At 62.3% G+C, this 55,524-nt stretch carries 51 protein-coding genes and 2 pseudogenes (2 of these 53 running past the window's edge); 37 read left to right on the top strand and 16 right to left on the bottom strand.

The annotated features are described in order from the left end of the window. The 4 genes in view from ACI2KS_RS19640 to ACI2KS_RS19625 are tightly spaced (at most 38 nt apart) and all read right to left on the bottom strand, a layout consistent with a single transcriptional unit that may run on beyond the window. A protein-coding gene (locus ACI2KS_RS19640; protein ID WP_404622656.1) for an oxidoreductase crosses the window boundary here: on the bottom strand, window positions 1-665 show its 5' portion. It extends 190 nt beyond the left edge of the window; only the first 665 of its 855 coding nucleotides appear in the window; it begins with the start codon at window positions 663-665; the stop codon falls past the left edge of the window. Continuing rightward, window positions 662-1,897: an NAD(P)/FAD-dependent oxidoreductase gene (locus ACI2KS_RS19635; protein WP_404622655.1), complete on the bottom strand. Its 1,236-nt coding sequence runs from the start codon at window positions 1,895-1,897 to the stop codon at window positions 662-664. The genes ACI2KS_RS19640 and ACI2KS_RS19635 overlap by 4 nt, the downstream gene beginning before the upstream one ends. A gap of 38 nt (window positions 1,898-1,935) precedes the next feature. Further along, window positions 1,936-2,256, bottom strand: coding sequence for a 2Fe-2S iron-sulfur cluster-binding protein (locus ACI2KS_RS19630; RefSeq protein ID WP_404622654.1), 321 nt, complete (start codon window positions 2,254-2,256; stop codon window positions 1,936-1,938). A gap of 37 nt (window positions 2,257-2,293) precedes the next feature. Further along, a complete protein-coding gene (locus tag ACI2KS_RS19625) occupies window positions 2,294-3,574 on the bottom strand; it encodes an MFS transporter (RefSeq protein WP_404622653.1) in 1,281 nt (426 codons plus the stop codon). Window positions 3,575-3,952: 378 nt separating this feature from the next. Here ACI2KS_RS19625 and ACI2KS_RS19620 point away from each other — a divergent pair, with 378 nt between their 5' ends. The 6 genes from ACI2KS_RS19620 to ACI2KS_RS19595 all read left to right on the top strand — a co-directional run bounded on the left by ACI2KS_RS19620 (window position 3,953) and on the right by ACI2KS_RS19595 (window position 9,435). After that, the gene (locus ACI2KS_RS19620) at window positions 3,953-4,195 is read left to right on the top strand and encodes a ferredoxin (protein ID WP_404622652.1); all 243 of its coding nucleotides are present in this window, start codon (window positions 3,953-3,955) and stop codon (window positions 4,193-4,195) included. 70 nt (window positions 4,196-4,265) lie between these two features. Further along, window positions 4,266-5,027, top strand: a complete 762-nt coding sequence (locus tag ACI2KS_RS19615; RefSeq protein ID WP_404622651.1) for an SDR family NAD(P)-dependent oxidoreductase — start codon at window positions 4,266-4,268, stop codon at window positions 5,025-5,027. Between the two features lie 54 nt (window positions 5,028-5,081). Then, complete coding sequence (locus ACI2KS_RS19610; RefSeq protein WP_404622650.1) at window positions 5,082-6,023, top strand: VOC family protein; 942 nt, start codon at window positions 5,082-5,084, stop codon at window positions 6,021-6,023. Between the two features lies 1 nt (window position 6,024). Then, window positions 6,025-6,906, top strand: coding sequence for a fumarylacetoacetate hydrolase family protein (locus tag ACI2KS_RS19605; protein ID WP_404622649.1), 882 nt, complete (start codon window positions 6,025-6,027; stop codon window positions 6,904-6,906). Continuing rightward, window positions 6,903-8,534, top strand: coding sequence for an MFS transporter (locus ACI2KS_RS19600; RefSeq protein WP_404622648.1), 1,632 nt, complete (start codon window positions 6,903-6,905; stop codon window positions 8,532-8,534). Before ACI2KS_RS19605 ends, ACI2KS_RS19600 begins: the two co-directional genes overlap by 4 nt. A gap of 82 nt (window positions 8,535-8,616) precedes the next feature. After that, a complete protein-coding gene (locus ACI2KS_RS19595) occupies window positions 8,617-9,435 on the top strand; it encodes an IclR family transcriptional regulator (protein ID WP_404622647.1) in 819 nt (272 codons plus the stop codon). Window positions 9,436-9,459: 24 nt separating this feature from the next. Here the strand turns inward: ACI2KS_RS19595 and ACI2KS_RS19590 are convergent, their stop codons facing one another. Both ACI2KS_RS19590 and ACI2KS_RS19585 read right to left on the bottom strand, forming a co-directional pair. Next, window positions 9,460-10,650: a thiolase family protein gene (locus ACI2KS_RS19590; RefSeq protein ID WP_404622646.1), complete on the bottom strand. Its 1,191-nt coding sequence runs from the start codon at window positions 10,648-10,650 to the stop codon at window positions 9,460-9,462. Beyond that, entirely contained in the window at window positions 10,650-11,048 is a 399-nt protein-coding gene (locus ACI2KS_RS19585; RefSeq protein WP_404622645.1) for a Zn-ribbon domain-containing OB-fold protein, read from the bottom strand. Before ACI2KS_RS19585 ends, ACI2KS_RS19590 begins: the two co-directional genes overlap by 1 nt. Window positions 11,049-11,191: 143 nt before the next feature. Here ACI2KS_RS19585 and ACI2KS_RS19580 point away from each other — a divergent pair, with 143 nt between their 5' ends. The 4 genes from ACI2KS_RS19580 (at window position 11,192) to ACI2KS_RS19565 (ending at window position 15,098) form a co-directional block, all read left to right on the top strand. Continuing rightward, window positions 11,192-11,926 (top strand): SDR family NAD(P)-dependent oxidoreductase, encoded by a 735-nt coding sequence (locus ACI2KS_RS19580; RefSeq protein WP_404622644.1) that lies wholly within the window; start codon window positions 11,192-11,194, stop codon window positions 11,924-11,926. Continuing rightward, window positions 11,923-12,912 (top strand): fumarylacetoacetate hydrolase family protein, encoded by a 990-nt coding sequence (locus tag ACI2KS_RS19575; RefSeq protein WP_404622643.1) that lies wholly within the window; start codon window positions 11,923-11,925, stop codon window positions 12,910-12,912. The genes ACI2KS_RS19580 and ACI2KS_RS19575 overlap by 4 nt, the downstream gene beginning before the upstream one ends. A 122-nt stretch (window positions 12,913-13,034) precedes the next feature. Beyond that, the gene (locus ACI2KS_RS19570) at window positions 13,035-14,444 is read left to right on the top strand and encodes an aromatic ring-hydroxylating dioxygenase subunit alpha (RefSeq protein WP_404622642.1); all 1,410 of its coding nucleotides are present in this window, start codon (window positions 13,035-13,037) and stop codon (window positions 14,442-14,444) included. Between the two features lie 48 nt (window positions 14,445-14,492). Next, a complete protein-coding gene (locus ACI2KS_RS19565; protein WP_404622641.1) occupies window positions 14,493-15,098 on the top strand; it encodes an aromatic-ring-hydroxylating dioxygenase subunit beta in 606 nt (201 codons plus the stop codon). Between the two features lie 1,139 nt (window positions 15,099-16,237). Here ACI2KS_RS19565 and ACI2KS_RS19560 read toward each other — a convergent pair. After that, entirely contained in the window at window positions 16,238-16,981 is a 744-nt protein-coding gene (locus tag ACI2KS_RS19560) for a DUF2889 domain-containing protein (protein WP_404622640.1), read from the bottom strand. 120 nt (window positions 16,982-17,101) lie between these two features. Between ACI2KS_RS19560 and ACI2KS_RS19555 the strand changes: the two genes are divergently transcribed. After that, window positions 17,102-17,902, top strand: coding sequence for an SDR family NAD(P)-dependent oxidoreductase (locus ACI2KS_RS19555; protein WP_404622639.1), 801 nt, complete (start codon window positions 17,102-17,104; stop codon window positions 17,900-17,902). Between the two features lie 42 nt (window positions 17,903-17,944). Here ACI2KS_RS19555 and ACI2KS_RS19550 read toward each other — a convergent pair whose 3' ends face one another. After that, entirely contained in the window at window positions 17,945-19,588 is a 1,644-nt protein-coding gene (locus tag ACI2KS_RS19550; protein ID WP_404622638.1) for an ATP-dependent acyl-CoA ligase, read from the bottom strand. A gap of 183 nt (window positions 19,589-19,771) precedes the next feature. On the opposite strand from ACI2KS_RS19550, the gene ACI2KS_RS19545 reads away from it, so the two are divergent. From ACI2KS_RS19545 to ACI2KS_RS19485, 13 genes are all read left to right on the top strand, one after another. Beyond that, the gene (locus ACI2KS_RS19545) at window positions 19,772-20,521 is read left to right on the top strand and encodes a TetR/AcrR family transcriptional regulator (RefSeq protein ID WP_404622637.1); all 750 of its coding nucleotides are present in this window, start codon (window positions 19,772-19,774) and stop codon (window positions 20,519-20,521) included. Between the two features lie 368 nt (window positions 20,522-20,889). After that, window positions 20,890-21,969 carry an amidohydrolase family protein gene (locus ACI2KS_RS19540; RefSeq protein WP_404622636.1) on the top strand — a complete coding sequence of 360 codons (1,080 nt, stop codon included), beginning with the start codon at window positions 20,890-20,892 and terminating at the stop codon, window positions 21,967-21,969. After that, window positions 21,969-22,838, top strand: coding sequence for a fumarylacetoacetate hydrolase family protein (locus ACI2KS_RS19535; protein WP_404622635.1), 870 nt, complete (start codon window positions 21,969-21,971; stop codon window positions 22,836-22,838). Before ACI2KS_RS19540 ends, ACI2KS_RS19535 begins: the two co-directional genes overlap by 1 nt. After that, window positions 22,835-23,740, top strand: a complete 906-nt coding sequence (locus tag ACI2KS_RS19530; protein WP_404622634.1) for a 3-hydroxyacyl-CoA dehydrogenase — start codon at window positions 22,835-22,837, stop codon at window positions 23,738-23,740. Before ACI2KS_RS19535 ends, ACI2KS_RS19530 begins: the two co-directional genes overlap by 4 nt. After that, complete coding sequence (locus ACI2KS_RS19525; protein ID WP_404622633.1) at window positions 23,737-24,912, top strand: thiolase family protein; 1,176 nt, start codon at window positions 23,737-23,739, stop codon at window positions 24,910-24,912. Before ACI2KS_RS19530 ends, ACI2KS_RS19525 begins: the two co-directional genes overlap by 4 nt. Then, on the top strand, window positions 24,909-25,436 hold the full coding sequence (locus tag ACI2KS_RS19520; RefSeq protein WP_404622632.1) for a carboxymuconolactone decarboxylase family protein: 528 nt from the start codon (window positions 24,909-24,911) through the stop codon (window positions 25,434-25,436). Before ACI2KS_RS19525 ends, ACI2KS_RS19520 begins: the two co-directional genes overlap by 4 nt. A 243-nt stretch (window positions 25,437-25,679) precedes the next feature. After that, on the top strand, window positions 25,680-26,954 hold the full coding sequence (locus ACI2KS_RS19515; protein WP_404622631.1) for a cytochrome P450: 1,275 nt from the start codon (window positions 25,680-25,682) through the stop codon (window positions 26,952-26,954). 196 nt (window positions 26,955-27,150) lie between these two features. After that, on the top strand, window positions 27,151-28,458 hold the full coding sequence (locus tag ACI2KS_RS19510; protein WP_404622630.1) for an amidohydrolase family protein: 1,308 nt from the start codon (window positions 27,151-27,153) through the stop codon (window positions 28,456-28,458). A 124-nt stretch (window positions 28,459-28,582) separates the two neighbouring features. Next, window positions 28,583-29,731 (top strand): acyl-CoA dehydrogenase family protein, encoded by a 1,149-nt coding sequence (locus ACI2KS_RS19505; RefSeq protein ID WP_404622629.1) that lies wholly within the window; start codon window positions 28,583-28,585, stop codon window positions 29,729-29,731. A 2-nt stretch (window positions 29,732-29,733) separates the two neighbouring features. Beyond that, on the top strand, window positions 29,734-30,789 hold the full coding sequence (locus tag ACI2KS_RS19500) for an acyl-CoA dehydrogenase family protein (RefSeq protein WP_404622628.1): 1,056 nt from the start codon (window positions 29,734-29,736) through the stop codon (window positions 30,787-30,789). Further along, the gene (locus ACI2KS_RS19495; RefSeq protein WP_404622627.1) at window positions 30,786-31,586 is read left to right on the top strand and encodes a crotonase/enoyl-CoA hydratase family protein; all 801 of its coding nucleotides are present in this window, start codon (window positions 30,786-30,788) and stop codon (window positions 31,584-31,586) included. Before ACI2KS_RS19500 ends, ACI2KS_RS19495 begins: the two co-directional genes overlap by 4 nt. A 40-nt stretch (window positions 31,587-31,626) precedes the next feature. Then, a complete protein-coding gene (locus ACI2KS_RS19490) occupies window positions 31,627-32,751 on the top strand; it encodes an acyl-CoA dehydrogenase family protein (RefSeq protein WP_404622626.1) in 1,125 nt (374 codons plus the stop codon). Between the two features lie 53 nt (window positions 32,752-32,804). Further along, window positions 32,805-33,350 carry a glutathione peroxidase gene (locus ACI2KS_RS19485; RefSeq protein WP_404622625.1) on the top strand — a complete coding sequence of 182 codons (546 nt, stop codon included), beginning with the start codon at window positions 32,805-32,807 and terminating at the stop codon, window positions 33,348-33,350. A gap of 73 nt (window positions 33,351-33,423) precedes the next feature. Here the strand turns inward: ACI2KS_RS19485 and ACI2KS_RS19480 are convergent, their stop codons facing one another. Further along, entirely contained in the window at window positions 33,424-35,172 is a 1,749-nt protein-coding gene (locus tag ACI2KS_RS19480) for an autotransporter domain-containing protein (RefSeq protein WP_404622624.1), read from the bottom strand. A 185-nt stretch (window positions 35,173-35,357) separates the two neighbouring features. Here ACI2KS_RS19480 and ACI2KS_RS19475 point away from each other — a divergent pair, with 185 nt between their 5' ends. Further along, entirely contained in the window at window positions 35,358-36,008 is a 651-nt protein-coding gene (locus tag ACI2KS_RS19475; protein ID WP_404622623.1) for a TetR/AcrR family transcriptional regulator, read from the top strand. On the opposite strand, the gene ACI2KS_RS19470 is transcribed toward ACI2KS_RS19475, so the two are convergent. Then, a complete protein-coding gene (locus tag ACI2KS_RS19470) occupies window positions 36,005-36,661 on the bottom strand; it encodes a TetR/AcrR family transcriptional regulator (RefSeq protein ID WP_404622622.1) in 657 nt (218 codons plus the stop codon). The genes ACI2KS_RS19475 and ACI2KS_RS19470 overlap by 4 nt on opposite strands. Before the next feature lie 243 nt (window positions 36,662-36,904). Here ACI2KS_RS19470 and ACI2KS_RS19465 point away from each other — a divergent pair, with 243 nt between their 5' ends. From ACI2KS_RS19465 to ACI2KS_RS19450, 4 genes are read left to right on the top strand one after another with little or no spacing between them, the layout of a single operon-like run. Then, window positions 36,905-38,524, top strand: coding sequence for a GMC family oxidoreductase (locus ACI2KS_RS19465; RefSeq protein WP_404622621.1), 1,620 nt, complete (start codon window positions 36,905-36,907; stop codon window positions 38,522-38,524). Further along, entirely contained in the window at window positions 38,521-40,008 is a 1,488-nt protein-coding gene (locus ACI2KS_RS19460) for an aldehyde dehydrogenase family protein (RefSeq protein ID WP_404622620.1), read from the top strand. Before ACI2KS_RS19465 ends, ACI2KS_RS19460 begins: the two co-directional genes overlap by 4 nt. Window positions 40,009-40,059: 51 nt before the next feature. Further along, window positions 40,060-41,715, top strand: coding sequence for a DUF1302 domain-containing protein (locus ACI2KS_RS19455; protein ID WP_404622619.1), 1,656 nt, complete (start codon window positions 40,060-40,062; stop codon window positions 41,713-41,715). A 43-nt stretch (window positions 41,716-41,758) separates the two neighbouring features. Further along, window positions 41,759-43,138, top strand: a complete 1,380-nt coding sequence (locus ACI2KS_RS19450) for a DUF1329 domain-containing protein (protein WP_404622618.1) — start codon at window positions 41,759-41,761, stop codon at window positions 43,136-43,138. A 265-nt stretch (window positions 43,139-43,403) separates the two neighbouring features. On the opposite strand, the gene ACI2KS_RS19445 is transcribed toward ACI2KS_RS19450, so the two are convergent. Beyond that, on the bottom strand, window positions 43,404-44,285 hold the full coding sequence (locus tag ACI2KS_RS19445) for an NmrA family NAD(P)-binding protein (RefSeq protein WP_404622617.1): 882 nt from the start codon (window positions 44,283-44,285) through the stop codon (window positions 43,404-43,406). Between the two features lie 123 nt (window positions 44,286-44,408). On the opposite strand from ACI2KS_RS19445, the gene ACI2KS_RS19440 reads away from it, so the two are divergent. Then, the gene (locus ACI2KS_RS19440) at window positions 44,409-45,047 is read left to right on the top strand and encodes a TetR/AcrR family transcriptional regulator (protein ID WP_404622616.1); all 639 of its coding nucleotides are present in this window, start codon (window positions 44,409-44,411) and stop codon (window positions 45,045-45,047) included. On the opposite strand, the pseudogene ACI2KS_RS19435 reads toward ACI2KS_RS19440, so the two are convergent. From ACI2KS_RS19435 to ACI2KS_RS19420, 4 genes and pseudogenes are all read right to left on the bottom strand, one after another. Next, a pseudogene (locus ACI2KS_RS19435) lies at window positions 45,037-45,534 on the bottom strand (methyl-accepting chemotaxis protein); the annotation flags it as partial. The gene ACI2KS_RS19440 and the pseudogene ACI2KS_RS19435 overlap by 11 nt on opposite strands. A 786-nt stretch (window positions 45,535-46,320) precedes the next feature. Further along, a pseudogene (locus tag ACI2KS_RS19430) lies at window positions 46,321-46,590 on the bottom strand (PAS domain-containing protein); the annotation flags it as partial. A gap of 142 nt (window positions 46,591-46,732) precedes the next feature. Then, window positions 46,733-46,972: a hypothetical protein gene (locus ACI2KS_RS19425; protein WP_404622615.1), complete on the bottom strand. Its 240-nt coding sequence runs from the start codon at window positions 46,970-46,972 to the stop codon at window positions 46,733-46,735. A 248-nt stretch (window positions 46,973-47,220) separates the two neighbouring features. After that, window positions 47,221-47,985, bottom strand: a complete 765-nt coding sequence (locus ACI2KS_RS19420) for a FadR/GntR family transcriptional regulator (protein WP_404622614.1) — start codon at window positions 47,983-47,985, stop codon at window positions 47,221-47,223. 174 nt (window positions 47,986-48,159) lie between these two features. Between ACI2KS_RS19420 and ACI2KS_RS19415 the strand changes: the two genes are divergently transcribed. The 3 genes from ACI2KS_RS19415 to ACI2KS_RS19405 all read left to right on the top strand — a co-directional run bounded on the left by ACI2KS_RS19415 (window position 48,160) and on the right by ACI2KS_RS19405 (window position 51,187). After that, window positions 48,160-49,470 (top strand): MFS transporter, encoded by a 1,311-nt coding sequence (locus ACI2KS_RS19415; protein ID WP_404622613.1) that lies wholly within the window; start codon window positions 48,160-48,162, stop codon window positions 49,468-49,470. Between the two features lie 16 nt (window positions 49,471-49,486). Beyond that, a complete protein-coding gene (gene denD, locus ACI2KS_RS19410) occupies window positions 49,487-50,467 on the top strand; it encodes a D-erythronate dehydrogenase (protein WP_404622612.1) in 981 nt (326 codons plus the stop codon). A 171-nt stretch (window positions 50,468-50,638) separates the two neighbouring features. Beyond that, the gene (locus tag ACI2KS_RS19405) at window positions 50,639-51,187 is read left to right on the top strand and encodes a cupin domain-containing protein (protein WP_404622611.1); all 549 of its coding nucleotides are present in this window, start codon (window positions 50,639-50,641) and stop codon (window positions 51,185-51,187) included. A 10-nt stretch (window positions 51,188-51,197) separates the two neighbouring features. On the opposite strand, the gene ACI2KS_RS19400 is transcribed toward ACI2KS_RS19405, so the two are convergent. Further along, window positions 51,198-52,418 (bottom strand): MFS transporter, encoded by a 1,221-nt coding sequence (locus ACI2KS_RS19400; RefSeq protein WP_404622610.1) that lies wholly within the window; start codon window positions 52,416-52,418, stop codon window positions 51,198-51,200. Between the two features lie 105 nt (window positions 52,419-52,523). Here ACI2KS_RS19400 and ACI2KS_RS19395 point away from each other — a divergent pair, with 105 nt between their 5' ends. The 4 genes from ACI2KS_RS19395 to ACI2KS_RS19380 all read left to right on the top strand — a co-directional run. Next, window positions 52,524-53,450, top strand: a complete 927-nt coding sequence (locus tag ACI2KS_RS19395) for a LysR substrate-binding domain-containing protein (RefSeq protein WP_404622609.1) — start codon at window positions 52,524-52,526, stop codon at window positions 53,448-53,450. 243 nt (window positions 53,451-53,693) lie between these two features. Continuing rightward, a complete protein-coding gene (locus ACI2KS_RS19390) occupies window positions 53,694-54,359 on the top strand; it encodes an amino acid ABC transporter permease (protein ID WP_404622608.1) in 666 nt (221 codons plus the stop codon). Continuing rightward, the gene (locus tag ACI2KS_RS19385; protein ID WP_404622607.1) at window positions 54,340-54,999 is read left to right on the top strand and encodes an amino acid ABC transporter permease; all 660 of its coding nucleotides are present in this window, start codon (window positions 54,340-54,342) and stop codon (window positions 54,997-54,999) included. The genes ACI2KS_RS19390 and ACI2KS_RS19385 overlap by 20 nt, the downstream gene beginning before the upstream one ends. Next, window positions 54,996-55,524, top strand: the 5' portion of a protein-coding gene (locus ACI2KS_RS19380; RefSeq protein ID WP_404622606.1) for an amino acid ABC transporter ATP-binding protein. Its footprint extends 233 nt past the window's final position; only the first 529 of its 762 coding nucleotides appear in the window; the start codon lies at window positions 54,996-54,998; its stop codon lies beyond the right edge, outside the window. The genes ACI2KS_RS19385 and ACI2KS_RS19380 overlap by 4 nt, the downstream gene beginning before the upstream one ends.

The raw sequence follows: 55,524 nt of genomic DNA, 5'->3' as shown, positions 1-55,524 counted from the left end.
TCGCCTGCTTGCTGGTGATTGCCGGCTGCGCAGGAGGCCTGCAGTTTGTCCACCAGTGCCGAATAGTCGGCGATCTGCGCATTGCCGAACGCCAGCGAGCTGCCGTCGAGAAAGTCGGTGCGCAACACTCCGGGTTCGACCAGCGTGACCCGAATACCGTAACTGGCGACTTCCTGGGCCAGCGCTTCACTGAAGCCTTCAACCGCGAACTTCGAGGCGCTGTATAAGGAAGCGCCACCCATGCCGATCAACCCGCCCACCGAGGACAGGTTGAACACATGACCCCGGCGCTGGGTACGCATCAGCGGGAGCACCGCCCGGCACAGGTTGAACACGCCAAAGACGTTGGTCTGAAACTGCCGTTCGACGTCGGCCTGCGTGTTGGTTTCGAACGGGCCGAGCTGACCGTAGCCGGCGTTGTTGACCAGCACGTCAATCGCGCCGAAGTGGTTCAGGGCCGCGTCCACCGCCGCACAGGCCTGGGCCTGATCGGTGACGTCCAGCGCCTGTTTGAGCACCCGGTCCGCGTCGTCGTTAAACAGGTCGTCCAGGGCGCGCAGGTTGCGCGCGGTGACCACGACCCGATCGCCCGCCGACAACGCAGCCTGGGCGATGTGCGCGCCTAATCCCCTTGAGGCCCCGGTTATCATCCAGATTTTATTCATGGTCGATTGGCTGCCTCCCATGCTTTGAGTTCGAATCCCGGTTCTGCCGCTTGCGCCGCCGTCAGTTGGGGGGCTCGAGCCAGGATCTTGCGCGCCGCCATGTGATCGCCCGGCCGATTGCAGGACTCCACGGCGATCAGTTGATCATCGCGAAAACACAGTACCGACAGCTGCGAGTCGTCCTGTGATCCCAGGGTTACCGTGCTGTCATAACCGTTGGACAGACCGGCGATTTGCAGTTTGAGCCGACCCTGATCGGTCCAGAACCAGGGCAGCGCTTCATAGGCCGCAGGTTTGCCCATCAGGCGCGCGGCAATGCTGCGCGCCTGGTCGACGGCGTTCTGCACCGACTCCAGTCGAATCGGCTGCTGATCGTTGTGCAGGCAGGGGAAGCAGGCGACATCGCCGAGGGCGGAAATCTGTGGGTCGCTGGTCAGCAGATGCGCATCGACCTTGATCCCGTTTTCGATATCCAGCCCCGCTTCACTGGCCAGCAGCACGTTGGGAATGACCCCGATGCCGAAGACCACCAGGTCGGCGGGCAGCTTGCGCCCATCGCTGGTGTGCACCGCACAGACCTTGCCATTGTCGCCTTCGATGCTCGACAGCCCCTCACGGAAATCGAAGCGCACGCCCCAGCTCTCATGGGCGGCGCGAAACACCTCGGACATTTCCCGGGATACCGCACGGGCCATGGGTCGGTCAGCCAGCTCCAGCACATGAACCGTGGCGCCCAGCGCTGCCGCCACGGCGGCGAACTCCAGGCCGATGAAACCGGCACCGATCACCACCACGTTGCGTGCCTGATGGGCCAACGGGGAGAGGGTGTCGGCATGCAGTTTGGTCTTGATCCCGAACACACCCTGCAGGTCGGCGCCGGGCACGGGCAATGGCCGGTTATGCGCGCCGGTGGCCAACACCAGATGGTCGTAGCTCAGCGCGTTGCCCGAAGCCAGGAGCACCCGGCGATTGAGGCGGTCGATGGCGCTGGCCTGATCGTGGATCAGCTCGATGTTCTGGGTGGCGAAGAAATCGGCGGGGCGGAACAGCAGGGCGGTTTCGCTGATCTTGCCCAGCAGGTAGGCCTTGGACAGGGGGGGACGCTGATACGGCAGTCCGGGTTCGTCGCCGACCAGGCTGATGCGCCCGGTGTAGCCTTCCTGACGCAACGAGGCGGCCACCTGATAACCGGCCTGGCCCGCACCGACAATCACAATCGAGGCAAGTGACATGACAACTCCTTGGACGTATTCGGGATCGCGGCAAGCGATCAGTATTGCGATTCGGGCAGGCGCAGGAGCAAGCCGTCGAGGGCGTCGCTGACGATCAACTGGCAGGTCAGGCGGCTGTTGTCGGTTCGACCGCAGGCGTACTCGAGCATGTCCCCTTCAGCGTCTTGCGCAGCCGGCACGCGATCGAGCCAGGCGTCGTCGACAAAGGCATGGCAGGTGGCGCAACTGCAGGCACCGCCGCAATCGGCCTGCAGGCCCGGCACGTTGGCGAAGTTGGCAGCCTGCATCACCGACTGGCCGACTTGCGCCGTGACGCGGTGCTCGGTGCCGTTGAACTCAATCAGGGTCAGGGTTGGCATGTGGGGCATCCTTTATGTTGTTTTTGTCGTCAAAGGGTCAGGGTTGAGCGAGCATGGGCGCGTGCTGGAAACGCGGAGCGCGGCCCAGCGCCAGCAGCAGCACGGGGCCGATCAGGCAGCAGGCCATGCAGTACACCAGCATCGCCGAGTAGTCGCCGGCGCGGCTGAGCATGAAGGCGAACAGCAACGGCGCCAGCGCCGAGGCCACGGTGTTGAGGCCTTGATGCACGCCGAACAGGCGGCCGTATTCACGCAGGCCGAAGTAGCGCGCCACCAGGAAGGCTGCGATGTCGAACTCGGCGCCGGCACCGAAACCGACCAGCATCGCCGCGAACAGCAACGCCTGGAAATCGCTGCTGCCACCCAGGTAAATCATGCAGCCCACAGCGGGCAGCATCAGGCTGCAGGCCGCCACACCCGGTGGCCATAGACGGTCCAGCAGATAGCCGATCAGCATCCGCCCGAAAATCAAAGAAACGCCGAAGCCGCTGAAGATCATTCCGGCGTCGCTGGCGCTCAGCCCTCTGGACTGCAGCAGCGGAATGGTGCTGGTGACCATGCCGACCACCGCCGACACCACCAGCGACAGCGCCAGGTTGCAGATCCAGAATTTGCCCGAGCGCATGCCCTGGCGAAAGCTCATTCCGGGCAGGGTCGACAATTGACTATCGCCATCCCCGGGCCGGGAAGTGTTTTCGACCCCAGTCACACCTGGCAGGCGAAACCACAGCAGGGTCAGTGGCAGGAGCACGACCAGGTTGAGGATGGCCAGGATCACGAAGGCGGCGCGCCAGTCCCACTGTTCGATACCCCAGGTCATCAGCCTAGGCACGATCGCGGCGGTCAGGCCGGTGCCTGAGAGTCCGACCGCCAGCGCCAGGCCACGGTTGCGTTCATACCAAAGGCTGAGCAACTGGGTCCAGGTCACCGCCAGTGTGCCCATGCCTACGATGGGTAGCAGCGCAAAGGCCAGGTACATCGACCAGATGGACGAGGTCAGTTGCGTGGTCGCAAGGTAGCCAAGCACCAGCAATAGCAGCGACACCACCGTGACGCGCTTGATCCCGTAGCGCAGGTTGAACCAGCCCACCAGTTGCAGCGAGATCACCGCGCCGCCAAACAGGAAGGTGATGCACGCCTGCAACTCGGGCTTGCTCCAGCCGAAGGCCTGATTGAGCGGAAGGACCAGGGTGCCGAAACCGTAGAGCAAGGCGGCGTTGATACTGACGGCGACCCCGGCGACCGAGAGGATGAGGATCTTCCAGGCGTTACGGAATTCCGTGAAATCAATTGCCGCTTCGCTTTTGGAAGGGGTCATGTTTTGGCTTCCTTATTGGTTTTGTTGAGCCAAGCATCGCCGCAGGGTCGGGTGAATGACAGTGCGCGGCGTTCTGATCCGAGAATCGAATGCAGAGCCGAGAATAAGGCAGCCAAGTGGCACTGTCCAGCCATCGAAGCGGCATGTATGGGGAGATTCTAGACATAAAACCGTTATTTGTTCAGTAAATCAGCTTCAGCAGTGCGCTGTAGGCTTTCCGAAAACCCATGCTGCGCCAGGGCGAAATGTCCAGAAGGCTTCAGTTGGCCCGTTGCAGGCCAATCCGATCGTCGGAATCGCGACGTTAATATGAAATATTTACACATGCATTGAAAGTGTTCATTATTGGCCCAGCTGAGCCGACAAAGGAGACAAGAAATGAGCCCAGAATCAGAAAAAGCACAATTCAAAGTCGTGGCCGATCGTTCCCGCTGCTGCGGCTACGGGCTTTGCGCTGCGATTTGCCCCAGCATCTACAAGCTCGATGGCGATGGGCTGGTGTACCTGGACGATGATCATGTGCCGCCGCAACTGCTGGAAGAAGCCCGTGAGGGCGCGGCTGCCTGCCCCGCAGAGGCCATCTGGCTGGAGCCCCTGGATTCTCCCGAAAACGCCGCGTGATGATTTGCCCGTGACCGCCTGCGCGGTTGCCGCTCGATGACGCTATGCGAATTTTTTTGAGGATCAAGGGATGACAGCTCGTTTGCAGGACAAAGTGGTTCTGATTACCGGAACCGGCGGCGGTCAGGGGCGCGTGGCGGCCCTGAAGTTCGCCCGCGAAGGCGCGATTGTGGTTGGTTGTGACACCAACGCCGCCGCCCATGAGCAAACCGCTGCATTGCTGCAGGCCGAGGGTTTGCAACTCTATGGCGCAGCGCCGGTGGACCTGGGTGACCCCGCGCAGGCCAAGGCCTGGATCGACGCCGCCGTCGAGCAGCACGGCCGCATCGACGTGCTGTACAACAACGCGTCGGCGGCCAAATTCGGGCCGGTGAATCAGCTGTCCATCGAGGACTGGCAGTTCACCATGCGCAACGAAATCGACTTGCTGTTCTACACCACAAAATACGCCTGGGACCACCTGGCCGAGCAGCGTGGGGTGATCATCAATATCTCCTCCACCGCAGGCTGGGGTGGCTCCAAAGTCGCGGGCATCAGCGCCCACGCCGCTGCCAAAGGCGCGGTCATTGCCTTCACCCGGCAACTGGCGGTGGAGGGCGCTGCGGTTGGCATTCGCGCCGTCAGCATCAGCCCCGGCTTCATCGCCACGCCGGGCACTGCGGCATTCATGGAAAATCCGGCGATACGCGCAGCGCTGCTCGATGGCGTGCTCATGGACCGCCCCGGAGAGCCGGAAGAAGTGGTGGCCATGGCGCTGTTCGTGGCGTCCGCCGAGGCTTCATTCATCACCGGCTCAGACATCGTGATCGATGGCGGACTGCTGGCGGTATGACCCTGGCGCGGCACACCCATCGGCTCTTCAAACAAGAACAACAGGTGCATTCACATGGACATCATCGGTATTGGTTACCTGGGCTTCGAAACGCCCAGCCTCGACGCCTGGCGTGAATACGGGCCACAGGTCATGGGCTTTGCTGTAGCGCCATCGCCTGAAAGCGACAGTCAGTCGCTGTACTTCAAGATCGACGATCGTCGTCACCGCTTCGCCTTTCATCCCGGCAAGGTCGACCGTCTGGCCTACATCGGCTGGGAGGCCCTGGGGCGCCAGGCGTTCGACGCTGCGATCAAGACATTCGAAGCCAACAACGTCGAAATCACCCGTGGTGACGCTCAGCTGTGTGAACGCCGCGGCGTGCGTGAGCTGATCCGCTTTCGCGACCCGGTCGGCTATCAGCATGAATTGTTCTATGGCCAGAAATGGACCCCGCGTTCGTTTTTCCCAGGCCGCCCCCATGGCGGTTTCCTGGCCAACGAGCGCGGCGCTGGCCACGTGGTGGTGATCACCCCTGAATACACCGACGAGCTTGAGGACTTCCTCACCCGGATCATGGGCTTTCACTGGTATGGCGCCGGCGCAGGCAAAGGCCGCACCGGGTTTTTCCGCTCCAGGCTCAACCACCACACCAGCCACGACATTGCCTATGGGCATGGCGTTGGACGTATGGGCGTGCAACACGTCGGCTTGTTCGTCAACAGCATTCGTGACGTTGGCGAAACCTACGACATCGTCAACAAGCGTGAGCTGCAGATGATGATGACCCTGGGTCAGCACACGCAGGACCCGCACCTGTCGTTCTACCATTTCACGCCGTCAGGGTTTGCCTTCGAAACCATTGCCGAGATCGAGCCGTGGCAAGGCGACCCGTTTGAACTCAACCCTGAAAAACTAAGCCTGTGGGGCCACGAAATGGTCGGTCCGATCCTGGGCCCCAGTGTAAAGACGCCCGAAGAAGTCCTGGACCCCGAGTACCTGGCGAGCAAGCGCTGAGATGCGCCTGATCAGGGTCGAGCATCGCGGCGAATGCTTCTGGGCGGTGCTCGACGCCGAGGCGAATTTCCTGCAGCGCATCCGTGCACCGTTCGCAGAATGGGCAGGCGGCCGCTCCACACAGGGCCTCGAAGCGTTCAGTCCGGACAAGATCGGCATTGCCCTGGCCCAGTGCCGCGTGCTGCCGCCGCTGGAGCCTGGGGCCCGAGTGTTTGGTGTCGGGCTGAACTACCTCAGTCACTTGCAGCGCCTTGGCAGCGTCGCACCGGAACACACGCTGGCCTATATCAAGCCGGAATCGGCGCTGGTGGGCGCCCATGACGACATCCAGTACCCGGCCCTGACCGCGCAACTGGACTACGAGGTCGAACTGGTGGCGGTCGTCGGCCGGGCGTTGGGTGACGAACCCCGCGCCAGCGACTGCCTGCTGGGCTATACCTGCGGCAATGACGTCAGTGCCCGGGATGCCGGCAAGCGCATCGGCCGGCTGGATCTGCTCACGCAAAAAGCCATGGACCGCACCACCCCGGTCGGGCCCTGGGTGGTCACGCTCGATGAGTTTGGCAGCGCTCAACCGGCACTGGACATCGAACTGCGCGTCAACGGCGAGCGGCGCCAGTTAGACAACACCCGGCAGATGATTTTCGCCCTCGACGAACTGCTCAATTACCTGGATGCGCGCATTTCCTTGCGCCCGGGGGATCTGGTGTTCACCGGCTCCAGCCATGGCGTGGGCCTGGAGGATGGGCGCTTCCTGCAGCCGGGTGACCAGGTCGATGTGCGCATTGAGGGCGTGGGCACACTGAGCAACCGGGTCAGCGAGCCACGCCGTCTGAGCCCGGCCCGCGCCGTGGGCAGGCTTGGCGAGCCGCTGCCCACATGAACGACATGAGCCGGCCCGGCGGCGAGCAGCATGCCCCGCTGCAACCCCCTGCATCGGCCTGGGCGCCACTGGGCAACCGGCGCTTTCGCTGGCTGTGGTGCGGTGGGGCGATGGTCAATCTGGCGATCTGGATGCAGACCGTGGGCGCCGCCTGGATCATGACCTTGTTGTCCACCTCGCCGTTGATGGTTTCGCTGGTGCAGACCGCCATCGCGCTGCCGGCGTTTCTGTTCGCGTTGCCAGGCGGGGTGATTGCCGACCTGGTGGACCGCCGCAAATGGCTGGCCATCACCCAGAGCATCATGCTGCTGGCGGCCGTTGCGCTGGCCGGACTGTCATCCCTTGACCTGCTGACGGCCGAGTCGCTGCTGCTGTTTACCTTTCTGTTGGGCACCGGTAGCGCATTGAGCATGTCGGCGTGGATGGTCACCATTGTCTCGGTCCTGCCCCGCGATCAGGTGCCTGCCGCGGTGGCGCTCAACGGGATATCGACCAACGCGGCGCGGGCCCTTGGCCCGGCCATTGCCGGAGGGTTGATTGCCTGGTGGAGCGCAGGTTCGGTGTTCGTGGTGATCGCCGTTTGCCTGGCCCTGGTGATCGTGCTGGTCTCGGTATTCACCCCGCATCAGGCACCCGCCAGCCTGCCCAAGGAGAGTTTCGGCGGTGGGCTGCGCAGCGGTGTTCGCTACATTCGTCATTCCAGCGTACTTACCAGTGCCATGAAACAGGTGTTTGTCTTCACCCTCAGCGCCAGTGCCCTGTGGGCGCTGATGCCGCTGGTGGCCAAGCACGAACTGGGGCTCGACGCCGGCGGCTACGGTCTGCTCATGGGGTTCCTGGGCGCCGGGGCGGTGGTCGGGGCGTTCAACCTGACGGCGCTGTATCGACGCTATGCGCTGCGAGTGCTGATCATGGCCGGCGCCATCGGTTTCGCTCTGGCAACGCTGACTGCGGCGCTGTCCCATAGCCGGGTCCTGGTGTGCGCGATGTTGATGGTGGCCGGGATGTCGTGGATGGCGGTCAATGCGACGATTTCCACCGTTGTGCAGACCTGCGCGGCGAACTGGGTGCGGGCCCGGGTGGCGTCGGTCTATCTGTTGATGCTGATGGGCGCCATGGCCATTGGCGGCGCTGTCTGGGGCGCGTTGGCCGAACGTATCGGGCTGCAACAAAGCCTGCTGCTGGCGGCCCTGACCCTGGTGCTTGGCTTGCTGCTCACGCGCGGCGGCAAGCTGCAGCTGGGTCAGGAGGCCGACTACGCCATGGTCTTGCAACCGACCGACCGCTTGTTGCTGCCCGAGTCGACGCGCCCGGGCCCGGTGTCGATCGAAATCACCTACCGGGTACCGGCCGCTGATCGCCAGGGGTTTGTGCAAGCGGCCTACGCGGTGGGTCAGGCGCGCCGTCGCAACGGCGTGCAGCACTGGCGGCTGTACTGCGACCTGGATGACAACGATCACTACATCGAGCGTTTCATCGTTGAGTCCTGGCTCGATTACCTGCGCCAGGAATCGCGCCAGACGCGGGCCGATCAGCTGCAAGAGGCCAGATTGAGCCAGTATCGGGACGTCGGGCAGAGCTCACGGCGATACATCCATCAACCCGGCATCAGCCCCGAACAGAAATAGGGTTTTGTTTCGATACTAAACTTCTAATACCTAACTGTTCTCAGGTTAGAATGGCCTTCCAAACGTTCGCTCGGTATTCCCGATGGCCAGCCCCAAGATCGACAACTCCACACCGTCCGCCACAGACACCGTTGAAACCGCTGACGGCCAGAAAGGCGCGGTGAGTGTCAAGCCGGTGTCCAACGCCATCCGCATTCTGCGTCACTTGAGCCAGGCGGGCACCCCGGAGCGCTCGGTCGATCTGGCGCGCATCCTGGGTATCAACCCCAGTACCTGCTTCAACATCCTGCGCACCCTGGTGATGGAAGACGTGGTGGATTTCAACCCGCTGTCCAAGCGCTACTCGGCCGGGCTGGGTCTGGCGCGGCTGGTGGAGCAACTGGTGACCCAGGGTCAGCGGGTGCAGTTTGCCAAACCGCTGCTGCAGGACCTGGCAGCACGCTTGCGTGTCACCGTCACGTTGTGGCGCCGAATGGGCGCCGACCGCATTGTCATTGTCAGTTCCGCCGCCAGCCCAACCGATGTGCGCATCGACATGGCCGAAGGGCAACGCCTGCCCATTCTGATGGGCGCCAGTGGTCGGCTGTTCGCGACCCAGGTAGACATGGACGAGGCGCGGGTCAGGGAAGGGTTCGACGCCATTCGCTGGGCCAGACCCTTGCCGATGGAGGTCTACCGTGACGAAGTGGCCCTGGCTGCCGAGCGTGGCTGGGCAGTGGATGACGGCTATTTTTCGGTGGGGATCCTGGCGATCGCCGCGCCGGTCTACTCACCGGCCGGCAACATCGACTTCACCGTCTCGGCCGTGTTGTTTCGCGGGCAGCGCGATGAGCATGGCATTGAAGACATCGGTCGGGCGCTGGTGGAATTCTGCGCCGAGCTGGGCAAGGTGCTGTTTTGACAGACCTGGCCCGCCGCTGCGCCTTCAGTCCCTGACCAACAGCAGGCTGCCGCCGAGCGGGCCACCACCGGCCGCGACCGCTGCCACATCGTGGGCTCTGGTCTGCCGTCCTTCGGCGCGGCCCCACAGCTGCAGGCAGGCTTCATGCACATAGCCAAGCCCATGAGTGCGGCCACCGGACAACTGCCCGCCATTGGTGTTGATCGGCAGTGGTCCGTTCAGGGCAATGCGCTGGCCGCCCTCGACGAACGCGCCGCTTTCACCGGTCGGGCACAGCCCCAATGCCTCCAGCCAGATCATCGTCAGAATCGAGAACCCATCGTACAGCTGCGCCGAGCCGACATCCGCTGCGGTGTAGTCGGTACGCGCCCACATCATCCGCGCCACATCGAAGGCGGCCATCTGCGTCAGGGAAATCTGGTCCCACGACCACGGCTGATCGAGTGCCGCGCCCATGGCTTCGATACGGATCGGCTGATGCCGTGTGTCGCGCGCAGCATCCCGGCGCGAGAGGACGATAGCGGTGGAGGCATCGCAGTGCACATCGCAATCGAACATGCGTAGCGGCGAGGAAATCATCCTCGAGGCCATGTAGTCATCCATGCTCATGGGCGTGCGGTAGATCGCCTTGGGGTTGCGCTGGGCATTGGCCCTGCAGGTCAGGGCGATCTGTGCCAACTGCTCGGGCCGCGTTCCGTATTGGTAAAAGTGCCGTTGCGCATAAAGCGCCATCAGGTTGATTCCCGAGTGCACGTTGAACGGCGTGAACCATTGCCAGGCATGGCTGCTGTCGCGGCCCACGGTCTTGGCACTCAAGGCGCCTGCCTGTTTGTTGTGAACCCTGGCCGAGGCCTCGGTGATGGTGCGGAACACCAGCACGTGGCGGCACAACCCGGCGGCGATCGCCATTGCGCCGTTGATCATGCCCGCCAGCGGGCCGGGCCCCTCGTAGCCTGCGCCAAACCAGTTGACGTTCAGGCCCAGCGCGCTTTTCAGTGCGCTGGGGCCGACCGGGGAAAACGGGTCTCCATTATTGTTGTCGCCCGGCCAGCAGGCCACGCCGTCAATGTCTTCGCGGGTCAGGCCTGCGTCGTCGATGGCTTCCAGGCATGCCTCGAGCGTCAGGCGCATGGCCGATTTGTTCGAAGGCCTGCCGACCTCTGACTGACCGATGCCGGTGATGGCGACCTGTTTTTCGTAGCGATGATCGAACATCATTGATCCTTCTCGAACAGGGGAATCCAGACGTCTTCGTGATGCTCGAAGATAACCTTCACGCGCATGCCTATCGCCACCGACTGCGGGTCGCAACCGACGATGTTGCTGACGAAACGCAGGCCCGGTTGCTCGATCAGCTCAACGATCGCCACCACGAACGGCACCTCCAGGCCCGGCGTCCACTGCTGATGGTTGATGGTAAAGCTGGCCACCGAACCCTTGCCGCAAACCGGGCGCGCAGCGACGTCGAAACTGGTGCAGCGAGGGCACATGGGCGAGGGCGGGTGAAAGAAGCGGGCGCAGCGCTGGCAATGATGGATCAGCAATCGGCCCTGCTCACCGCCTTGCCAGAAGGCACGGTTGTCGTCAGTCAGGGCAGGCAGTTTTCTGGACATGGGCGTGCGGATCCGCTGATTTTTGATTGATGTGAGTCAACCTGCTCACAGTATCATTTGTACATATTTTTAAAAAGTGTCATATATTAATCGGAATCTCGCCCCTTGAAGGGTGCGCTCAACAACAATAAGAGGATTTCGCGATGTCCAGTTCATCCCAGGACCAGGCATTTCAAGGTACGTCTCTGGAAGGCAAAGTCATTGTCGTTACCGGTGGCTTCGGCGTGCTTGGCAGTGCACTGGGTCAGCAATTGCGCGCGCAGGGTGCCCGTATCGCCTTGCTCGACCGGGCAGACCCGGCCACCGCAGGCATCGTCAACGACCAGACCATCCTGGCCCTCGGCGGCGTAGATCTGACATCGGTCGAATCGGCAACCGCAGCCCTGAAGCAGACAGCTGAACACTTTGGCCGTATTGATGGCCTGGTCAACGTCGCCGGCGGCTTTGCCTGGGAGACCGTTGAAGGCGGCAGCCTGGCCACCTGGGATCACCTCTATCAAATGAACCTGCGCACTGCGGTGGTCGCCTCGCAGGCGGTGCTCGAGCACCTGTTCGCCGCTCAAGCGGGGCGCATCGTCAATGTCAGCGCCCAGGCCAGCCTCAAGGCCGGGATGGGCATGGGCGCTTACGCTGCGTCCAAGGCCGGCGTCGCGCGCCTTACCGAAGCCTTGGCCGAAGAGCTGAAGGACCGACACATCACCGTCAATGCGGTGCTGCCGAGCATCATCGACACCCCGACCAACCGCAAGGACATGCCGGACGCCGACTGCAGTCGTTGGGTCAGCCCTGTGCAGCTGGCCGCCGTCATCGCCTTTTTGCTGTCGGACGCGGCGCAGGCGGTGACCGGCGCCTGTCTGCCCGTGAGCGGCCGGGTATGAGGCTGGTCACTTTCACCCGCGGCGACGGGGTCGAGCGTGCTGGCGCCTTGCTGGATAACGACCAGTTGGTCATTGACCTGCAAGCGGCACACCGTCACGTTCAGGGTGGCGAAAGCGCGGCCTTGAGCAGCGTGCTCAAGCTGGTCGAGGGCGGCGAAGACGCGTTGCAGCTGGCCCGCACCTTGCTGAGCAAGTCGCCGAGCGCGGCGATCATCCCGCGCAGTGACGTCAGGCTGCGGGCACCGATCCAGCCACCGCCGCAGATGCGCGACTGTTCGTGTTTCGAGCTGCACCTGCGCCAGGCCTTCGCCGCCGCGCGCAAGGCCCGGGCGTTGCGTAGCGATGATCCTGAGGCGACGCTCAAGGCGATGAACACCCGTGCCGACGACCGCGTCATCGAAACCTTCAACCGCCAGCCGATCTATTACAAATGCAACCGCTTTGCGGTGATCGGTGCCGACGACGAGTTCCTCTGGCCATCGTTCAGCAAGGCGCTGGATTTCGAGCTGGAGTTTGGCTGCTACATCGGCAAGAAGGGCAAGGACATCTCCCGCGACAAAGCTGGCGAGCATATCGTTGGTTTTACCATTTTCAACGACATGAGCGCCCGCGACGCTCAGGCCGCAGAGATGCCCGGCATGCTGGGCCCGGCCAAAAGCAAGGATTTCGACACCGCCAACATCATGGGGCCGTGCCTGGTGACCTGCGACGAGCTGGGCGATCCCTACGATCTGGACATGGTCGCCCGGGTCAATGGTGAGGAGTGGGGCAGAGGCAACACCCGGGACATGCGCTGGCAGTTCGAGGACGTCATTGCCCACGTGTCACGCTCTGAAACACTTTATCCAGGGGAGTTTCTCGGCTCGGGAACGGTGGGCAACGGCTGCGGCCTGGAGCAACTGCGCTACCTCAAGCCCGGGGACCTGGTGGAGCTTGAGGTAGAGGGCATCGGGATCTTGCGTACCCAGGTCGGTACCGTGCCGTGAAAACGCCTCGGGGGCACAAGCCTTTGCCGTTGAGTCAAACGATTTCCATGTACATATTTCTTTAATCTGTCTTATATTCAACCGGCTCGACGTAGCCGTGACACCCTGATCTGGAGGCCAATATGCTAACAAGAACAAGCCCCGTACTGTCCGATGGAACCAAGGTCGCCGACCTGATCTACCCGTCCACCCGTGAAGTGCAGATGCGCGTGCTGTCTGACCGCGAAATCTATGAAATCGAGATGGAGAAAATCTTCGGCAAGATCTGGGTACTGCTGGGCCATGAATCGGAGATCCCCAACTCCGGTGACTTCATGGTCCGCGATCTGGGTTCTGACTCGGTCATCGTTGCCCGCGACAAGGAAGGTGCGGTGCATGTCACCCTGAACGTCTGCCCGCACCGTGGCATGCGCATCAGCACCGCCGATTGTGGCAACACGCAGATTCACAAGTGCATCTACCACGGTTGGGCATTCCGTCCCAACGGCGACTTCATCGGCTCGCCGGTCGACCGCGAATGCATGCACGGCAAGATGCTCGCCAAGGAAGACCTGGGCCTGAGAAAAGCCCGGGTCACCCTGTATGGCGGGCTGGTGTTCGCCACCTGGAACATCGAAGGGCCGTCGTTCGACGAATTCCTCGGCGACACCAAGTGGTATTACGACATGCTGTTCCAGCGCACCGACAAAGGCATGGAAGTGCTCGGCCCGCCGCAGCGCTTTATCGTCAACGCCAACTGGAAAACCGCGGGCGAGCAGTCGGCGGCCGATGGATTCCACACCCTGACCCTGCACCGCTGGTTGGGCGAAGTGGGCAACTACGCGAAGAAGGACGAGAACGGCCAGAGCGCCGACCTGAGTCCTGAAATGTATGGTGTGGAAATCAGCTCGCCCCACGGCCACGCGCTGCGCTGCATCGATCTGGCACGCAAGATCAAGCGCCTGACTGGCCTGGACCCGGAAACCCTAAGCGTCCAGGAGAAACTCCTGGCGCTGCCACCTGCCGGCATGACCGCCGACATGGTCGAACAACTGGCGCGCAATCTCAGCGAAGACCAGCTCAAAGTGCTGACCAGCATGCCGCCGCAAGTGGGCGGGATGTTTCCCAATATCCTCTTCGGTTTCGTCTACATTCCACAGCCGGACGGCACGGTGGTCGGTTCCATGACCCTGCACGCCTATGTGCCGCAAGGGCCGGACAAGCTGGAGTTCGTCAACTGGATCTTTGCCGAGAAGGATGCGCCGCCCGAGCTGCGCGAGAAGATGCTCAAGCAGACCATTCAACTGTTTGGCACCTCCGGCATGGTCGAGCAGGATGACTCCGATACCTGGCCACACATGACCCTGGCCGCCAAGGGCGCGATGGGCCGCAAGAGCACGCTCAAGTATCAGGCCGTGTTCGAAACCGGCGCGCCTGAAGGCTGGCCTGGCCCGGGTATCGTCAATGAAGGCTTCACCAAGGACGACACCCAGTGGCACTGGTGGCTGCACTGGCACGAACTGATGACCGCGCCGGTCGACGAGCCTCGGTAAGGGCTTTTGCCTGATCAACCCCACAACAATAAATCCGGGAATACAGTCATGTCTGAAGCTCAATTGGCGGACCGACCGTCGCTCGAAGTCCAGCAACGCAGCGCCGAACACGTGCAGCCCGGCTCGCCGCTGGGTATCAAGCGCGTGCCGGTCGGGGCGCCGGTGTACAACGCGGTGGTCACCTTTCTGTATGAGGAGGCGACGCTGCTCGATCAGATCCGCCTGCAGGAGTGGGTCCAGCGGCTGGCCACCGACCTGATCTACACCGTGCCGCTGCGGCACACGCGCACCGCTGCCGAACTGTCCACCAGCATCGTGCGCAGCGTGCAGCATTACCACGATGACTATCGCTCCATCCTGGGACGGGTGCTGCGGCTTTCCGGCAAAAGCGCCTGGGCCGAAGACCCGCCATCACGCACGCGACGCCTGGTGACCAACGTGTTCGTCGAAGAAACCGACAAGCCTGACGAGTTCGTGGTCACCAGCTACCTGCTGCTGACCCGCAACCGCTTCAAGGATCACCACGTGGACATCATCAGCGGCGAGCGACGTGACGTGCTGCGAGTCGACGGCGACAGTTTCAAACTGGCCCGACGCGAAGTGATCCTTGACCAGGCGGTGCTGGGCACGCCCAATCTGGCGGTGTTTCTCTAGACGCTGGCTGCGGCAACGTCTATCGTTCCCACGCGGAACGTGGGAACGATCACTGTCACGGCTTGCCGGTGGTGGCGTACTGGAGGTCGCTGCCGCCGGCAAGCCGGACGGCTACAGAGGCCGCGTGCGTGCAGAAATCCGGGTACCCCACCAACCCCCTGATCGTTCCCACGCTCCGCGTGGTAACGCCGCCTTCGACGCTCCGCGTCTGCCGCCCGGTGACGCAGAGCGTCAGGCTATGCATCCCCACGCGGAGCGTGGGAACGATCACCATGACGGCTTGCCGGTAGTGGCGGGCTGGAGGTCGCTGCCGCCGGCAAGCCGGACGGCTACATAGGCCGCGTGCGTGCGCAAAATCCGGGTACCCCACCAACCCTGATCGTTCCCACGCTCCGCGTGGTAACGCCGCCTTCGACGCTCCGCGTCTGCCGCGGGGTGACGCGGAGCGTCAGACGATGCATTCCCACGCGGAGCGTGGGAACGATCACTGTCACGGCTTGCCGGTGGTCGCGTACTGGAGGTCGCTGCCGCCGGCAAGCCGGACGGCTACAGAGGCCGCGTGCGTGCGCAAAATCCGGGTACCCCACCAATCCCCCTGATCGTTCCCACGCTCCGCGTGGTAACGCCGCCTTCGACGCTCCGCGTCTGCCGCCGGGTGACGCAGAGCGTCAGACGATGCATCCCCACCCAGAGCGTGGGAACGATCACTGTCACGGCTTGCCGGTGGTGGCGGGCTGGAGGTCGCTGCCGCCGGCAAGCCGGACGGCTACAGGGGCCGCGTGCGTGCAGAAATCCGGGTACCCCACCAACCCCCTGATCGTTCCCACGCTCCGCGTGGTAACGCCGCCTTCGACGCTCCGCGTCTGCCGCGGGGTGACGCGGAGCGTCAGGGGATGCATCACCACGCGGAGCGTGGGAACGATCACTGTCACGGCTTGCCGGTGGTGGCGGGCTAGAGGTCGCTGCCGCCGGCAAGCCGGACGGCTACAGGGGCCGCGTGCGTGCAGAAATCCGGTACCCCACCAACCCCCTGATCGTTCCCACGCTCCGCGTGGTAACGCCGCCTTCGACGCTCCGCGTCTGCCGCGGGGTGACGCGGAGCGTCAGACGATGCATCCCCACGCAGAGCGTGGCCACGATCAGACCCTGCCTGCCAGCCACTCCCGGTCCGCGGCACAGAGCACGTCATTGCTGACCACATCCCAGGTCGAGCCTTTGATCCGCAACGCCTGTGGCGCCCGCGCGGTCTGCTGGCTGTAACAGCGACCGGTGCTTGAGGCGTGGCTTTGGCTGTCCAGATTGTGCGTCTTGCCAATCGAGATCATGGTGCAGCGACGCAGCAGCAGGGCCGCTTCGGCAATGTCAGGGGTCAGGGTGCTCAATGCCCAGCGCGCCATGCCTTCGCGTATGTTGATACCGGTAAACGGCTCGGGGCCTTCGATGATCGGTCCGTGGGTCGACCATTCGAGCATCACCTGCCCGTTGAGCTGCAGAACCGGGCGTGTCCTGCCTTCAACGCGCATCGGCACCTGGATGTCGTAGCGCCGTGTCTGGGCAGGGCGCAGCGCCGCCGCAACGGCCAGCCCCGCGAGATCCAGAAGATGGGTACATTGGTGCTGTGCGTCGGTCTGCCGCGTGACCGAATGGGCGATGGGCGACAACGCCATGCCGATCAGCTCGCGCAGCGGATCGATGGCCTCAGGGCAGGCGGAGTAGGGGAAGCGCAACGCCTGGCCAGTGATGCCCTTGAGTTGCCCGTGCTCATGCAGCAAGCACACGCGGAAGTGATGAAAGTCGTCTTCCAGGGCGGCACGGACCTCACCATCGTTGCCATGAGCCCCAACGCTGGAAACAATCTCCACACGGCGGCGAAAAGTACTCATCCGGGATATCCTTTTTGTCTCAGGCTGATTGTTTTTATGAGGTATATTTGAACACTATATCTGATAATGTTCACTAAATGAGCGGCACATTTCCTGGAACAACTACAAGAAGGAACAACCATGGGCCTGTTGCAAGAACAAGTGGCACTGATCACCGGTGCCGGTGGTGGTATCGGACGCGGCGTCGCCCTGAGCTTCGCCAGGCAGGGGGCTGCGGTAGTGGTGGCCGAGCTCGACGAAGTCAGCGGCGCGGCCGTGGCCCAGGAGTTGCGTGATCTGGGCGCAAAGGCCTTGTTCATCAAGACCGACGTCAGCTGCAAGGCCGATATCGAGGCCGCCATCAATGCCGCGGTCAGCCAGTTCGGCGGCCTGGACATCCTGGTCAACAACGCGTTCGCGCCAACGCCCAACGTGCTGCTCGAAGACAAGACCGATGAGATGCTCGAGCGCACCCTCAACTCCACGGTCTGGGCTGCCTGGTGGTCAATGAAAGCCGCCTTGCCACACATGCAGGCACGAGGGGGCGGCAAGATCATCAATTTCTATTCGATCGACACCGAAGTCGGGGCCTGGCTGCATGGCGACTACAACACCGCCAAGGCAGCGGTGGTCGGGCTGACCCGCAGTGCGGCCTCGGAGTGGGGACGGTTCAACATTCGCGTCAACGCCATCGCGCCCACGGCCATGGGGGCGACGTTTCACAAGCTTGCCGAAGAGAACCCGGGGTTTGCCGAGATGTCTGCCGGGCTCCGCCCCCTCGGACGGTGTGGCGAACCGGAGGCGGATATCGGTCCGGTGGTGGTGTTTCTGGCCTCGGAGATGTCACGTTTCGTGACGGGGGAAACCCTGCATGTAGATGGCGGCCTGCACTTGCCTGGCTACAACTCGCGGCCCAAGCACATCCCGGCACGGGAGTACTGATACAGCCAGCAAGGCGGCGTGCGTGGCACGCCGCCTGGGTGTTCAGCGTTTGGCGACCCTGATGTCCGTGTCATCCAGATCCCAGGTGTCGCTGGTCTTGCCTTCATCACGCAGCAGGTATTTCAGTACGCGGCCCTGCGGGTTCTTCGGCAAGCTGCTGCGAAACTCGATGTAGCGTGGCAGCGCATAGTACGGCACCGCGTCTGCCGCCCAGCGAAACAGGTCTTCGGGATCAAGTTCGACGCCCGGGTGCAGCACCGCAGTGACCTTGACGTCATCCTCACCCTTGTCCGACGGGACGGCATGCACGGCCACTTCCGACAGCGCAGGGTGGACAGCGAAGGCTGCCTCCATCTCGAAACTGGAGATGTTCTCGCCGCGCCGACGCAGGTAGTCCTTCTTGCGGTCGACGAAATAGAAAAAACCATCGTCATCGAACCTGCCCACGTCGCCGGTGTGGAACCACATGTTGCGCATCAGCTTGTGGGTGTCCTCCGGGCGGCGCCAGTAGCCCTGGAACATGATGTCCGGGCGCAGCGGCCGGACGACGATTTCCCCCGGCGTATTGGTGGGTACTTCCTGATCCTGTTCGTCGACGATGCGTACATCGAAATCGGCAATGCGCTTGCCCGATGAACCCGGCGCTGCGTGCTCCCCGGCCGCCAGCGAGGTGATCACGCACGCTTCAGTCAGACCGTAGCCGTTGCCGCCCACCAGCGGCGTGCCGAAGCGTTCGCGCCAGATTTTCTTGGTTTCCTCGGTGTAGGGGTTGCCGCGCGCGGTATGAATCTGGCCCTTGCAACGCAGCATCTCTGCGTTGTCCGGCGCTTGCGCGAGCAGGCCGCCCATGCCGCCGAGGATCGATGCGATGGTTGCACCCGAGCGCTCGACCTCCGGCCAGAAGTTGGAAACCGAAAAGCGCGGCAGTATCACTGCGCGGGCGCCGACCAGGATGCTGGCAATGATGCTGACGCACAGGGCGTTCATGTGGAACAGCGGCAGCGGGGTAATGGTGATGTCGTCTGCGCTGGCGGGGCCGGCGCGCAATTGCAGGCGCGCAAGGTTACACATGAAGTTATAGCTGATCATGCAGCCCTTGGAGGGGCCGGTGGTGCCGGAGGTGTAGATCAGGCAGGCGAGGTCCGACGGTTGCGGCTTGATGCTCTGTGGCGTGTCGTCGTGTCCGCGGTGCGCGTCCAGCGGTTCGATTGCAATGGGGCAGGCAGGCACCGATTCAGGTGGCTTGTCCGGTTGATGGCGATACAGCACGCGCTTGACGTCGTGCAGCTGCTCGGCAATGGCGGCAATACGTGGCAGGTAATCAGCTTCGCAGATCACCAGATGGGTGCCGGTATCGGCGATCTGATGCCTGAGGAACTCGCCCTTGAGCGCCGTGTTGATCGGCACGCTGACCGCGCCCAGCTTATTGATAGCAAGCCAGGTGACGACCGCATCGATGTTGTTGTCGAGCATGGTCAGCACTGTGGCACCGGTGGTGACGCCCAAGGTTGACAGTGCGTTGGCCATGCGGTTGGAAAGCTGATCAACTTCTGCGTATGTGTATAACCTAGAGCTGAAATCCAACAGAATCCTGTCTGGAGCCCTTGCAACGGCGCGCTCCAGTGCAGAAATTACCGTGTCTCTTTCGCCCACTGCCCAGGTTTCCGGATTCCCAATGCCGCTCATGTACTATCTCCTCTTTTGGGGCATTGCCTGAAGCCTATACCCGGATATTATTTTGATTAGAGAATTCCATTCTAAATACAAATTTAGTAAATGTCTTTAGCGAGAAGTTGAACAAATTACCGGTTAAATGCTTAATTCCTATGCTAACGTGGCCCATCGAATTGTCTACGAGTCTTTACCTTCATGCCTAAACAAGCCAACCAGCTGGCGGAGACCGCAGCACCAAAGCCCGCTGCGGTCACTAAAAAGAAAACCCCGGCCCCGGTGAAAAAAGCCAGAACAGCGGGCAAGGCGGGTGCCGAGCTGGCAAATGGTGCCAACGGTGCAGCGCCTGTCAGCAAGGTCAAGCCCAATCGCCGCTCCGAGGAGACCATCTCCAATATCCTGGCGGCCACTGAAGAGGTGGTGTTGCAGTCGGGTGCCGATCGAATCTCGATTCTTGACGTGTGCAAGGTCGCGGGCGTTTCCCGCGGTACGTTCTATCGCTATTTTTCCTCCCAGGAAGACCTGCTCGACACCTTCTCGCGGCACAAGCGCGACAGCTTCCATGTCGCACTCAGCGCGGCCTTGAGCCATATCGAAGAGCCGGAGGCGCGCCTCAACGCGCTGTTCGTGTACCTGGATAATTACCTGGAGCAGAGCCGCGCCCGACGCTTGCTGGTAGTCGCGCCGGATTACGCTCTGGGCTTCTTCCGACGGATTTTCCACGACTCGATCGTGCGCTTTCAGGATGTGCTGAACATCGTTTTCGACGACTGGGACGAAAAGCTCGGCGTGCGTCTGGATCGCGAGCTGATCTGCGAGATGATCATCCGCTACGTGCTCAGTGAGATTCTGGTTCCAGAAAGCGCCAGCCGCCGCCTGTTGCCGGTCAGGGTCAAGAAGCTTACGGCGGCACTGATCATGGGCTCGACATCCCGTACCCGCCGCTGACCGATGAGTTAGACAGTTCTCGAACAAACAAAACCGGGTCCCCCGTGCAGGGGGATCCGGTTTTTTTTCGCCTGTAAATTGCCAGCACCTCGGTTTTACTGACGATTGTATTCGGTCTTGCACCCCCGTTCCTGATCCGTTGAGCGCTCTGTTCCGGCCGTTGTGGTTCATCTGCAAAAATAAACTGAACACTATTTTGATTTATGCTCAATTTAATTTTATGCTTCGAACAGACCACGGTGCAGTCATCCCGGTTCACGGATTGATTCGCACGGGCATCAGGCTCGCCGTTGCGGGCTGTGCAGCGGTCATGCGCCACCCAGAACAATCACAAGAACCAGAAAGTTTTCCTCTCGAGGTCCCGGATTATGCTTATCGATCTTCACGCCCATGCTCCGCTCCCTGGCTATTACAACCAGCACCCGCATTGGGGGCCGTTCTTCGAGCAATGTGACGACGGCGATATCCGCCTGCGCGTCGGCAAATGGCAGCTGACCCTTGGCTCGCCAGAGCGCAAGGCTGCGGTGCGTGCCGGCAAAGGCCTGAAGCTTGAGGAATACATGGCCAAGTGGGCCGATCCGAAGGTGCGGCTGGCCGGGATGGACGCCGCGGGGCAGAACCTGCAAGTGGTTTCGGTGCCGTCGCACTGCTACATGTACTGGACCGAAGCTGAATACGCCGTGCCTTATGCGCGCACCGTCAACGACACCTTCGCCGAATATTGCTCCGCCGCTGCGGACCGTCTGATGTTCTGGGCCCACGCGCCGCTCAATGCACCCCAGGCGGCCGCGGTGGAGTTGCGCCGGGCATGCACCGAACTTGGGGCCAAGGGGCTCTCGGCCGGTGGCGCCAACTTTGGCGGCCTGGAGTTCGATTCCCCTGAGCTGGATGTCGTCTGGAAGACCCTGTGCGACCTCGACCTGCCGATGTTCATCCACGGCTATAACCAGTCAGTGACCTGGGGCGACCGGGCCAACGAAGATCGCTACGAAACCACCGCAATCGTTGGCATGCAGTACGACGAGACACGCTGCTTCTGGAACCTGATCTGTGGCGGTGTCCTCGATCGCTTCCCGGACCTGAAGGTGTACATCACCCATGGCGGTGGTTATGTGCCTTATCAGCTGGGTCGCCTGGCGCAGACCAACAAGAATCTGGATGTCGTGCACAACAAGCGTCCGGTGCTCGATTACATGAAGAACTTCTACTTCGACGTCGAGTTGCATGAACTGCCGATGCGTCAGGCGCTGATCGAGGTCATCGGTGCCGATCAGATGGTCTACGGCAGTAATTTCGGCGGCAGTGATGCGGTGCGTCATGACCTGACCCACGGCCTGAAGCTCAGCGATGCCGACCTGCAGAAAATCCGTTGGCAGAACGCTTGCAAGTTGCTCCACCTGGATCCGGCCAAAATCGGCCAGGTTTCTGCGGTCAAGGAAGCCGTCTGATGAAACTGGCTCGCTGTTCCTATTTCGACAGCGGCGTGTTCTGGGCGGTGGTCGACGTCCAGCAGGACATGGTCACGCCCATCGCCGGTGAGTTCAGCAGCTGGGCACCTGTGGTGGCGCGCGGTGCCGGGATAAGCGCATTGCGCTTTTCCGGGCCGCCGCTGGCCTTGTCCCAGGTGACGTTGCTGCCGCCCATCGATCCGGTGAACCGGGTGGTGGTGGCCGGGGCGAACTACGCCAAGCATCTGGTCGAATTCGGTTTGTCGGCGCCTTCGCAACCCATAGCCTTTCTCAAGGCGTATGGCGCATTGATCGGGGCCAATGATCCGATTCGCTTTCCGCCGCTGACCGACGAACTGGACCATGAAGTCGAACTGGTGGCGGTGATCGGCAGCGATGCTGTCGACCTCGATGACCCGTTGGCCTGCGTGCTGGGCTACACGGTGGGCAATGACGTCAGCGCCCGGGACCTGCAACGCAGCGGACCGAAAGGGATCGGCATGGACCTGTTTGCCGCCAAGAGCCAGGACAAGACCACAGGGCTCGGCCCCTGGGTCGTGACCAAGGATGAGTTTGCCCAGGGCTCACCCGGGCTGCGTCTCACGCTCAGGGTCAATGGCCAGCTGCGCCAGGACGGCAACACCGCCGACATGACCTGGGACGTCGGCGAGCTGATCGCCTTCGTTCAGCAACGCTCCAGTTTCGCCTGTGGCGACGTGCTGTTCACCGGCTCCCCAGCCGGCGTCGGCATGGGCACCGGGGTGTTCCTCAACCCCGGTGATGTGGTTGAAGCAAGCATCGAAGGCATTGGCACCTTGCGCAACGTCGTGGGTGAAAAGTCACCGGTCAAATCGAAGGTGCTGGCATGAGCATGGATAAGAACAACAAAGTAGTGGTGGTCGGTGCCGGGCTGATGGGCACCGGGATCGCTCACGGGTTCGTCAGTGCCGGGCTGCATACGGTGCTGGTCGATACCAACCCCCAATCGCTGGTCACTGCCCGGGCCGCCATCGAAAGCATTCTGAAAACCGGTGTCGGCCTGGGCAAGGTCACAGCGCAGCAGGCCGACGCGTCCATGGCCAGACTGAGCACTGCCACCGACCTGAGTGCCGCCGCCGACGGCGCCAACTGGCTGGTGGAAACCGTGTCCGAGCAGTTGGCGATCAAGAAGGCCATCGTTGCTCAAGCGGCGCCGTTGATGGCCCCCGATGCGATCATCGCCACCAACACCTCGGCACTGAGCGTGACGGAAATTGCCGCCTCGGTGCCGAGCGCCGACCGGGTGATCGGCATGCACTTTTTCAACCCCGTGCACAAAATGAAGCTGGTGGAGTTGGTTCGTGGCCTGGCCACCAGTGACGAAACCGTCGCCCGCACCCGTGACCTCTGCGACGTGATGGGCAAGACCTCGATCATTGTCAACGAATCGCCCGGGCTGACCACCAGTCGCATGTCGGCCATGCTCGGCAATGAGGCCATGTACATGCTGCAGGAAGGCATCGCCAGTGCCGAAGACATCGACACCGCACTGCGCATGGGCTTCAACCATCCGATGGGGCCGCTGGAGCTGGGCGACCTGACCGGTTGGGATACGCGCTTGGCGGTGCTGCGCTATCTGCATCAGACGCTGGGCGAGAAATTCCGCCCGTGTCCGTTGATCATCAAAATGGTCGCGGCGGGGCGTCTGGGGCGCAAGACCGGGCATGGCGTGTACCGCTATGAAGACAACAAAGCGGTGCCGGGCAGTGGTCTGCGAGCGAGCGTGCTATGAGGGAGATCGTGATTGTCGATGCCTTGCGTACGCCTGTCGGACGTTTTCGCGGCAGTCTGGCCGGGGTACGGGCCGACCACCTGGGCTCGCTGGTGATCAGCGCCCTGGTGGAGCGCAATGATCTGTCACCGGCGGCAGTGGATGACGTGATCTTCGGCTGTGTCACGCAGATTGGTGAGCAGTCGGCCAATATCGCCCGCACGGCGTTGCTCGGCGCCGGTTGGCCGGTGAGCATTCCCGGGCTGACCCTGGACCGCAAATGCGGATCGGGCGAAGCCGCCGTGCATGCGGCGGCGGGTGCCATTGCCACCGGCATGGCTGATGTGGTGGTGGCCGGCGGCGCGGAAAACATGAGCCGCGTGCCCATGGGCAGCAACCGCGACCTGCATGGCGAAGCGTTTGGCTGGATGGCCAGTGAACGTTATGAACTGACCAGCCAGGGCGAGGCGGCAGAACGCATTGCCGACAAGTGGAACCTGAGCCGCGAAGCACTGGACGATTACGCCTTCTCCAGCCACCAGCGCGCGGCCACGGCCAGCGATGCGGGTTATTTCGACAGCCAGTTGGTGCCGGTCCCGGTCCAGGCGTTGCGCGAGAAGAACCTGACCGACCCGGCCGCTGCGCTGACAACCGACGAAACTATTCGCCGGGACACCACGCGGGAAAAGCTTTCCACGTTGAAAACCAGTTTCCGCCCGGACCACGGCAGGATCACCGCGGGTAATGCGTCGCAGATTTCCGATGGCGCTGCTGCCTTGCTGATCATGGATGCCGAAGCTGCGCGCAGGCATGGGCTCAAGCCGCGCGCCCGGATCGTTGCCTTTACCACAGTCGGCACGGACCCGACGCTGATGCTCACCGGGCCGATCGAAGCCACCGCCAAGGTCCTGAAGAAGGCCGGGCTGCACCTCAACGACATCGACTTGTTCGAGGTCAATGAAGCCTTCGCCTCGGTGCCCTTGGCCTGGATGCAGGAGACCGGCGTCGGTCACGAGCGGCTCAACGTCAATGGCGGCGCCATTGCTTTGGGCCATCCATTGGGGGCCAGCGGCGCCCGGCTGATGACCACCTTGCTCAATGAACTGGAGCGTCGTGGCGCGCGTTACGGGCTACAGGCGATCTGCTGTGCCGGCGGCCTGGGCACCGCGACCATCATCGAGCGTCTGGATTGAACGCCGGGCAGGGCAGCGGGACCTCTCGATTGCCGCCGGTGCCTCTGGACCGATTGCCGGGGGAGTTGCGTGCGGCCATTGACCGCGCCCTGGCCAGCCGGCTGTTGAGCAACAGTCTGCCGGTGCAGGTCTGGGCGCATCGGCCCAAGGCGGCGCTGGCCTGGCTGGGGCTGATGGAAAGCCTGCACGATGACAGCCTGCTCGATGAGCGTCTGCGCGAACTGGTGCGTCTGAAGATTGCCAGCCTGACCCAGTGCCAGGCTTGTCAGCTGGCGCGCAAGTCCGATCAGGTCGATGAGTTGGACATTGCCTGTATTGCCTCCGACAGCGAGCACTTCAGCCCCGCCGAACGAGCTGCGCTGAGCTTCGCCGATCTGTTTGCCAGCGATTACCAGTCCATCGGCCAGGCGCATTTCGAACGACTGGCGGTTTATTTTGAAACGGCACAGATTGTCGAATTGAATCTGTATTGCGCACTGATGCTGGCAGGCGGGCGCATGACCTATGTGCAACAGGCGTATTAGAGACGGAAATAGAAGGTTACGAGCCAGATACGCAAATTACGTTCAAATATTTCGACTTTGCGCCTAGACTCCAGCAGCCCATGCGCCATCTGCCGACAACGATGGAGCTGCCCCTCCCTGTAGCTGCGTGGCTCGCCGGCGGGGGTATTTTCAAGACTTCACCCGCCAGTAAGCGGGGCTACTCCAGCATCATCGGCGCCTTGGCGCAATCGCTAACAATGAACAATAAGAAAGGAGATGATCATGTCCGTCCAGGCCACCAGTAACCTGAACAAGGAGTTCGCCAACGTCGCCAGCAATTACCGTGGCAGCGACGTTGACCTGCAAGCTGTCTATGCACAGATGCGCCAGACCTCACCGATCATGGAAGGCAACTTCATGGCCGGGCTCGGGGTCCCCTCGATCGCGGGTCTGGACCCCAATCGCCCGACCTTCACCCTGTTCAAATATGACGATGTCATGGCGGTGATGCGCGATGCGAAAAACTTCACCAGTGGTTTCATCGCCGAAGGCCTGGGGGCGTTCTTCGATGGTCTGATCCTGACTGCGATGGACGGCGAAGCGCACAAGAACATCCGCAACCTGCTGCAACCGGTGTTCATGCCCGACACCGTCAATCGCTGGAAGGAAACCAAGATCGACCGGGTGATCCGCGAGGAGTACATCAAGCCGATGGTGGCGGCCAGATCCGCTGACCTGATGGAGTTCGGGCTGTACTTTCCGATCCGGGTGATCTACGCGCTGATCGGCTTCCCCGAAGACAAGCCCGAGGAGATCGAACAGTACGCTGCCTGGGCCCTGGCGATTCTCGCCGGCCCGCAAGTCGACCCGCAAAAGGCCGCCGCTGCCCGTGGCGCCGCCATGCATGCGGCCAAGGCGTTGTACGACGTGGTCAAGGAGGTCGTGGCCGAGCGACGCGCCAAGGGTGCCAAGGGCGACGATCTGATCAGCCGGTTGATCCGCGCCGAATACGAGGGCCGCTCGCTGGACGACCATGAAATCGCCACCTTCGTGCGCTCCCTGCTACCGGCGGCCAGTGAAACCACCACCCGCACCTTCGGCACCTTGCTCACCCTGCTGTTACAACACCCGCAGACCCTGGAGCGGGTGCGCAATGACCGCAGCCTGGTCAACAAGGCCATTGACGAGGCCGTGCGCTACGAGCCGGTGGCAACCTTCAAGGTTCGCCAGACCGCACAGGACACTGAGATCCGTGGCGTGCACATCCCCAAGGGCGCGATGGTGCAGTGCATCGTGTCGTCGGCCAACCGTGACGAGGACGCTTTCGAAAACGCCCATCTGTTCGACATCGACCGCAAGCCCAGGCCCTCTTTTGGTTTCGGCTTTGGTCCGCACATGTGCATCGGCCAGTTCGTGGCCAAGACCGAGATCAACTGCGCGATCAACGCCATTCTTGACCTGCTGCCCAACATCCGCCTGGACCCTGACAAGCCTGCACCGGAAATTGTCGGGGCGCAGCTGCGCGGTCCGCACCAGGTGCATGTGATCTGGGACTGATCGGCATCTGAGCGCAGGCCTGTTGGCAGGAACCCGCGACCCTCAGGGGCGCGGGTTTTTTGTGGGTTCCGATTTCGCGGCGCGTGCTACTGGTTTGAATTTATATGAACACAATCAAATAAAGTGTTTAATTAATGCTGACTGTGATCTATGATTCAGGCACAACAACAAACAACCCGTAGCAAAGGGAAGAACAATGAAAATTGAAGATCTGATTCTCGTCAGCGTCGATGACCATGCCATCGAACCGCCAGATGCGTTCGCTCGTCACATGCCGGCCCGCTTCAAGGGTCGTGAGCCGCATGTGGTGAAAAGCGGTAATCGTGATGTCTGGGTGTTCGAAGAGCAGGCCACCGGCTACATGGGCCTGAACTCGGTGGTGGGTCGGCCCAAGGAAGAGTACGGCATGGAGCCGCTGGGTTATGACCAGATGCGCCGTGGCACCTGGAACATCAAGGACCGCGTCGATGACATGAGCGCCAATGGCGTGCTCGGTTCGCTGTGCTTCCCGACGTTCCCCGGTTTCGCCGGTCAACGCTTCCAGGTTCACGCTGACCGTGATGTTTCGCTGGCGGCGATCCAGGCTTACAACGACTGGCACCTGCACGACTGGTGCAACGCCGCACCTGGCCGCTTCATTCCACTGATGCTGGTGCCATGGTGGGACATGCAGGCGGCCGCCGCCGAAGTGAACCGCATGGCCCGCCAGGGCGTGCACGCCCTGTCACTGTCGGACAACCCGGCGATCCACGGCTATCCCTCGATCCACAGTGACTACTGGGACCCGTTGTGGAAAGCCTGTTCGGACAACAAAGTGGTCATCTGCTGCCACATCGGCACCGGCGTCAAAGCCAACCACGCATCCGACCTGTCGCCGATCGATGCCTGGATCACCTCGATGCCGATCTCGATCGCCAACTCCGCGGCGGACTGGATCTGGGCGCCAATGTGGAAAAAATTCCCGGACCTGCGCATGGCGTTGTCCGAAGGCAGCATCGGCTGGGTGCCTTACCTGCTCGAGCGCGCCGACTTCACCCACCGCCATCACAACGCCTGGACCAACTCCAACTTCGGCGGCAAGATGCCCAGCGATATCTTCCACAAGCACATCATTACCTGCTTTATCGAAGACAAGTTCGGCCTGCAGAACCTCAGTTTCATGAACGAGGACATGGTCACCTGGGAGAGCGATTATCCGCACTCGGACTGCACCTGGCCGGAGTCGCCGGAAACCGCGTGGGACGGCCTCAAACACCTGCCTGAACACACCATCAACAAGCTGACCCACCTCAATGCCATGCGCGAGTTCTCCTACGACCCGTTCGCCATTCTGGGGCGTGAAAACTGCACGGTCGGCGCCCTGCGTGCACAGGCCACTCACGTCAAGATCGAACCTGCGCTGGGCCTGGGCGGTGCCGATCACGGCCGCGAAGATGGCAAACCGGTGACCTCCGGCGACATCAACGCGATGTTCGAAAAAGCCGACGCCGGCACCGCGCTCTAAAACGCGCGCCACGGCCGGTTCCAGCAAGCCACGCACTGGCTGGAACCGGCCGCCGCCCGTCATGGGCGTGGGGTCGAGCGGATATTGCGTCCGCATTCTGCGTGTCCCGTTTTCGAGAGCATTCATGGCCATCAATGAGTTTACCTACAGCAAGATCCCTGCTGAGGCCGAAACGTTGCGTGTCGAGGTGCGCCAGTTCCTCAGCCAAACCCTGAGCGATTACCCGCCGGTATTGCGCGCGCAATCGTGGATGGGCTTTGACGCACACTTCAGTCAGGCGCTGGGCCGCAAGGGCTGGCTCGGCATGGCATTGCCCAAAGCGTATGGCGGCTCGCAGGCGGGCTTCTTCGCCCGCTATGTCATCAGTGAAGAGTTGCTGGCCGCCGGAGCCCCTGTGTCGGCGCACTGGATCGCCGACCGGCAGAGTGGTCCGCTGATCAACAAATTCGGCACCCCTGCGCAAAAAGACCGTTATCTGCCAGCGATATGCCGAGGCGAAAGCTATTTCTGCATCGGCATGAGCGAACCCAATTCCGGCTCCGATCTGGCCTCCATCAAGTCCACGGCCACCCGCGACGGTGACGGCTGGCGCTTGAACGGGCAAAAGGTCTGGACCACCAATGCCCACCACTCCCATTACATGATCGCCCTGCTGCGTACCGGCGAGAAACAGGCCGCGCGCCACGAAGGCATGTCGCAGTTCATCGTCGACCTGAGCCTGCCGGGGATTACCGTCAGGCCGATCCGCGATCTGGCCGGTGGCGAGCATTTCAATGAAGTGTTTTTCGACAACGTTTATTTGCCAGGCGACGGGCTGATCGGCACCGAGGGCAAGGGCTGGGATCAGGTCACCGCCGAGCTTGCATTCGAACGCAGCGGACCGGAGCGTTTCCTCAGCTCCATGGCGCTGATCAAAACCATGATCGACGCCATTGGTAGTCGACCCGACGCACTGCAGGCAGCAGAGATCGGCCGGCTGACCGCCCGGCTGGCAACGTTGCGCAACATGTCGCTGGCCGTCACCGCGCAACTGGCCGACGGCGCGAACCCTGCCTGGGCGGCGTCCTGCGTGAAGGATCTGGGCAACGTGTTCGAGCAGGAAATTCCCGAACTTGCCCAGCGCTTGCTGGACATCGAGCCACGGCAGCAGGGTGGCGGCGATCATGCCCGGGTCCTGGCCTATCTGATGCAAATGGCGCCTTCTTTTTCATTGCGTGGCGGTACCCGCGAGATTCTGCGCGGCATCATCGCCCGTGGCCTGGGGTTGCGATAATCATGCGCGAGTTATTTGAAGCGACCATCGAGCGCCTGCTGGCCGATGAGTCGAGCAGTGCGGCGGTGCTTGCCAGCGAAGGCGGAATCTGGCCGGCGGCCTTATGGGACGCCGTTGACGCCTCCGGCTTCAGCCTTGCCGGCGCCCCGGAGGCGTCAGGCGGTGCCGAGGCGGGGTGGGCGGATCTGTATGTGATTGCCCGCGCGGTCGGCCGGTTTGCTGCGCCGGTGCCTCTGAGTGAGGCGTTATTGGCCAACTGGCTGTTGGGTCAGGCCGGTAGCGAGGCCCGTTCAGGCAGTCTGAGCATCGCCGCCGAGAGCGACCTGACGGTGCTCGATGGCGCGGTCAGCGGCGTGTTGCGCGATGTGCCGTGGGGGCGCCATGTGCAGGCGGTGCTGGCGATAGCCAACGCTGCCAGTGGCGAGCCGCTGCTGGTGGTGCTGTCGGGCAGCAGCGCGGTGCGCATTGATCCGCGCCTGAATGTGGCGGGTGAGCCGCGCGATGAGATGTTTTTCGCCCAAGCGACGGTTTTGCATAGCGTGCCGCTGCCACCGCATCTGCCCGCCGATGTCTTGCGCCTGGGTGGCGCGTTGATCCGCTGCGGGCAGATCGCCGGCGCCCTGGGCACCTTGCTTGAGATGACCGCTGAATACGCAGGCCAGCGTCAGCAGTTCGGCAAGCCCATCGGTTCGTTCCAGGCCATTCAGCAGCAACTGGCGGTATTTGCCGAACAGGCCGGCGCTGCCAACAGCGCGGCCGAGGCTGCCTTCGCCCAGTCAGACCAGGTGCTGGCGTGGTTGCCGATCGCGGTGGCCAAGGTCACCTGCGCTGAAGCGGCCACGCAGTGCGCAAATATTGCCCACGCGGTACACGGGGCGATCGGCTTCACCCAGGAATACCGCCTGCACCTGTTCAGCCGCAGGCTGTGGGCGTGGCGCGCCGAATATGGCTCGGCCACCCGCTGGAGCCAGCAGATCGGCGAGCGTGTCTGTGCCGTCGGCGGCGACGGCTTGTGGTCGTTGCTGACCCAGGATTGCCACAGTGGAGTGCCGGCATGAGCACGTTTCTGAAAATCGAGCGCGACGGTCCGATCGTGACCGTGCGCATGGACCATCCCGACACCCGCAATGCCTTGACGTCCCCCGAGCAGATCGAGGAGTTCGTCCAGCTCTGTACAGCGCTGCGGGTCGATCGCTCGGCACGGGTCATGGTCCTCACCGGCAACGGCAAGGCGTTCTGTGCCGGCGGCAACGTCAAGGACATGCGCGAACGCAGCGGTATCTTCGCAGGCTCGCCCTACGAGCTGCGCAATACCTACCGTGACGGCATCCAGCGCATTCCGCTGGCGCTGTACGAACTGGACATTCCGATCATTGCGGCGGTCAACGGTCCGGCCATCGGTGCGGGCCTGGACCTGGCGTGCATGTGCGACATCCGCCTGGCGGCGCCGAACGCGCTGTTCGCCGAAAGCTTCGTGCGCCTGGGGATTGTCCCCGGCGATGGCGGCGCTTGGCTGCTGCCGCGGATTATCGGCATTCCCAAGGCCAGCCTGATGGCATTCACCGGTGACCCCATCGATGCGGCGAAGGCCCTGGAGTGGGGCCTCGTGGAGCAGGTGTGCACCCACGAGACCCTGCAGTCGGAGGCGCAGGCACTGGCCAGACGCATCGCCAGCAACCCCGGACACGCGCTGCGCCTGTGCAAGCGATTGCTGCGCGAAGGCCAGCACATGCGCCTGGATTCGCTGCTCGAGCTGTCGGCCGCCTATCAGTCCATCGCCCATCACACCCAGGATCACGAAGAAGCGGTGGCCGCGTTCGTCGATAAGCGTCCGCCCAGCTATCAGGATCAATAACCGCCGTTGCAGAACAATAAGAACGATTTGGAGAACAGTCATGCGCCGTGTCTTTCGTGAAGACCACAACATGTTCCGCGATCAGGCCCGACGCTTCGTCGAGCGCGAAATCGTGCCCTACCTGCACGAATGGGAAAAAGCCGGCATCGTGCCCAGAGAACTCTGGCTCAAGGCCGGCGAGACCGGCCTGCTGTGCGCCACGGTCCCGGAGCAATACGGCGGTTCGGGCGGCGATTTCGGCCACTCGGCGGTAATGATCGAGGAGTTGGCCCGCGCCAACGCCACCGCAGTGGGTTTCACCACCCATTCGGAGATCGTCACCCCCTACATCGTTGCCTATGGCAGCGAGGCGCAAAAACAGCGCTGGCTGCCGCGCATGGTCAGTGGCGAACTGATCGGGGTGATCGCCATGAGCGAGCCGGGCATCGGCAGCGATCTGCGTTCGATGCGCACCTCCCTGCGCCGCGAGGGCGATGAGTACATCGTCAACGGCCAGAAGACCTTCATCACCAATGGCGGCAACGCCGGGCTGATGGTCACTGCAACCAAGATCGATCCGGCGGCCAGGGAACTGACACTGATCTGTGTCGAGGAAGACCGTCCGGGCTTTTCCAAGGGCCGCTTGCTGGAAAAGATCGGCCTCAAGGGCCAGGACACCTCCGAGCTGTTCTTCGATCAGGTCCGGGTGCCGGTCGGTAACCGCCTGGGCGAGGAGGGCATGGGCTTTAAATACCTGACTCACCAACTGGCCTGGGAACGGCTGATCATCGCCATCCGTGCCGCGCAATCGATCGATACCTTGCTCGAAGAAACCATCGCGTACACCCGCGAGCGCAAGGTCTTCGGCAAACCGGTGCTGGATTTCCAGAACACCCGCTTCAAGCTGGCCGAGGCCAAGGCGCAGGCAACCATGCTGCGGGTATTCGTCGACGACTGCCTGGAGAAGGTCATGCATGGCGAGCTGACGCCGGAGATCGCCGCCATGGCCAAGTTGCTGGGCTCGGAAATGCAAGGCAAGCTGCTCGACGAGTTCCTGCAGTTGCACGGCGGTTATGGTTTCATGAGCGAATACAAGATCAGTCGCGCCTGGGTCGATGCCCGGGTGGCCCGGATATATGGCGGCACTTCTGAAATCATGAAGGAAATTATCGGTCGTACGCTTTAAGGTAACTCGCAGCAGCGAACCACCATCAGGCACGATCCATTCAAGGAGACAGCATGAGCGATTCTTTGTACGACATCCCGTTAAAACAAATCGACGGTACTTGCGGCAATCTCGGCCAATACAAGGGCAAGGTGCTGCTGGTGGTCAACGTCGCCTCCAAGTGCGGTCTGACGCCGCAATACGAAGGGCTGGAAAGCCTCTACCAGAGCAAGAAAGCCCAGGGCCTTGAAGTGCTGGGTTTCCCGGCCAACAACTTCAAGGAGCAGGAGCCAGGCAGCGACAGTGAGATCCAGGCGTTTTGCTCGACCACCTACGATGTGCATTTTCCGCTGTTCTCGAAGATCTCCGTCGCAGGTGCCGACAAACACCCGCTGTACAGCGAACTGACCGCCGCACAGCCTTCTGCCACCGGTGATGGTCCGTTCCGCGAGCGGCTCCAAGGCTATGGCATCGAAAGTGGCGACCGACAGGAAGTGCTGTGGAACTTCGAGAAGTTCCTGATCGGCCGCGACGGCCACGTGATCGGTCGCTTCGCCCCGGACGTGGCCGCCGATGATGCACGGCTGACAGCGGCCATCGACAAGGCGCTGAGTGCCTGACAGAGGTCACAGGCTAACTCGGGATTCGCCAGCAGAGGCCCCGGACATTGGTCCGGGGCCTTTTCACTTGGGGTCAGAAGGCGTAAGAAACATCCGCTGCCGAGCCCAGGGTCCGCGAGTCATTGCCCAGACGACCACTGAGTCCCAAACGCGCCTGCAGCGGCCCCCACTGACGGGAGACCGAGGCATTGAGCTGCAGCGTATCGTCATCGAAATCACGGCCTTTTTCGGCGTGGTTGATGAACGAGAAACGTGGCGAACTCGCGGTGATTTTGCCCCCATCACTGGCAACGTCATGCAGGTACAGCGCCGAAAAGTCAAAGCTCAGCTGGCTGGCTGCGCTGCCAGCATCAAAGCGCACTCGAGGACCTGCGCCGATTCGAGTGGCGCTGACCGAAAAGTCATCAAAACGCAGCGCCGAGCTGTCCGAACCCTGTTCGGTATAACCGTCCAGCTTGCTCTGCCAGGAGTCCAGTTGGAGCATCGGGCCGATTCTCAGCCCGTTGGCGGTGTACAGGTCATAGCTCAGTTTCGCGACGCCGCCCAAGCTGTACCCGGTGCTGTCACCACTGTTGAGCCGGCCGCTGGCGAACATCGGCGATTCGCGGGTGATGCGCTGCAAGTCCGCATCGCCGTAACCGACGGCTGCGTCGAACGCTACAGGGCCCTCTGCGTACTGCAGGGTGGCGAAGCCGTAGGTCTGCCTGGCATCGACCCCCGCCTGATTGCTGCGCCTGTCGACATCCACACGGTCGTAGCCCACCAGCAGCCCCAGAATCCACGCCTCGCTCAGCTTGTACTTGGCGCCGAGCATAAGCCCGGTCACGTTGGCGTCGGCATCATGCCCGGCCCGGTCATAGGCCTGTTCACTGTAGTGCGCCACCGCAATCGGACGCACCGTACCGACCGGGTCGTTGCGCTGGAATGGGCCCGCTGCCAGCGCGTTGTCGGCATCCTGACGCTGAATGTTGACAGCCAATGCCGGCAGCAATGCCACTTGCGAGGGGGCGTCCTGCATCACCACCAGACGCTCCATCTCCTGGGCGATGATCGCATTGGCGCCCAGGGCAAAGTGCGCCGAATCGAATCGTACGTAGGTGGCGCCCAGACCCGTGGGGTCGGAAATGCAGGCCGGGTTTTCGATGCATTGGGCGCTGCCGCCGGTCAGCCCGTAGGTCGCGGGATTGGCCTGCAGGGCACTGGAGATCCCGTAGGCGTCCAGATACAGGACGCGCCCTGGCAGGCCTGCATCAAGCTGTGAAACCTTGCTTTGCAGGGCGGCGTTGAGGGTCACGCCGTTGGCATTATCGACGCTGTCGGGGTTGGGACGGACCGTGCGATTGACCACGATGATAATCCTGGCCCCGGCGTTGCTCAGCGTGGTGACGGCGCTCTGAATGTTATTGACGCCGTTGGCGACCGTCGCGGCGGGCACGCTGCTGGTCAATCCATACAGGTCATTGGAGCCGGCGGTAATCACGTACAGCGCGCGAGGGTCGAGCGCGGCGGATGCCAGCGTCGCCTGATACAGCGGAATCTGCGTCAGCAGGCTGGGGATTACCCCGAAGGCGTAGGCCCCGGTCGTCGCACCACCCACCCCGTAACTGGCCAGACTGACGCCCAGGTCGCTGGCGACATCTTCAACGGCAACCGGCCCGTTGGAGAAACGTCCGCCGACCGAGCCCACCGTGGGCGACGGGTTGTGGGTGAAAACCGACAATGAAAGGGCAGCTCCCACGCCTGCATCGGCATTGCTGTCGCCGAATGAAACCACCTGCGATACAGGCGCCGCTTGCGCGACGGCGCTGCCGAGCGCCGTCACCGCCAATCCTGAAAGCAAACTCGTAACTAACCGGCCTTTCATCTTGTTGTTATTCCCTGTTGAAATTATTGGTTGGGCAGAAACCGGCGCATTCTGCGCAAAACTAGAATGTTATGTCTAGTACTGGATTCTGACAAATGGGCGCCTGTGCGCCATACTGCGCACCCGTAAAACGAGCTTTGTGCATGAGCCCCCGCAGCGACAATTCACCCGGCGTTCAGCGTCCACCCCAGCAGGCCCGGGGGCGCGAGCGGGTCACGGCGATCCTCGATGCCTGCGCGCGACTGATCGTGGTGCAGACCGTCAGCAAGCTGTCGGTGCACACCATCGCCAAGGAGGCCGGTACCTCGATCGGCTCGATGTACCACTTCTTCGCCGACAAACAGGCTGTGCTCGATGCCCTGGGCGATCGCCACCTGGAAGCCATCGGCGAGGTTACCGAACAGATCATGGCAATCAGTCCGGCACAGTGGGTCGACTACCAAAGCGCAGAAGTCGTGGAACACCTGTTCATGCCGATCATTCGCTACATCGAGGCGCACGCTGACTTCATGCTGATGATCAGTCCGGGCTTCAGTGCGCCATTGCGGGCACCGCAGCTTCAGGCTGACATCGAGGCGAACTACGCCCGGGTGCTGGCGATACGCACTCCCGCTCTGGCTGGCGCGCAGCTGCGCCGGGTCGTGAGGACTTTGTTTGGTCTGCCGCTGGGGCTGGTACAAATCACCTTGAGCAACGGTGAATTCAAGCGCGAACTGTTGCTCGAAGAGGCACCGCTGGCGCTGACGGCTTACCTGGATCGCATCGAGCAGCAATATGCCGGGCAGGGGCTCTAGCGCGTCAGCGGCACGACTGGCGAGCGCTTTGCGCCGGTGTCCTGGGGCCACACGCCGTCGCTCATCAGCGCGTTGAAGGTGTCACTGATGTCGGCCGGTGCACAGGCGTAGTCCTGACGCACCCACCACAGCCACAGGGCCAGCAGGCCGCCGACCAGCGCCCGAACGGCGATCTCGCCGCGTGCCGGATTGTCCAGATAGGAACCGTGGCGCTTGAGGTGTTCGCGGACCTGAATGATCAGTAGGTTTTCCAGGTGCGCCAGCACGATTTCTCGCGAAGCTCCGCCCATCAATGAGGTGGTCAGCGCGGCATGTTGTTCGGTGGCAATGAATAGCCAGCCGCAGACATCCAGCACGATGCGCGATTGACCATTACCGCTGTGGGTCTTGACCGCAGGTTCGCCCATGACGCCGTAGCCCGCGACCAGCAGGTCTTCCTTGTCCCTGAAGTGTGCGTAAAACGTAGACCGGGCAACGCCTGAGCGGTCCAGCAGATCCTGTACGGTGATTTCCCGGTAGTCCTTTTCCAGGGCCAGTTGATACATGGTCGCCAGCATCAATTCGCGGGTGCGTTGTGCACGCTGGGCGTGTCGATCAGCACGTGGGGAGATGTTCTCAGGCCATTGATTTTGCGAGGAGATGTATTGATTCATCGGGAATCTCTACGTGGCAGGCGCGGTTGATTATTAGATTTATTGGACACATTTCTGAAGAATGTCTTTTTCGCACGCCGTTCAGACTGGCACAGGCGTCTGGCGCAAGCAAGAAACGCCTTTATACGCTGTTCAATAAATTGCCAGTGCCGATCACCGAACAGATCGGGATTTCTGTCCGTTGTGCGCCTGCCGCCCCAGTCCTACAGTCGGTCAACTTCTCGACACGCAGAACAATAAAAAATGTTGAAAATCTATGACTACATCATCATCGGTGCGGGCTCGGCTGGCTGCGTGATGGCTAACCGGCTGTCCAGTGACCCGAGCGTGACGGTGCTGTTGATCGAAAGCGGGCCGGACCACTCCAGCCCTTTGATCGCCATGCCGCGCGGCATCGGCAAACTGCTCGCCCCGGGCAATCCCCATGTCTGGGATTACCAGGCGTCCCGCGGCCAGGGCATGACCGATGAACTTTGGCTCAAGGGCAGGGCGATCGGCGGTTCGAGCTCGGTCAATGGCATGGTCTACGTTCGCGGCGCGCCGGCTGACTACGACGCCTGGGAGGCCCAGGGTTGCGCAGGCTGGGGCTGGAAAGACATCGGCCGGCAGTTCGTCGCCCTGGAGGACCATCAGCTGGGCAGCGCGCAATGGCGCGGTGCCGGCGGCCCGCTCAAGGTCACTGTGCATCCGGCCAACGATGACCTGTGCGACGCGGTCATCGCCGCAGCCGGCCAGCTCGGCACCCCAGAAGTGGCTGACACCAACCACGTCGACGCGGTCAGCAACGGCGGCTTTGGCTATCAACCGCAGACCACCTGGCACGGCCAGCGTTTCAGCGCCGCCAAGGCCTTTCTCGACCCGGTACGCCAGCGCGACAACCTGACCGTGATGACCGGCAGCACCGTGCAACGTATCGAGTTCGAAGGCGACCGTGCGGTGGCCGTCCAGGTGCTGGACAAATCGGCGTCCCAGCGCATCGGTGTCCGGCGCGAGGCGGTGCTCTGCGCCGGCGCCATCGAAACCCCCAAGCTGCTGCAGCTGTCCGGCATCGGACCGGCCGGGCTACTGCATTCGCTGGGGATCAAGGTCATCAGTGATTCGCCGAACGTGGGGCGCAACCTGCGTGAGCACCTGTACATCGCCATGCAGTACCGAGTGACGCGCGGCAGCTTCAACCACGCCTTCGCCGGTTTCGGGCTGGTGCGTTCGTTGCTCGATTACTTGATCCGCAAAAAAGGCCCGATGACCCACGCCGCGCACGAAGCCGGGGGGTTCGTCAAAACCCGCGAAGGTCTGGAGCGGCCCGACGCGCAGATCGGTGTGAGTCTCTATTCGATGCTCGGTGACGGCAACCGGGTGATGATCGACAAGCAACCGGGCCTGACGCTGGGCGGTTATTTCCTGCGCCCCGAAAGCCAGGGCGAAATCCGCATTCAATCCAAGGATCCTGCGGTGCCGCCGCTGATCGAGGCCAACTACCTGAGCGCCGAAACCGACCGGGTGGCCGGGGTCGCGCTGGTGCGCTGGCTGCGTCGGCTGGCCAGCCAGTCGGCGCTCAAACCCTTTGTGGTGCGCGAGTTGACGCCAGGCATCGAAGCCCAGAGCGACGAGCAGATCCTCGCCGCGCTGCGCCATTACGGACAGACCGCGTTCCACGTCTCTGGCACCTGCCGCATGGGCGCCGACACAGAATCGGTGGTGGATCTGCAGCTGAGGGTGCGCGGCGTGCACGGCCTGCGAGTGGTCGACACTTCGGTCATGCCCACCCTGGTGTCCGGCAATACCAATGCCCCGGCCATGGCGATCGCCATGCGCGCCGCCGAAATCATCACCGGTCGTATCGAAGGAGCCCGACAGCCATGAGCGTCCCATTTACCCAGCTCGACAAACTGTATATCGGCGGCCAATGGGTCGCGGTCAAAGACACCGAGGCGGTGCTCAACCCGGCCACCGAAGAGGTGATCGGCCACGCGCCGGTCGGCGATGACAGCACCGCGCAAGCGGCCATCGCCGCTGCACGTCAGGCGTTCGATCATGGGCCCTGGCCGCAGTTGTCGATGTATCAGCGCGCCGGGTATCTGCGCAGGCTGCATGCTGAACTGGTCGCAGAGCGCGAAGCCATCGCCGCATTGATCATCGGCGAGGTCGGCTGTTCGCAGGGGGTGACGTATGGCATGCAGGTGGACATGCCGTTGGGGCATGTGTTGACCGCCATCGACCAGTCGCTGGGCCATGAGCCGCGTCAGATCGCCACCCAGACCGCCCCCAACCCGTTCAACCCTGCAGGTGCGCTGTTGCTCGGTGGCGGCAGCATCGAGCGTGAGCCCATCGGCGTGGTGGCCGGGATCACCGGCTACAACTTTCCGTTTCTGCTCAACCTGGCGAAGGTCTTTCCGGCGTTGCTGGCAGGCAACACGCTGGTGCTCAAACCTTCGCCGTTCACCCCGTATTCCGCGCTGCTGTTCGGCCAGCTGGCCGAGCGCATCGGGCTGCCGGCGGGGGTGTTGAACATCGTCACCGGCGGGCCTCAGGTGGGCGCCATGCTCAGCAGCGATGCCGGTGTGGACATGGTCTCGTTCACAGGTTCCGAAGCGGTGGGCATCAGCATCATGAGCCAGGCGGCGACCACACTTAAACGGGTGCATCTGGAACTGGGCGGCAAGTCGGCGTTGATCGTGCGCGCCGACGCCGACGTGCAGACCGCGGCCCTGGCTGCCGTGGGCGGCCTGACGGTCAACGCAGGGCAGGGCTGTGCGCTGCTGACACGCTTTGTCGTGCACGAGTCGATACGCCCGGCGTTCATCCAGACAGCCCAGGCCATCGCCAGCCAGATCAAGGTCGGCAACCCGGCGGATCCCAGCGTGATGATGGGGCCGTTGATCCGCGAATCGCAGCGCAGCAAGGTCCAGGGTTTCATCGACCGCGGCCGTGACAGTGGTGCCCGGCTGGTCTGCGGCGGCGGCCGCCCGGCGCACCTGTCCCGTGGCTTCTTCAGTGAGCTGACGCTGTTCGACGACGTGCGCAATGACATGGAAATTGCCCAGGAAGAAATCTTCGGTCCGGTGGGCGTGACCATCGGCTTTGACAGCGACGAACAGGCGCTGCAGATCGCCAACGATTCACGCTTTGGTCTCAACGGCGGGATCTTCACCGCCGATGCCGCCAAGGGCCTGGACATGGCGCGAGGCATCCGCGCCGGCAGCGTGTACCTCAACGGTGGCGGCGGACAGATGCCCTATGCGCCGATTGGCGGCTACAAGCGTTCGGGCATCGGGCGCGAGTTCGGCCCTGACTGGCTCAAGGAATTCACCCAGGAAAAATCCATCATCTACCCCATCGGACGCTGAACGAGGGGCGCGTTGACGGACACATCGACAATAAAAATAAAAGGTGAACTGATGAAAGACATGACCCGATTTGATCGCAAGGTCGTCACCCGTGGGGCGATCACGTTGCTGATGCTCGGTGCCGGTGGCGCAGTGCGTGCCGATTCGATCGATTTGCCCGACCCCGATTACCAGCTGCGCTGGGACAACACCGTGCGCTACACCCTGGGCATGCGCGCCGAAGGACAGGACCGGCGCATCATGAACAACCCCAGCTACGACGAATCCGATGGCAAGTTCGACAAGGGCGACATCGTCACCAATCGCCTGGATGTGCTCAGCGAACTGGATTTTTCGTATCTCAACAGCTGGGGCGCGCGGGTCAGCGGCGCCGGCTGGTTCGATCAGGCGTACCACGACCGTGACGTCAGCGCGAGCAACCCGGCCTACGGCACCAGCTACAAGAATGACCACTACAGCTCTCAGGTCAGCCGCTACGTCAACGGGCCCTCGGCCGAGTTGCTGGATGCGTTCGTCTGGAAGAACTTTTCCCTGGCCGGCTCGCTGGTCAACGTCAAGGTCGGCCGCCAGACCAACTATTGGGGGGAAGGGCTGCTGTTCGCAGCGCACGCCATTTCCTACTCCCAGGCACCGACTGACGGGGTCAAGGCCGTTACCAGCCCGGGTATCGAGATCAAGGAGGTGTTCCTGCCGGTCGGGCAGATCTCGGCTAAGGCCCAGGTCAGCGACTCGTTGACCCTCGCGGCGCAGTATTTCTACGAGTGGGACAATACCCGGCTGCCCTATGGCGGCACCTATTTCGGCCCGGCCGATCCGTTTTTCGAAGGCACTGACCGCCTGCCGGTAGGCGGCGGGCAGTACCTGAACCACGCGTCCTCGAAGTTTGGCCGCGACGGCGCCAACTGGGGGGTGATGGCCAAGCTCAATGTCGAGCCCATCGAATCGAATTTCGGTGCCTACTACCGACAGTTCGACGATTACCAACCGTGGCTGGCACCGCAGCTGCGATTGGCGCAAGGCGACTACCGGCTGGTCTACCCACGCAGCGTGAAGCTGGCGGGCCTGAGCTTTTCCAGGGTGATCAACACAGTCGCCGTGGGCAGCGAACTGTCGTACCGCATGAACGGCGCGCTGAACGCCACGGCGGTGGATCCGACGGACGACGAAGGACCACGCGGCGACACCCTGCACTTCATCCTCAATGGTGTGTACCTGATGCCGCGCAGCTTCCTGGCAGAAAACGCCAGCGTCGTCGGCGAGTTCGCCTACAGCCACCTTGAGCGCATCACCGAGCACAAGGAACTGTACAACGGAGAAGGGCGCCCGGGCTGCGTCGACGAGCGCACCGGCGTTGCCGGTTCCGGAGACAAATCCGATGGCTGTTCGACCCGCGATTACTACGGCGTCGCGCTCAATTTCACCCCGACCTATCTGTCGGTCATGCCGTCGTGGGACATGGACGTGCCGATCACCCTCAACTACGGACTGCACGGTAACGCCGCGGTGGCCGGGGGCGGCAATGAAGGTGCGCTGGCCTGGTCGGCCGGCGTCAAGCTGACCTACGCGCAGCGTTATGAGTTCGGCTTGCGTTACGCCGACACCACCGCCCAATCGAAAACCCTTGCCGGCAATACCGTGGGCGGCAATGGCGGGGTCGGCAATACCGATCGCGGCTGGCTGGCCTTCACCTTCAAAACCTCGTTCTAAAACACTGTCGCATCACCTGGACAACAATAATCACTCAGGAGAAATGCCTGTGCGCCATTCACGTTCCACCCTCGTTCTTGGCCTCGCATTCGTGGGCTGTTCACTGTCTGTCAACGCCGCTGTCACCGCGCAGGAGGCGGCCGCGCTCGGCAACGACCTGACGCTGTTCGGCGCCATCAAGGCCGGTAATGCCGATGGCTCGATTCCCGCTTACGACGGCGGCCTGCGCAAGGCCCCTGCAGGCTTTACGGCCGACAGCGGCTTTTGGATCGACCCCTTCAAGGACGAAAAACCACTGCTGCGCATCGATGCCAAGAACCTGGACAAATACGCCGACAAGCTCAGTGAGGGTCAGAAGACGCTGCTGAAAAAGTACCCTGACTATTACCTGGACATTTACCCCAGCCATCGCACCACCGCCTATCCCAAGGAAGTGCTCGACGCGACGGTGCGCAATGCCAGCAGTTGCGCGACCCGCAACAACGGCCTGGCGGTCGACCCCGGTTGCCGGGGCGGGCTGCCGTTTCCGATACCCAGGAACGGCAACGAGGTGATGTGGAATCAGCAACTGCGCTACAAGATCGGCCCAGGCTACTCGACCACTTCTTCGTCCAATAGCTGGGTCATCGACGCCAACGGCTCGGTGACCAAGACCGCCGAACAACGTACCTTCGAAGAGCAGCCTTTCTACCAGGTCAAGCAGACTGACCGTGATCCTGAGATGTACGCACGGGTGTATGCCCTGGACAAATACCCGGCGCGCAGTGCCGGCCAGTTGATTGTCCTGGATGACTACCTGGACCCGATCGCCAAGCCCCGCCGCGCCTGGAGCTACACACCGGGGCAGCGGCGCATCAAGCTGGCCCCGGAGTTCGGCTATGACACCCCGGTATCCAACCAGGGCGGGGTCAACCTGTTCGACGAACTGCAGATGTTTTCCGGTGCCCAGGATCGGTTCGACTACAAGCTGGTGGGGCGCAAGGAGATGTACATCCCGTACAACGCCTACAAGTTCTACTTCGACTGCAAGCAGGAGGATCAATTTCTGCCGCACCATGCCAACCCCGCCTGCGAGCGTTGGGAGCTGCACCGGGTATGGGTCGTCGAGGCCACCATCAAGCCGGGCATGCGCCATGTCTACAGCAAGCGCACTTACTATCTGGATGAAGACACCTTTGGCATCGGCCTGTACGACGCCTGGGATGCCAGCGGTGCCTTGTACCGATCGTTGTTTCTCAGCGGCGTGCAGCTCTACGACAAGGACTTGCCGTACAACGTGAAAAACGTCAGCTATGACTTCAACAAGGGTATGTGGGCGCTGGTCAACGACGGGCTCAAGGGCGGCTACAAGTTCTTCAGCACACCCCGAACCGAACTTGAAATGAACGCCGAAGCGATCGTTTCCCGGGAAACCCAGCGCTAGCGACAGCGCTGCTGTGGATGCCAGGCATTGTCCGGGACATGGCTATGCCAGGCGGCACCGGTGGCGGGGCGCAGAGACTGGCCCCGCGCGATCTGCCTGACCCGGCCGCGGTGCCCGATTCTACTGCCGGTGCCCGGCAGATCGTCAGCAAGCTGGACTCCCACGGCCTTTGGCCAGAATCAAAAGCGGGCGGGGCAAAAAGCGCACGCGCGTTGCGTTTTTGAATCTGGCCCCAAGCTCGCTCCTACAAGCCAGAACCCCCCGGTCAGCCCTGAAACAGTGCCTTGTGCAAGGTGACGAACGCCTGGACGGTCATGGGCGCCTGGCCGGTCACTTGGGCGATGATGCCGTCTTCACCTTCGAAAACACCGTGTTGGTAGTCCTGGGCGACTTCGATCAGGTGCTGTCTGATGAAAGGCGGCAGCCCGGCTTCGGTCATTTCAAGGTCGTATTGATCCAACGTGATGGGCACGTAGGTGATCGGCCGGCCGAGCACCTGGCCCACTGCATCGGCCACGCCCTGTTGGCTCAGTTCAACCGGGCCATTGAGGTCGTAGGTTTTGCCGGCATGCGCCGTTGGGTCCATAAGAATCGCAGCGATCAGACGCGCCTGGTCTTCAGTGGCGATAGGCGCGTGGCGGCCATCGCCGAAGGGCAGGCGGATTTCACCACGCTCAACGATGTGCTGGCGCCAGTGCGGGTAGATCAGCCATTGGGCAAAGTAGGTCGGACGCAAGTGAGTCATGGCCAGGCCCGACCAGTCGAAGATACGCTCGGCGGTGTAGTGGTCCAGCGCGGCGTTGCTTTTGGCTACGCGACGTGCCGAGATTTGCGACATGTTGACCACCGCCTTCACGCCGGCTTCCTGGGCAGCCAGGGCGAAGCGCGCGGTGGCTTCGAGCAGGCCCGGGGCGATGGGATAGACGAAGTACGCCGTTTCGATGCCTTCGAACGCAGCGCGCAGGGCGTTCAGGTCGAGCAGGTCGCCGATCACCACTTCGGCGCCGAGCTGGCGCAGCTCTTCGGCACGTTGGTCGTCACTGCGCACCAGGGCACGCACGGCAATGTTCTGCTCGCGCAGGATTTCAACGGTTCTGCGGCCAGTGAAACCGGTGGCACCGCTGACAAGAATGGTGGCTTGAGTCATGGAAAAATCCTCGGAAATGACAAACCGCTTGCGCGGCGGGATGAGTTATATGAAGATTGTAATCCTAATTAGATGGTGAACGACATCTAAAGTCAATCGGTCTTCGGATGAAAGGTGATTTCGATGCGCAAGAGCAGACTGCAAACCGCCGCCACGCGGGCCAGGATCGTCGACGCCGCACGTGCCCAATTTCGACGCGATGGCATCGATGGCAGTGGCCTTACCGGGTTGATGGCGGCTGCGGGAATGACCCAGGGCGGCTTTTACAAACACTTCGAGTCCAAGGCTCAACTGGTCGCGCAGGCCACCACCGCAGCGGTGGATGAGCTGCTGACGGTGCTTGAGCAATTGCCGCCGCAAAGCGGCGACGCTGGCGCCTTCAAGAGCACGGTCCAGGGATATCTGTCCGCGGCTCACCGTGACGGCGTTAGCGGCTGCCCCTATGCCGCCATGGGCAGCGAGCTGGCCAGGGGCGATGAGCAGGTGAGGAGGGCTGGGGTCGATGGCTTCGAGCGAATGATCCAGTTGCTCTCGCGGCAACTGCAAACAACGGCCGGGTCTGACGCTCGGGATCAGGCGCTACTGACCCTGTGCGCGATGATGGGCGCGCTGACCGTCTCGCGGATGGCCAAGGGGCAGGGGTTGGCTGAGGAACTGCTGGCGGCGGTCAGTCGACAGCTGTCGGAGCACGCAGGCTGCCAGCCGCAGCGCGATGCCGGCAGCCCTGGTGACCCCTGCGAGTCAGCAGCGACTAACGATTGAAGCGCTCGGCCAGGCTGTGCAGATACTGAGCCATCTGCTCAAGCTCGCGACTGATGGTCGAGCCCTGTTGGGCCTGCGCCGCGCTCTCATCGCAAAGCTGGGCAATGCGGTTGATCTGCTGGTTGATGTTTTCAGCGACATGGGTCTGCTCTTCAGACGCCGAGGCCATTTGCTGGCTCATCCCGGTGATGCGGGTGACCGCCTCGCTGATGCCACTCAATGCCTGCTGCACCGCCTCAACGCTGACCACGCTTTCCTGCGACATCGCCTGCCCGCGGCTGGCAGTGGCGACCGCACGGCTGGCGCCCTCGCGCAGTTCGCTGATGATGCCCTGGATCTGTTCGGTGGATGTCTGCGTGCGTGAGGCCAGCGAGCGTACTTCGTCGGCGACCACCGCGAACCCGCGTCCCTGCTCCCCGGCCCGGGCCGCTTCAATCGCCGCGTTGAGTGCCAGCAGGTTGGTCTGCTGCGCAATCGAGTTAATCACCTCGACGACGCTGCCGATCGACTGGGTCGCCCCGGCCAGGTCGCCGACCGCTTGACCGATTTCCGCCACCGAGTTGGCCATATGCCGGATCGCCAGCAGGCTCTCGTCCGCCAGCCCTCGACCCTGTTGCGCCAGTCCCTCGGCTTGCTGGGCGGCGTGCGCGGTGTTCTGCACGTTGTGCGTGACTTCCTGGATCGTCGCCGCCATCTGGGTGATTGCCGTCGCCGACTGATCGGTTTCGTTGCGCTGCTGGTCCAGCGCCTCGGCCTGCAACAGCGACAGGCTGGCCGATTGCGCGGCTCGCTGCTTGACGCCTTCACCGGCATCGGCCAGGCGGGTCAGGGCGGTTTGCAGACGCGCTTCCTCGCTGAGCATTGCCAGGTCCAGCTGCGCCTGCGGGCCACGTTTGTCGCTGTAGGTCAGCGCGATCAGCGGGTCGCTGAATGCCTTGGGATGGTCATTGAGAATGGCCTTGAGCGTGCGGCTCTGACGCAGCTCCAGCGTGGCGCTCAATGCGACCAGGGTCAGTATGATCGCCGCCAGTGAGGCGTGCCCCGGCAACAGATAGTTGCACAGCCCGAGCACCAGCGCAGCGCAGATCAGCGGCAACTGCCCAAGCAGGTAATAGCGAGCAGTACTGAACGCGCTGACGGCGCTTTTCCCTGCGTGCAGGCGGGCGTACAAGGCCTGGGCGCGGCGCACCTGGTCGCGGCTGGGCAGTGAGCGCACCGATTCATAGCCCGCGACTTTTCCGGCTTCATAGATGGGGGTGACGTAAGCGCTGACCCAATAGAAGTCGCCGTTCTTGCTGCGATTCTTGACCACCCCCATCCACGGCTTGCCTTGTTTGAGGGTCTGCCACATGTGCGCGAACACCGACGGCGGCATGTCTGGATGGCGCACCAGATTATGCGCTTGGCCGATCAGCTCCTCACGGGTGAAACCGCTGAGGTCGACGAAGGCATCGTTGCAGTAGGTGATATGGCTGCTGAGGTCGGTGGTGGAGATCAAGCGCTCGCTGGCGGCGAAAGTTCGTTCCTGCTGTGTAACCGGCATATTCAAACGCATAAGACCGTCTCATCCCTTGAGTGGCTGGGCGTGGTACCCGGAACAGGTTTAGCACAACCTTACGCCGAGCCCATCCATGGGCGCCCAGCAATGGGAATCCGTTCCCAAATGCGGCATTCACAACTGCCGATCAGTGACTGTCTGCCACTTTTCGTTCGATTTCTGCGGTCTTGCGGTTCAGCTCCTCGGCTTCCTGTTCCTTGGTCCTGATCGAGGAGGGGGTGATGACCTCGTCCACGGCGCGGGTGTCGTCATCGCGATCCTGTAGATCGCGCTCCACGACATTGACTGGCTGCCCAGAAGCATCGGTCGGTGGGGCATTGACCGGCGTGCTGGAAGTGGCTGGGGTGTTGCGCTCGTCGTTACTCATGTCGATATCCTCGGGTGACTTAGCCGTTGGATGTCAGCGCCGCACACGAGTTCGAGATTTTTGCGCTGCGGGTGCTCAAACGACAGGCATAAAAAAGCCCGCTGGGGAGAACGGGCTTAAAGAGGATCAAAAGGAGTAGGTGCAGGCTGAACCCGTCGGCGTGAAGGTTTCGTGAAAACCTTTTTATAACTGATTCCTGTTTAGACTTTTGCGACGAACGGTCCGGCGCTCGGACCGCAAGCCCGTCATCAGGTCCTGGTCCCGGGGTTCTGCCAGAACGCGGGGTCGGCCTTCTTCAGGCGTTCCACGGCGTTATTGATATGGCTGAGGGCGGCATGACGGGCGGCCTCGGCATCGCCTGCGGCAATGGCGCTGTAGATCGCGAAGTGCTCCAGGTGCACGGTCCTGGCCATGTCGCGGCGGCGTTCTTCGTTGGAGCGGGTGATGCGGATCGCTTCCTTGACGAACTGGCCGATGAATTCATGCAGTGACGGATACAGCGGGTTGCCGGTGGCGTGGGAAATCGACAGATGAAAGGCCAGGTCTTGTTCGACGCCGTCGTGGCCTTCGTGCTCGGCGGTGTCGATGGCTTTCAGCGCCTGCTCGATCGCTTGCAGCTGTTGCGGGGTACGCCGTTGGGCAGCCAGCGCCGCCGCTTCACCTTCGATGCCCCGGCGCAGTTCAGTGACCCGCAGCACAGCGTCGATCGAGCCACAGACATCCAGGTCGATGGTGAACGCCTTGATGTGCGCACCCTCACAGACCACCGTGCCGCTGCCCTGGCGTACTTCCACCAGACCTGCCGACTTGAGCCGTGAAATGGCCTCGCGAATGACCGTGCGACTGACGCCGTAGCGCTCGCACAACACAGGTTCAGTCGGCAAACGCGCCCCGGGTAGGGCTTCGCCGCTGGCGATGTGCGCTTTCAACGCTGCGGTGACCTGGTCGGCGAGGGTGCCTTTGGAGGCATCTTTTAAACTGCCGCTGGCAGCAGGGGGCGAGGACGGAGCCATAGAAATCTCGTGCTTCAAATCAGCGAACGTTACTGCATTTGGACGCCAGCGTCCTGCCCAAACGCGGGTTGAATTCGTATGACGTATTATGTTACTTATTTGCCGCACGCTGTTCAGCACACCGTTTTGCCCGCGACATCAGCCCAATACAAAAACAAAGGGATGGGAAAACAGATGAGTGAATCACTGACTCAAGACGCCGTCGGTACGCCTGCCGACGCCTCGGAAGACGCGGCCTACCGCAAAGCCGCCTGGCGCATTCTGCCGCTGTTGCTGTTGTGTTATCTGGTGGCCTATCTGGACCGGGTCAACGTCGGTTTTGCCAAGCTGCAAATGTCCGATGACCTGCATTTCTCGGAAGCGGTCTACGGCCTGGGCGCCGGGATCTTCTTCATTGCCTACTTTCTCGTGGAAATCCCCAGCAACCTGATCCTGCACCGGGTCGGCGCGCGGCTGTGGATCGCCCGGATCATGATCAGCTGGGGGGTGATCTCCTCGTGCATGGCCTTTGTCAGTACCCCGATGTCGTTCTACATCATGCGCTTTCTGTTGGGCCTGGCCGAGGCGGGGTTCTATCCGGGCGTCATTCTCTACCTGTCGTACTGGTTTCCTACGCACCGCCGCGGAAAGATGTTTGCCCTGTTCGCCACTGCGGTGCCGTTGTCGGGTCTGATCGGGGCGCCACTGTCCGGCTGGTTGATGGCAGCGTTCAATGGTGCGCACGGGTACGCCGGCTGGCAATGGCTGTTTTTCCTCGAAGGGCTGCCCTCCATTGCGGTGGGAATTCTGGTGATCTTCTGCCTGAGCGACCGAATCGCCCATGCCCGCTGGCTGACGCCGGCGCAAAAGACCCTGCTGCAATCGCGCATCGATGCCGAAAGTCAGGGCCATGAAGCCCGCAGCGTGCGTGAAGTGTTTCGCCAGCCGCGGATCTGGCTGCTGACCGCGATCTACTTCTGCATGATCGCAGGCTTCTACACAGTCGGATTCTGGCTGCCGACCCTGGTCCGCCAGGCGGGCGTCACGGACATCCTGCAAATCGGCCTGCTGACGGCCATCCCCTATGGCGCAGCGGCGGCCACCATGCTGCTGGTCTCGCGCAATGCCGACCGCCTGCGCGAACGCCGCTGGCACTTGGCGCTGACGGCGATTGTCGGCGGCATCGGCTTGATCATTTCCGCCACCTGGAGCGCTAACTTCACGGTCTCGATGATCGGCCTGACCCTGGGCGCGATGGGCGCCTTGAGCACCTTGCCGTTGTTCTGGAGCCTGCCGACGGCCTTTCTCGGCGGTTCCGCCGCGGCTGCGGGCATCGCCTTGATCAACTCGTGGGGCAACCTGGCCGGTTTCGCCTCGCCGTACCTGATGGGATTTCTCAAGGACACCACGCAAAGCACCACCATTGGCATGTATGTCATGGCCAGTGCGTTATTTCTCGGTGCCGCGCTGATTTTCCGCATTCCCGCCAAACTCGTTAACCGCTGAGCAACAGGAGCCATCCATGAATATTCTCGTGACCGGTGCGGCCGGCTTTCTCGGCCGTCGCCTGATCGAAGCGTTGTTGCAGCGCGGCACCCTGACCGATCGTCAGGGCCTGTCGCAAAACATCACCCGGATCGTCGCTTTTGACGTGGTGCCGCTGGCCGGCATCGACGATCCCCGGGTGCAGGTGGTCTGTGGCGACATCGCCGAGGCAAAGGTGCTGGAAAGTCTGGTCGATGCGCGTACCGACAGTATTTTCCATCTGGCGGCAGTGGTCTCCAGCCAGGCCGAGCAGGATTTCGAGCTGGGCATGCGCATCAACTTCAGCGCCACGCACAACCTGCTCGAGCGCATCCGCAGCCTGGACACCTGCCCCAAATGGGTGATGACCAGTTCGGTTGCGGTGTTCGGCGGCAAGCTGCCGGCACAGGTGGAGGACGATCAGGTGTGGGCCCCGCAAAGCTCCTACGGCACGCAGAAGGCCATGAACGACCTGCTGCTGGCCGACTACAGCCGACGCGGTTTTGTCGACGGTCGCAGCCTGCGCATGCCGACCATCGTGGTGCGTCCGGGCAAGCCGAACCTGGCAGCCTCGAGTTTTGCCAGCGGCATCATTCGCGAGCCACTCAACGGTCAGCACAGCGTATGCCCGGTTCCGCTCGATACCCGCTTGTGGCTGATGTCTCCGGCGCAGGCGATCAGCAACCTGATCCACGGTCATGAGCTGGCGGCCGAGCAATTGACTCAGGGCCGGGTGATCAACATGCCAGGGCTGTCGGTCACGGTGCAGCAGATGATCGACGCCTTGCGCCAGACCGCAGGGGACCAGGTAGCCAGCCGGATTGCCGTACTACCGGATCCGGCCATCGTGCGCATCGTCGGCTCATGGCCAGGCTCGTTTGCCGCCCGCTATGCCAAGGACCTTGGCTTCACCGCCGATCATGACTTCGCCGACGTCATCGGGCAGTTCATGGCCCAATACCCCGCGCACGCCACCTGATGTTGCAGCAGCGTCATGGGCGGTGTTCATGTCGCTTGGCCGTCTAGGTTCGGGCGCGCTAAACGTGCTCTAATCAGCCCCACTCAAGTGGGGGGCGGCCACCGGTTGTTTGCTCTGGCAAGCGGCTGCGGCACGCCCCTCGATACCCTCAGGTTTTCACATAGGGCTGTCATGGATACGGGGTCACGACTCAAACTAGTACGCGAAAGCTACAAATTGTCCCAGCGCGAGCTGGCCCGACGCAGCGGAGTCGCCAACGGCACGATCTCCTTGATTGAGTTGAATCGCGTCAGCCCATCGGTCAGTTCACTGAAAAAGCTCCTCGAAGGGTTTCCCATGACCCTGGCGGACTTCTTCTCGTTCGATCAACCCCCGCAGGAACAGCGCTATGTCTTCCGCGCCGGCGAACAGCCGGATCTGGGCCGCGATGGCCTGCGGCTGTTGCTGATCGGCGCCTCTGTGCCGAGTCGGCAGATGCGCATGTTGCGTGAACAATACGCGCCCGGTGCCAGCTCCGGTGCCGAGCCGATCGTCCACGCCCAAGGCGAGGAGTGCGGACTGGTGACCCGCGGCACCGTCGAGCTGACGGTCGACGGGCAGATCAGCGTGCTCAACGCAGGCGACGGCTACTACTTCCCTACGACACTGCCGCACCGGTTTCGCAACATCGGGCAGGACGAGGCAGAGATCATCAGCGCCAACACCCCCGCCAACTTCTGAAGACAGCGCCTCAGGAACGCGAATCGAAGGCCCCCGGCTGCAGGCGTGAAAACAGCACAACCGGCAGCAGCGCCAGGGCTGCGGTCAGCGCGACAAACGCCGTCGCGCTGAGCACACCGGCATGATCCCCGACGTAACCGTACAGGATCGGCGCCACCGCCCCGGAGCCGATGGTTCCGGTGTAGAACACCGAGAAGGCTTTCTCCAGTTTGTGAGACTCGACCACGTCGGTGACCGCGCCATACAGCACCGACGAGGTGCCGTTGAGCACCGCCCCCAGCAGCGGCAGGACGATCATCGCCAGGCTGATCGGCGCGATCAGCACCACCCCGATCAGCAGCGCGGTGGCCAGCTCGGTGACGACGATTGTCTTGAGCGTGCCGAATCTCTCGGACATCCAGCCGCAGACGAACTTGCCCATCGCGCCGCCGATGAACACCAGGGTCAGCGCCACGCCTGCCTGAGCCAGAGAGCCGCCATTGTGCTTGATGATGAAGGGCAGGAAGGTCAAAAAGCCCATTCTTACCGCGCTGTCCATGATCGCCGTCCACAACAGCGCAGCAAACGCCCGCGGACTCCCTGCATGACCTGCACCGGCAGGCAGCGCAGCGGCTTTGCAGGTCAGTATGCGTGGCGCTGGAACATGCCTGAGCAGCGCGCCGATGACCAGCGCCGCGAGCAGCCCGATCCCTGCAAACACCGTGGCGGTCACCTGAAAGGTGGTACAGGTCAGCAGAAACGCAGCGCCGGCGGGCAGCATCGACTTGCCCAGATCCCCGGAAAAGTTGTAGAGGCCCAAGGGTTTTTTCGCGTTTCCCGCATAGGCTCTGGACACCATGGCCGAGGCGACCGGATGTTGAACGCTGGCGCCCAGGCCGGCAATCACCAACGACGCACCCAAAGCGATCGCACTGCCGGCAAAACCTGCGGCCAGCCATCCAAGACCGGTGACGGCGGTGGAGATTGCCAGCAGCCACGCCGGCCTGATCCTGGTCGACAGGGTCGCAGCCGGGATCTGCAATACGGCCAGGGTCAGCGAGTAGGCGCTTCTGAGCACACTGAGCCAGACGTAACTGAGCACAAACATGTCTTGCCAGATCGGCAGCAGCACATACACCAGGTCGCTCAAGCCGTCATGGGTGGCGTGGGCGGTGCACGCAGCCACCAGGGTTTTTTTCCGTGTCGCGCTGTCAGCGCCACGCACATCAGGTATCGAGGTTGAAAGTGTCATATCTTCGCAGCACCCATGAGGACCTTCTTATTGTGGTCCGCGCGCCGCACATGACGTTAATGAAAGGATTTCATGCCTTATGAAAATTGTGTTGGAGGCCGGTTGATGGCGCTCAGGAAATTTCCGTCAGTGGCCGCCCTGCGGGGCTTCGAAGCCTGTGCCAGGCATCTGAATTTCTCCCAGGCGGGCGCCGAGCTGCACCTCACGCAGAGCGCCATCAGCCACCAGATCAGGCAGCTCGAAGAGCTGTTGGGGGTAGAACTGTTCGAGCGCAGTGGCGGCGCCATGAGCCTCAGCCCGCACGGTGCTGAACTGTTGCCGGTGGTGCGCACGTTCTTCAAAGGCATGGGTGCGGTGGTCGAGCGCTTCGAGCGTGGACGCCAGCAGGAGTCGGTGCTGGAGGTCTTCGTCCACGATTCGTTTGCCAATACCTGGCTGATCCCGCGTCTGCCTGGCTTCTATGCGCAGTGTCCGGGTATCCGGATCAGGCTCAACACCGAGGAATTCTCAAGGTTCGAAGACCCCAACGTTCAGGTGGCGATCAAGCTTGGGGCAAAGGGAGCGAGCTGGGGCGCGATGTTCTGCGACCTGATTCTGCTGGAGCGGATCTTTCCGGTGTGCAGCCCGGCGCTGATCGAGGCATTCGGCGAGCCTGCGACGCTCGCCGACATCTTGAAGTACCCGCTGATCCTGCGCGCGCGCAGCATGCTGAGCGGAGAACGTGTCTGTTCGCCGTCCTGGGAATACTGGCTGGACCGCAACGGCATGTCCGGCGCCGCGCTCAATTGCGCGTTGACCGTGCCTCACACCAGCATGGCGGTTCTGGCAGCGCTTCGCGGGCTTGGCGTGGCGATGGCGCGTACCTCGCACCTGTCCGATGAACTGAGCTGCGGCAAGCTGCGCCGGTTGTCCGCCGACGAGATGGACACCACCACCGGTTATCACTTTCTCTGCGCGCCGGGTAAGGAAAAGACTCCGGACATTCAGGCGTTTCTCGGCTGGCTGAAAACCCAGGTCGGGGAACACCCGTAGGTTGGCAGCGCTGTTGCCGGGGCAACAGCCCGTCAGCAAAAACGAGTAAAAACAGACAGTTAATCTCGGCCCTCATGCTGTCGATGGCCCCGCAACAGGGTGATCGACGGTATGGCATAAAGCCTGCAATCAGTCCTGACTCATCCGTGCACGTGCTCTGTCCGAGTGGTGTGCCTTAGCGTCAGGAGTGCCCGTGTTGCGCGTCTTTTGCCCCCTATGCCTGTTGCCATGGTGTGACCCGACATGAGCTTCGATGTCGCGTTCGCGCTGTCCACACTCCCTGCGTTCATCGTTGCGGTCGGGGTCACGCTGCAGGTTGGCCTGATCGCCATCGTCACCTCGCTGGCGGTCGCCTTGATCAACGCCGCTATCGCGCTGTTCGAGGTGCCCGTGTTGCAGCGTCTGGTACGGCTGTATGTGGAACTTGCACGCAACACACCCTTGCTGATCCAGCTGTTTTTCATCTACTTCGCGCTGCCCGGCATCGGTATCCGCGTTTCCGGGTTCGCCTCGGCCATTATCGCGATGACCTTTCTCGGCGGCGCGTACCTGACCGAGATTCTGCGTGCCGGAATCGAGGCGGTGCCCAAGTCGCAGATCGAGTCGGGGCTGTCCATCGGGCTGTCGCGCTGGCAGCTGTTGCGCTACGTGATCCTGCCCCAGGCGGGCATCCTCAGCCTGCCGGCGCTGTTCGCCAACTTCGTTTTCCTGCTCAAGGAAACCACCGTGGTGTCGGCGGTGGCGGTGCCGGAAATTCTCTACACCACCAAAAGTTACATCGCCTTGTACTACAAGACCTACGAAATGCTCGCGGTCATGACCGGGCTTTGCGTGCTGCTGTTCGTGCCGCTTTCGCTGTTGCTGCGGTTCATTGAAAGGAGGCTCCAGCATGGCCAGTTCGGGTCTTGAGTTGCTGTGGGTGTCTGCGCCGCAGTTGTTGACCGGCATAGGGCGCACGTTGGGGATTTCCCTGCTGGCGATTGTGTTCAGCAGCGCGGGCGGGTTGGCCTACGGGGTGCTACGCAACCTGGGAATTAGATGGCTGGACGCCGTGCTGCTGGTGTACCTGGAGGCCTTCAGGGCGATCCCGGTGCTGGTGTGGCTGTACCTGTTCTTTTTCGGCTTGCCGATTTTCTTTGGCTGGAGCATTTCCGGCTTCGGCTGCGCGGTGCTGGTGTTGTCGCTCTGGGGCATCAGTGAAGCTGGAGAGGTGGTGCGCGGCGCCTTGCTCTCCATCCCCCGTGGTCAACGAGAGGCAGGGCTGGCCATCGGCCTTGGCTTGCCGGCGCTGTATGGCCGCGTGTTGTTGCCGCAGGCGCTGCGACGCATGACCCCGCCAATGATCAACGTGTTCACCCGGCTGATCAAAACCAGCTCGCTGGCGGTGCTGATCGGCGTGGTCGATGTGATCAAGATCGGCCAGCAAATCATCGAGCGGACTTATGAGTCGGTGCTGATCTACGGCTTTCTGTTCGTGTTTTTCTTTCTCGTCTGCTACCCGTTGTCGGCCGCCTCGCGTGTGCTTGAGCGACGCTGGAGTCACTCATGAGTGCATTGATAGAACTGTCTGGTTTCAACAAGCGTTTCGCCGAGGTGGCGGTGCTGCAGGATGTCAATCTGAGTGTCCATGAGGGCGAAGTGTTGGTCATCCTCGGCCCCAGCGGCTGTGGCAAGAGCACCTTGCTGCGCTGCCTCAATGGCCTGGAATCCGGTCACGCCGGGCATTACCGTTTCGCCGGTCGCGAGCTGACCGCCGACACCGACTGGCGCAGCGTTCGCCAACAGATCGGCATGGTGTTTCAGAGCTACCACTTATTCGCGCACATGAGTGTGCTGGACAACGTGCTGCTGGGGCCGGTGAGCGTGCAGAAGCGTTTGCGCAGCGAGGCGCGGCAGCAGGCCGAAACCCTGCTCGCACGCGTTGGCCTGCTGGACAAGCGCGACGCTTATCCGCGTGAGCTGTCCGGCGGCCAGCAGCAACGCATCGCCATTGTCCGGGCGCTGTGCATGAACCCCAAGGTCATGCTGTTCGATGAGGTCACCGCAGCCCTCGACCCGGAAATGGTCAAGGAAG

The organism is Pseudomonas sp. NPDC087358, from assembly GCF_044900785.1.
GTDB lineage: Bacteria > Pseudomonadota > Gammaproteobacteria > Pseudomonadales > Pseudomonadaceae > Aquipseudomonas.
The sequence above is the reverse complement of the archived record's forward strand: the minus strand, read 5'-3'. Positions and strand labels throughout refer to the sequence as shown.

What these genes read in the sequence shown, in the direction of transcription:
- ACI2KS_RS19555 (WP_404622639.1), top strand. Translation starts at nt 17,102, where the DNA reads ATGGGCCTGTTGCAAGAACAAGTGGCACTGATCACCGGTGCCGGTGGT.
- ACI2KS_RS19455 (WP_404622619.1), top strand. Translation starts at nt 40,060, where the DNA reads ATGAAAGACATGACCCGATTTGATCGCAAGGTCGTCACCCGTGGGGCG.
- ACI2KS_RS19585 (WP_404622645.1), bottom strand. Translation starts at nt 11,048, where the DNA reads ATGTCCAGAAAACTGCCTGCCCTGACTGACGACAACCGTGCCTTCTGG.
- ACI2KS_RS19515 (WP_404622631.1), top strand. Translation starts at nt 25,680, where the DNA reads ATGTCCGTCCAGGCCACCAGTAACCTGAACAAGGAGTTCGCCAACGTC.
- ACI2KS_RS19545 (WP_404622637.1), top strand. Translation starts at nt 19,772, where the DNA reads ATGCCTAAACAAGCCAACCAGCTGGCGGAGACCGCAGCACCAAAGCCC.
- ACI2KS_RS19385 (WP_404622607.1), top strand. Translation starts at nt 54,340, where the DNA reads ATGGCCAGTTCGGGTCTTGAGTTGCTGTGGGTGTCTGCGCCGCAGTTG.
- ACI2KS_RS19425 (WP_404622615.1), bottom strand. Translation starts at nt 46,972, where the DNA reads ATGAGTAACGACGAGCGCAACACCCCAGCCACTTCCAGCACGCCGGTC.
- ACI2KS_RS19530 (WP_404622634.1), top strand. Translation starts at nt 22,835, where the DNA reads ATGAGCATGGATAAGAACAACAAAGTAGTGGTGGTCGGTGCCGGGCTG.
- ACI2KS_RS19495 (WP_404622627.1), top strand. Translation starts at nt 30,786, where the DNA reads ATGAGCACGTTTCTGAAAATCGAGCGCGACGGTCCGATCGTGACCGTG.
- ACI2KS_RS19615 (WP_404622651.1), top strand. Translation starts at nt 4,266, where the DNA reads ATGACAGCTCGTTTGCAGGACAAAGTGGTTCTGATTACCGGAACCGGC.
- ACI2KS_RS19505 (WP_404622629.1), top strand. Translation starts at nt 28,583, where the DNA reads ATGGCCATCAATGAGTTTACCTACAGCAAGATCCCTGCTGAGGCCGAA.
- ACI2KS_RS19490 (WP_404622626.1), top strand. Translation starts at nt 31,627, where the DNA reads ATGCGCCGTGTCTTTCGTGAAGACCACAACATGTTCCGCGATCAGGCC.
- ACI2KS_RS19535 (WP_404622635.1), top strand. Translation starts at nt 21,969, where the DNA reads ATGAAACTGGCTCGCTGTTCCTATTTCGACAGCGGCGTGTTCTGGGCG.
- ACI2KS_RS19610 (WP_404622650.1), top strand. Translation starts at nt 5,082, where the DNA reads ATGGACATCATCGGTATTGGTTACCTGGGCTTCGAAACGCCCAGCCTC.
- ACI2KS_RS19500 (WP_404622628.1), top strand. Translation starts at nt 29,734, where the DNA reads ATGCGCGAGTTATTTGAAGCGACCATCGAGCGCCTGCTGGCCGATGAG.
- ACI2KS_RS19630 (WP_404622654.1), bottom strand. Translation starts at nt 2,256, where the DNA reads ATGCCAACCCTGACCCTGATTGAGTTCAACGGCACCGAGCACCGCGTC.
- ACI2KS_RS19605 (WP_404622649.1), top strand. Translation starts at nt 6,025, where the DNA reads ATGCGCCTGATCAGGGTCGAGCATCGCGGCGAATGCTTCTGGGCGGTG.
- ACI2KS_RS19540 (WP_404622636.1), top strand. Translation starts at nt 20,890, where the DNA reads ATGCTTATCGATCTTCACGCCCATGCTCCGCTCCCTGGCTATTACAAC.
- ACI2KS_RS19420 (WP_404622614.1), bottom strand. Translation starts at nt 47,985, where the DNA reads ATGGCTCCGTCCTCGCCCCCTGCTGCCAGCGGCAGTTTAAAAGATGCC.
- ACI2KS_RS19460 (WP_404622620.1), top strand. Translation starts at nt 38,521, where the DNA reads ATGAGCGTCCCATTTACCCAGCTCGACAAACTGTATATCGGCGGCCAA.
- ACI2KS_RS19400 (WP_404622610.1), bottom strand. Translation starts at nt 52,418, where the DNA reads ATGACACTTTCAACCTCGATACCTGATGTGCGTGGCGCTGACAGCGCG.
- denD (WP_404622612.1), top strand. Translation starts at nt 49,487, where the DNA reads ATGAATATTCTCGTGACCGGTGCGGCCGGCTTTCTCGGCCGTCGCCTG.
- ACI2KS_RS19565 (WP_404622641.1), top strand. Translation starts at nt 14,493, where the DNA reads ATGTCTGAAGCTCAATTGGCGGACCGACCGTCGCTCGAAGTCCAGCAA.
- ACI2KS_RS19560 (WP_404622640.1), bottom strand. Translation starts at nt 16,981, where the DNA reads ATGAGTACTTTTCGCCGCCGTGTGGAGATTGTTTCCAGCGTTGGGGCT.
- ACI2KS_RS19620 (WP_404622652.1), top strand. Translation starts at nt 3,953, where the DNA reads ATGAGCCCAGAATCAGAAAAAGCACAATTCAAAGTCGTGGCCGATCGT.
- ACI2KS_RS19635 (WP_404622655.1), bottom strand. Translation starts at nt 1,897, where the DNA reads ATGTCACTTGCCTCGATTGTGATTGTCGGTGCGGGCCAGGCCGGTTAT.
- ACI2KS_RS19445 (WP_404622617.1), bottom strand. Translation starts at nt 44,285, where the DNA reads ATGACTCAAGCCACCATTCTTGTCAGCGGTGCCACCGGTTTCACTGGC.
- ACI2KS_RS19405 (WP_404622611.1), top strand. Translation starts at nt 50,639, where the DNA reads ATGGATACGGGGTCACGACTCAAACTAGTACGCGAAAGCTACAAATTG.
- ACI2KS_RS19570 (WP_404622642.1), top strand. Translation starts at nt 13,035, where the DNA reads ATGCTAACAAGAACAAGCCCCGTACTGTCCGATGGAACCAAGGTCGCC.
- ACI2KS_RS19600 (WP_404622648.1), top strand. Translation starts at nt 6,903, where the DNA reads ATGAACGACATGAGCCGGCCCGGCGGCGAGCAGCATGCCCCGCTGCAA.
- ACI2KS_RS19550 (WP_404622638.1), bottom strand. Translation starts at nt 19,588, where the DNA reads ATGAGCGGCATTGGGAATCCGGAAACCTGGGCAGTGGGCGAAAGAGAC.
- ACI2KS_RS19595 (WP_404622647.1), top strand. Translation starts at nt 8,617, where the DNA reads ATGGCCAGCCCCAAGATCGACAACTCCACACCGTCCGCCACAGACACC.
- ACI2KS_RS19475 (WP_404622623.1), top strand. Translation starts at nt 35,358, where the DNA reads ATGAGCCCCCGCAGCGACAATTCACCCGGCGTTCAGCGTCCACCCCAG.
- ACI2KS_RS19390 (WP_404622608.1), top strand. Translation starts at nt 53,694, where the DNA reads ATGAGCTTCGATGTCGCGTTCGCGCTGTCCACACTCCCTGCGTTCATC.
- ACI2KS_RS19450 (WP_404622618.1), top strand. Translation starts at nt 41,759, where the DNA reads ATGCCTGTGCGCCATTCACGTTCCACCCTCGTTCTTGGCCTCGCATTC.
- ACI2KS_RS19470 (WP_404622622.1), bottom strand. Translation starts at nt 36,661, where the DNA reads ATGAATCAATACATCTCCTCGCAAAATCAATGGCCTGAGAACATCTCC.
- ACI2KS_RS19525 (WP_404622633.1), top strand. Translation starts at nt 23,737, where the DNA reads ATGAGGGAGATCGTGATTGTCGATGCCTTGCGTACGCCTGTCGGACGT.
- ACI2KS_RS19395 (WP_404622609.1), top strand. Translation starts at nt 52,524, where the DNA reads ATGGCGCTCAGGAAATTTCCGTCAGTGGCCGCCCTGCGGGGCTTCGAA.
- ACI2KS_RS19485 (WP_404622625.1), top strand. Translation starts at nt 32,805, where the DNA reads ATGAGCGATTCTTTGTACGACATCCCGTTAAAACAAATCGACGGTACT.
- ACI2KS_RS19575 (WP_404622643.1), top strand. Translation starts at nt 11,923, where the DNA reads ATGAGGCTGGTCACTTTCACCCGCGGCGACGGGGTCGAGCGTGCTGGC.
- ACI2KS_RS19415 (WP_404622613.1), top strand. Translation starts at nt 48,160, where the DNA reads ATGAGTGAATCACTGACTCAAGACGCCGTCGGTACGCCTGCCGACGCC.
- ACI2KS_RS19625 (WP_404622653.1), bottom strand. Translation starts at nt 3,574, where the DNA reads ATGACCCCTTCCAAAAGCGAAGCGGCAATTGATTTCACGGAATTCCGT.
- ACI2KS_RS19465 (WP_404622621.1), top strand. Translation starts at nt 36,905, where the DNA reads ATGTTGAAAATCTATGACTACATCATCATCGGTGCGGGCTCGGCTGGC.
- ACI2KS_RS19580 (WP_404622644.1), top strand. Translation starts at nt 11,192, where the DNA reads ATGTCCAGTTCATCCCAGGACCAGGCATTTCAAGGTACGTCTCTGGAA.
- ACI2KS_RS19590 (WP_404622646.1), bottom strand. Translation starts at nt 10,650, where the DNA reads ATGTTCGATCATCGCTACGAAAAACAGGTCGCCATCACCGGCATCGGT.
- ACI2KS_RS19510 (WP_404622630.1), top strand. Translation starts at nt 27,151, where the DNA reads ATGAAAATTGAAGATCTGATTCTCGTCAGCGTCGATGACCATGCCATC.
- ACI2KS_RS19440 (WP_404622616.1), top strand. Translation starts at nt 44,409, where the DNA reads ATGCGCAAGAGCAGACTGCAAACCGCCGCCACGCGGGCCAGGATCGTC.